The organism is Roseovarius sp. MMSF_3298, assembly GCF_030733705.1.
Lineage (GTDB): Bacteria > Pseudomonadota > Alphaproteobacteria > Rhodobacterales > Rhodobacteraceae > Roseovarius > Roseovarius confluentis.
This window is the reverse complement of the sequence record NZ_JASHIN010000003.1, coordinates 56,109-113,262: the sequence shown is the minus strand read 5'-3', so window position 1 is coordinate 113,262 and position 57,154 is coordinate 56,109. Positions and strand designations below refer to the sequence as shown.

Genomic DNA, 57,154 nt, shown 5'->3' with positions numbered 1-57,154 from the left:
AGAAGCACGCTTACGGATGACGCGTGTCGAACCGCTCTTGCTTGATTGGCCGAAGGCATTCGACGATCACATCGTTCAGAGATGGAGTGCTCCGGGTGCTGAGGGACTGACAGCCGCCATGCGCTTGGGCGCTTGGTATCGCGGACTTCTCAAACAGAAAGGAGCGTTGGCTGAGGCATTGCTGTCCCGTTGCCTCACTATCGTCGGCACAGTTTGCGGCGACGCATACAAGACCAATCGTCATCAAGAAGGCTCGACTTGGGTTAGCGCGGCTCAAGCTGGAGAAATGCTGGGCATTCGGAGCGAAAGGATCGTCGAGGCAGTACGGAATGAAGCGATGATGGGCTCGCAAGGTAGATCGGGCACCGGCCACCTGCATACAATCGTCCGGATGGAAGATGTCGAAGAGGCGCGTGAGTTACGAATTCGGTCCGCGACCAAGAAAAAGGTCCGCGACAGCCTCGGCGTTTCAAGAAAGCAGTTCGAGCTTTTGGAGGAGGTAAAATTCTTTGGTGATGGGTGCAGGATGCCGCCGCACCCCTGCGTCGAAGGTGATTTCGATCTCGTGCAGATCCAGCGTGAGGTCGATCGAGTCCGACAGGGAGCCCGTGACAAAAGCGCCGGGAACGATGGCATGATCTCCTTTCGCAAGATCAACCTGCGCAGGACGACCGACCGGACGGCAATCCTTAAGATATATCGGCTCATTGCCGAACAGAAGCTCCGGCCTTTGAAGTTCGATGGAGACACCAACCTCGGAGATGCCCAGTTCAACGAAGCGGAGATAAACCATCTCTTGCAAGAACATGGCGGTGCGCGTGCCTGGACAGCCGGAGACGTTGCGGCGTTCTCAGGATGGAAACCCGAATGTGTCACCGGCTGGTGTGAGCTGGGCTTGCTCCGAGCAGTCAAAGGAAGGCGAGGTTCGTTCGAGGTCTGGCAGATTGACCAAGAAGCGCTCGCGCGCTTCCGGCGTGAATTCCAAGTGGTTTCGGACATGGCGAAGGAGGGGCAAACCACCTCCAGGAAGCTCCTCGCGGCGTTCTCTGCCCGTGGTATCACCTCAGTAGGTTCGCAACCGGCAGGAAATTCTTCCCGCGGACATTTGATCCGGACAGGTGACCTTGCGCGGGTGATAGCGCTTCCACCCACCTGAACGAAAACCTTTCTCATACACTATCTTAATATAAGCCGCCAAGGGTGCCTTGGCGGCTATCGACGATTCCGCAGGATGGACTGCTAACCAATTTTGGCGTATTAACATAAGTGAGAGTCGCCGAAAGTTATGGCATCTATGGTTACGCAAGGCTGTCGGCGAAACGCGCAAGGCTTTGGGCGAACACCGCGCAAGCTTTAGGGCGCAGATCTGCGAAATTTCCCAATGATATCAGATACCCAAACGTACGGTTACGTGGTATCCTACAGAACTGTAGGATCGCAGATATTTTTTCGCGATGCGCATATTTTTTTGTCGCGGAAGGTCACGCATCCCAGGTTTCCTTAAACTATCAGAGGCTTGGGTGATCATGCCATTTGGCAGTTATTTGGGATGCGGCTGCTCTTGGCCGGATCTGATCGGGTGTCTTCGTTTCCGTTGTCACTTGTCGATTGCTCAATTCTGCCATTGCCCATGAGTAACCGCTAACTCTCACTTCCCGGAGTTTGTGCCGGATCAGGTAGTTTGCACTACCGGTCAATTCCTTATCCACGGGTTGGTCAAGTCCGAAGGGAAGCGAAACTGCTCACTTCGCGATTCTGGCCATTCACGGCCCATTCCGGACCTTCATCGACACCGCGGCCAATGGAGGCTTCGAGCCCAGCGCGGACCTTACTCTTCGAGAGGCGGTAGGGTCACAGATAAAGAGATCGTGGCGTGGCGCCTTCGACGACCTTGGGATCACCCATGTAGTCGGCCAAGCGTAGCATCTCACCCTCGATTGTGGCGGTCACCTGGTTGTCTTCAGTCATTTCAAATGCGGCAAGCGTTCCCTCTCCACCGTCGAGGCCAATTGATAGCGGTGCTTCGAACCCCTCTTCGTCGAACATCTCGACGGACAAAAGCTTCATGTCGCCAGAGCGGCGCTGAAGGGTTTCCTGCACCCTGGGTGCACCCGGTTTGCCGTCTTCGCCGACGCTGCAGCCAAGCACGTTGATGGTCAGGTAGCTGCCCATTATAAACTTTTGTTCAGCATATGCGCGATCACGTTCGGTATCATAAGGGATGACGAGGTTCTGCGTTTCACCGTCAACCGTGATGCTAAAAGTGCCCGTCTGCTCGTAGCGGTTATCAAGCTCTGCTGCATTAATTGGTGCAGCCAGCAGAACGGCAGTCAACAACGATACTAAACGCTTCATATGGTTCTCCCATACTTGCAGAATAACGTCCCCAAGCCGATATCTGCGCCCCGTTTGAAATGGACACGTGCGGCAAGTCCGAGGTTGAAAATCCGAAACCGCCATCCCGCGAACCCAAGACCAACACGTGCTCCCTCACCTGCCATTCCGACGAAGAGAGCGCGCCATGTCACGCTTCCGGCGTATGCGAAGTTGGAAGAAATTCGCCGCCGTCCATTCTTCAATCCACAATCTGTTTAACGCGGAGCGCAGCTTCTCCGCCCTCCTTGCCTGACCGGAGCCAGCGGCCCGCGAGGTTGCGATCAAGCCTTCGGCGAATGATGTGGTCAGATGATCTCGACCCCCGCTGTTCGCAAACCGTCGAGCTGTACGTCGGACGCGGCCCGGTTTGTCACAAGCGCTCCGATCGTCTCCACTTCCCAGGAACGCACTCGGCTTGTGCCTCCCAGCTTGGAATGATCCGCCAGCAAGACCGCCCGACCTGCCTGCGCTGCCATTGCGGCAGAGATTTCGGCCTCTTGCAGGTCGTAGAAATATGTCCCCTTCTCGGGATGCAGAGCCACCGGCGCGGAAAAGCACAGATCCACCTCGAAACGCCGTATTTCCGAAAGGGTAAGCTCGCCCACCGTGGCAGGCACGTCAGCTGCGATCCGACCGCCCAGAAGGAGTACATCCATGTTTGCGGCCTGTAACGTCGCGGCGATATCCAGCGAATTTGTGATCACCGACACGCCGGGCACCTTCGCAAGCTCTCGGGCGAACACGGCAGTGGTCGACCCGGCATCCACCATGATCGTTTGCCCCGGCTGGATCAGGCCGACCGCTTTCTTCGCGATCTCGGACTTGGCTCGGATCTGGCTCGTCATGCGGTTTTGAAACGGATCCTCTGTCCGCGCCTCAGGCAGAACGGCACCGCCATGTACCCGCGCCACCTTTCCCGCCTCTTCAAGGTCGAGCAGGTCGCGCCGCACGGTCTCGCGCGACACTCCCATCATCTCGGCCAAATCGTTTGCGCTGACCTGCTGGTTGGCCGCCAGCATCGACAAGATCCGCTGATGACGCTCCTTCGCCCACATCAGGCCGTCCCCTTGTTCCCGCCACGCCGTCGCAAAAGCGCCAGTATCACCTTCATAGACAGGACGGCCAAGCAAACAACCGCCATTACACAAGTCGAGAAGGCCGCTGCCTGCGACGTCAGCCCGGCATCGTCCAGCCGCATGATCGTCACGGCGGCCACGCTCAGGTCCGGTGTTGTCAGAAAGACGACCGCCGACAGTGTCACCATGGAGCGCATGAAGAGAAAGAAGAAAACCGACACCAGCATCGGCGCGATGAATGGCGCCACGATGTCCCGTGCCGTCCTGCTCAGCCCGGCACCAAGACTATTGGCCGCTTCCTCCAGCGCCAGAGGCAGCTGTCGGAAACCAGTCATCAGCGTCAGGAAGCCTTGTGTGTGGTAGTGGTAAAAATTGACGATCGCGATCAGCGCGGCGGTACCGTAGAGCAGGTAAAGCGGCGTCGCCGTGGAATTGAACGTCAGAATATAGGCCAGACCCAGGACCATCCCTGGTACAGCGGCCGGCATCGCGGCCAAGATCTGGATCGGTTGCGCCACTGCCTTGGGCAGGCGTCGCAGGCCAAGACCCAGAAGGAAAACCGCAACGGTCCCGCCCGAAGCGGCAGCCAGCGAGATGAAGATCGTCATCCAAAGCGATGAATACCCGCCCGCCAGCGTGATATCGTAATGCTTGGGCGACAGCGCCATGTTGTAGGGCCACAGTGTGACGAAACTGGCATAGACCACGATCCCGATCACCGAAAGGATCCCGGCGCAGATAAGCAATGACAGCGCCGCCATGCTGATGTCTCGCAGCGGAGCAAAGCTGGGCCGATAGGGCTCTTGCCCGGTGATTTGTCCGGCCTGCTGCCGTTTCATCGCCTGCCGCTCGATACTGTAGGAGATCACCGTGGGCAAAAGCAGCATGATGCCAACCACGGCGCCCATATTGAAGTTTCTCTGCCCCACGACCTGGCTGTAGATCTCGGTCGCCAACACCGAGTAATCGCCGCCGATTACCGCCGCATTGCCGAAATCGGTTATGGTGATGGTAAAGCAGACGAACGCTGCGTTCAGGATACCGAACCGCGCGGCGGGCAGGGTCAGGTCGCGGAACTGTCGCCACGGCGGCGCTCCCATGACCTCGGCGGCCTCGTAGGTGCGGGCGTCCAGAAGCACCAACGCTGCGCCGATGATCATTACGGCCTGTGGCAGCGCGTAGAGGGTGTTCGCGATCAACAGGCCCCAGAAACCGTAAATCTCGATTTCGACCCCAAGCATACGACTGATAACGCCGTTGCGGCCCAGCAGGAAGATCAGCCCGAGCGCCTGTACCAGCGAGGGGGCCAGCAGAGGCAGAACAATGATGCTGCGTATCAGCCACTTGCCGCGAAATGCACAGCGGTAAAGGGCATGCGCGATGATGAACCCCAGCAACACACTCAGCACCGTGGTCGCGCCCCCCATCGCCAGCGAATGCCGCGTGGCCCGCCAGAACCCGGATGAGCCCAGCACTTCGGTGTAGTTGCCCAACCCGTAACTGTCGCCAACCGTGATCGAGCGCAGGAATACGATCACCATCGGGTAAGCGAAGAACAAGATCAGGCCCAGCAGCGGCAACCCGATGCAAGCCAGCGTCAGCAGGCGGTCGGCGTCAAATCGGCGGCGCATACGGGCACGGGATGACGTCTCGGCGAGGCTCATGCCGACACCGCCTCGGTTCCAACAGTGTCGTCAACAACCCATGTGCAGGCTTTGGGTGCGATGCTCAGCTCAACGCGGTCGCCCGAGTGATATGGACTACCGCCATGCGTTTCGACCAAAAGCGGCCCGGCGGGGCTTTCCACTTCCAGGCGCCGCAGGTTGCCCAGGAAACTGATGCTGCGGACGACGGCCCCACCGTTTTCGGAAGGGGTCACCTCGATCTGCTCGGGTCTGATACAGGCAAGATAGCTGTCTTCAGAGGCGGGACGAGTCGGCACCAAGTCGGGAAAATGCCGCGCGACCGTGTCGGCAGAGAGCAGGTTACTGATCCCCATGAACTCCGCGACAAAGCGCGTAGCGGGTCGGTGGTACAGATCCTCCGGCGTGCCCGCCTGCACCACGACCCCGTGGTTCATGCAGATAATCTTGTCGGCCAGCGCCAGCGCTTCTTCCTGATCATGTGTTACCATCAGCGTTGGTATGCCCAGCGAGCGCTGCACCTGTCTGATCTCGTCGCGAAGCACCGCGCGGACCTTGGCATCGAGCGCCGATAGCGGCTCGTCGAGCAACAGGACGCGCGGATCCACAGCAATGGCCCGCGCCAGCGCGATGCGCTGTTGTTGGCCGCCCGACAGTTGCCCCGGCAGGTTATCGGCCACCTGAGGCAGTTTAACCAGCGCCAGCAACTCCTGCACCCGTGCGGCGATGTCGTCTTTTCGAACGCCCCGGATCTTCAGGCCGTAACCGATGTTCTCGGCCACCGTCATGTTCGGAAACAGCGAGTATGACTGGAACACGATCCCGAACCCCCGCTTGCGCGCCGGAAGATCCGAAAGGGTCGCGCCCTCCAGCGTGATCGTTCCTCCGTCCAAGTCGGTCAGCCCTGCGATCAGCCGCAGCAAAGTCGTCTTGCCGCATCCCGACGGGCCCAGCAAGCAGACGAACTCGCCTTTCTCGATCTCGATCGACACGCGGTCGAGCGCGGTGAAATTGCCGTAGGTCTTTGTGGCGTCGCGTACGGTCAGGTACATGTGGGGCGTGCTTTCTCATTCGTTGGGCAGGTTCGCGACCGGCCCGTCAAGTGTCGGGGCGGCCAAGGCCGCCCCAGTCTCGGGCTCAGCGCCCGAATTTTTCTTTCCACTTATCTTTTACGGCCATCTGATCCTCCGCCGCCTTGACGAAGTCAACATCCGCCAGGATCGTCGAGATTTCAGCCGGAAGGCCGGCTTTCTCGGCCGCCTCCGATGCATCGACACCCGGCACAGTGATCAGCGCCTTGTAGGTCTGGTAAAGGCCGATCGCCTCGTCGGACATGGTCCAATCAAGGAAGGCTTTCGCCGCTTCTTTGTTGTCCGAGCTTGCCATCAGTCCCGACGCTTCCAACTCGTAGCCCACACCGCCCTCGGGAAAGACCATCGCCAGCGGGTAGCCTTCCTCGATCGACTGCATCGCGGTGAATGCCAGCGAAATGCCGACTGTATATTCACCCACGCGGGCAGATTTGCATGGTTTTGAACCCGAAGAGGTGTATTGCGCCATGTTGGGATCGACCGCGTCCAGCTGTGCCCAGCCGGCCTCTTCGCCCATGCTTTGCAGCACGGCGTTGACGTGCAGGTAGCCGGTGCCCGAGGAGTTTGGATCGGGCATCAGGATCTCGTCTTTGAATGCAGGGTCTTCCAGGTCGGCCCAGCTTGACGGCATCGGCAGGCCCTTTTCCTCGAGCCGTGCGGTGTTCACGCAGAAGGCGCCCATATAGCCGATTGGGGCGAACCACTTGCCGTCGCCACTGCGGAATTTCTCGGGCAGCACGTCGGAGCCGGCAGCCTCGTAGGGTTCCAGCATTTCAAGGATCTGCGGGTCCATCATCGCACTGACAGCCCAACCCCAGATCACGTCAGCCTGCGGATTCTCGGCTTCGGCCAGCAGCCGCGCACCAAGCTTGCCAGTGGACAAGCGCAGGACATTGATCTCGGTGTCCGGCATGGCGGCCTGTGCCGCTTCCACGTAGGCCGCGATTTCTTCTTCCTCGAGGGCAGTGTAGACGGTCAGTTCATCGGCCAGCGTTGGTGCGGCAAGGCAAAGCGCCGCGATCGACAGCGCGGTGGTCTGTGTCCAGGTGTTCATGGTGATCTCCTTGTTGGTTCAGTTCTGTTGGTCCGGGCCTGTATCCGGAAGACTGCGGACCCTTGCGATGGTCCGTTCTGGTTGCCCGACACGGAATTCGAGTCTGGGGTTATTTGTGTAGTCTTGCGTTTTTGTGGCATTTGTCTACGATAAATTTTCAAAGCGCACCTTCGCGGCCCCCCGTTCCCCGCATTTGAGGAAAAATCATGCAGTCTCTTTCGACCTTTCCGGAAACGGACCGGCTCGCACAGTTCGCTGAAGGTTTGGCCGACGTTACGGACGCCATGGCCATGACCTACTTCCGCAAACCGCTGGAAATCGAGGCAAAGGACGACGACTCGCCTGTCACACAAGCCGACCGCGCCATCGAGGCCGAGATGCGCCGGCAGATCACGCAAGCGTTCCCGACTCACGGCATTCTGGGAGAGGAACAGGCGAGCGCGCGACTGGAGTCCCCGCACATCTGGGTCATCGACCCGATTGATGGCACCAAGAGCTTCCTGTCCGGTATGCCCACCTTCGGCACGCTGATCGCCTGCCTCTCCGATGGCACGCCAGAACTCGGGGTGATCTCGATTCCGCCCACCGGCGAACGCTGGATCGGCCAGCGCGGCCAGCGCACAACACTCAACGGCACGCCCTGCCAGACCAGCGGGCGAACGGCCTTGGGCGAAGCGATCCTCTACACGACCAGCCCGGACAGTTTCGACACGGCCGGACTGGCGCAGTTCGAGAAGCTATCGGAAAAGGCTGCCATGCGACGGTTCGGCGGCGATTGCTACGGCTACGGCCTTTTGGCCGCGGGACATGTCGACCTGCTGTTCGAGATGGACTTGCACCCCTATGACTACATGGCGCTCATCCCGGTGATCGAAGGGGCGGGTGGTGTGATCACCGACTGGCAAGGCGAGCCTCTCACATTGGCATCGGACGGCAAGGTTATCGCCGCCGCCAGCGCTCCCCTACACGCAGAGGCCCTGGCCGCTCTGAGGACAACACCATCCTCCCCATGACCTGCGCAAGCAAGTTGGAATGTTATTGGCCGCAGAAGCCGCTTGCGGCAAAAGGCTGGTCCAAGCCCGCAGCCGACAAATCTATTGAGCGCTTGCGCATCTCCTGACCGTCAATATCGAACGTCAGTTTCTTCAGGTAGAGCTGCCATTTGATCAACCCGAAGTGAACTTCCGCTTCCGGACCTTTATTGCGTGCTATCGCCGATGGAGAGGCTACATGAATACCTTCAACAGGGTATTGAAAACTTGAGGCTCCGTTGACAACGCCCTCAAATCTCGTCTTCTACATCGGATTTCTGGTGCTGCGTGTGATTGCAACAGAGCTTCGGCAATGAAGCGAAAAAATATGGGCGTGGAAGCCGAAATAATTTGCGCTTAAAGCGGCGCCAAGATGCTGATTTTCCACACGTGCGCGCGAAAAAATACGCGCACGCCTACAGATTTTCTAGGGGCGCAGATATTTTTTCGTGCCGCGGAAGGTTGTTTACCACAGATTACCTCTATTTATCAGAGGCTTGGGTGATCTTTTGTTTTCGGAAATTATTTGGGGAGGGGGTGCTCTTGGCCGGATCCGATCGGGCGTCTTCTTTTCGGTTGTCACCTGTCGATTGCTGAATTCTGCCATTGCCCAGGAGTAACCGCTAACTCTCACTTCGCGGAGCTTTTGCCTGATCAGGTAGTTTGCCCTACCGGTCAATTCCTTTTCCACGGGTTGATCAAGTCCGGTGGAAGCGAAGCTGCTAACCTCGCGATTGTGGCCATTCACGGCCCACAGCTGACCTTAGCCGGGATGGTCAACGCTGCGATGTGGCTTCCCTGAAGCGGTCGTCCGTGACCTCGTGCAGGATGCACTGGAAGGCCAAGGTCCGCAGTGTGGGAAACAGCAAAGATCTGGACAATCAATCATAGCTTTTTACTCTCTCGACATGATTGGCTCGGAGGCTCGTGAACTCGAGTACGTGACAGAAGCGGGACGTCTCGCCATTCGCTCGGATCACCTCTCCGCTCGCAGCGCCAACTCTACCGTGGGAGATCGCGTGTTCGACGATAACCTTCGCCGGAGCTCGTTCAGCTGGCAGGGCTTCCAAAACGGCTGTTCTCCCGACGATCCGCCGGGTGGATGAGGTTTCCCATGTTACCGCGGGATCGAAGGCTTCTGGGTCGAATATGCCGGTTTCCAAGGCGATCGCGATATCTTCAACGAAGCGATTCTTCGGAGAGTTCCCGCAGTCCGGGCTGCGGATAACTCGGGGCATCGTGACCTCTTTTCTCAGTTCGCGCCCTGCAAGGCCGCTTCGATGCCCGCGATATCAATCTTTTGCATCTCCATCATCGCGGCCTGCGCCCGCGCCGAAGCGTCCCGGTCCTGATGCGACAGCGCCTCCATCAGGACTCTCGGAGTAATCTGCCAGCGATAGCCCCAGCGATCCTTGCACCAGCCGCACATGATGGGCTCTCCGCCATTGCCCACGATGGCATCCCAGAGCCGGTCCGTCTCGGCCTGGTCCTCGGTATAGACCTGCAGCGAATAGGCATCGTTGGGTTGCACATGCGGACCGGCATTAAGCAGCGCATAAGGCAGGCCGAGAAGCGTCATCTCGACCACCTGAACGGTCCCGGCTGGCGCGCTCGGCGCTCCTTCGGGCACGCGGATCACGTTGTCCACATGGCTGTCCGGGAAGGTGGCGGCATAGAACTCCGCCGCCGCTTCAGCCTCGGTATCAAACCAGAGGAACACAGCCGCCTTTCGTTTCGTCATCGTCTTTCTCCTTTCAAAGGGCAGTTTTGACAGTGCATCGGAGCGTCACGCCGGTATCTGCGGGAGCCGTCCGACACCCGGTCAGAACTGCTGCCCGTCAATTAGCCAGACCTTGCATTGATCACAGTTCAGGCACTGTCCTCGAATATCGGGGTAAAGCCGCCCCACATCATGCGCTTGCCATCGAAGGGCATGTCCATGTCCTGCCAGCGCGGGTCGGTCTGCATGCTGGCGCCGCATTTGTCATGCGTTTCCTTGTCCGGCCAAATCATCCACGAAAAGCAGACGGACTCACCGTCCTCCAGTGCCACCGCGCGATTGAAATCGGTGTGTTTGCCTTCGGGGATCTGATCGCTCCAAGTTTCCATGATCTGCAAGGCTCCGTACTCCCTGAAAAGCGGCCAGGCCTTGCGGGCGCTTGCGATATAAGCCTCCTTGTTCCCGTTCGGGACGGGGGTGAGGAATCCAGCAATATAGGTCATGTCGACTCTCCTTGTATGGCTTGAAGCTCCGCCATCCATGCGTCGAAACCGGGCGGCGGATTACCCGTGAAATCGGCCATTTGCGCGGCCAGTGCTCTCTGAAAGGCGGGCCGTTCCGTGCCCCGCGCGACATAGTCGGCGAGATTGGGGAAGGTTTCGATCAACCCTTCGCCTTCGATGATCCGAAGAACGCTGACCATCATCAGGTCACCCGCGCTGAAGCGGCCCGTGAACCACTCTGCCGCCCCGAGCCGATCCGACGCCCCCTGCAACCGTTCCGCGATCCTCGTGTCAATCCCCGGCAAACGCGGCGCCGACCAGGGTTCGGTGGCCTCGAAGATCGTCGCCATGGAGCGATCCATGATTGGCGGCTCCAGTGTGTTCAGCGCGGCGAAAAGCAATTCAAGCGCGCGCGCGCGCCCGGCGGAGTCCTTGGGGATGAGGCCGGGAAACCGTTCGGCGATATGCCAGACGATGGCGCCGCTTTCAAACAGCGTCAGGTCGCCCTCTTCGTAGGTTGGCACCTGCCCGAACGGTTGCAGAGCACGGTGCGCGGCCTCCTTCTGCTGCCCCTGCGGAAGGCAGCGAACGGAATAATTCTGACCGACCTCTTCCAGCGCCCAGCGAACACGCAGGTCACGGACCTGCCCCTTGGCGAAATCCGGCACCCAATCGAAGGCGGTGATCGTGATCGGGGCGTCCGCCTTAATCGGCATGGGACATCTCCGCCGGCCCCTTCTCGACCGCCTCGGCGCTCATCCACATGGGCTCCCAGATATGTCCGTCAGGATCGGCAAAGCTGCGGCCGTACATGAACCCGTGCTCCTGCACCGGACAAGGATCGCCCGCGCCGCCCGCAGCCACAGCTGCGTCGGTGATGGCATCCACCGCCTCACGGTCCGCACGGCTGATACACAGCAGCACCTGTGCTTCGGTCGCGGGGTCGACCCGGCGCCGGTCGGTGAAGCTCGACCAGAATTCATGGGTCAGCAACATCACCCGGATCTCGTCCGATAAGACCATGCTCGCAGCGAGGTGATTGGTAAATCTGGTATCCTTGGTGAAACCGATCGCCTCGTAGAACGCCATGGAACGCTCGAGGTCTGCCACGGGCAGGTTTATGAAGATCATCTGTGACATCGCGTTACCTCCTGAGTCGCGTCGTCGATATGGACAGGGTACGAGAATGAGATTATAAAAAGCAACCATGAAGTTACAAAAAGAAACCAAATCGGCAAAAAACCCCCATGGCCGCTGGTACGGCGATGCCTGCGGAACGGCTTTCGGCCTTGAGCTTCTGGGAGAACGCTGGTCGCTTCTGATCGTGCGCGAATTGATGTTCGGGCCGCGGCGCTTCAGCGACATTCGCACAAACTTGCCAGGGATCAGTGCCAAGGTGTTGACCGAACGGCTCGCTGGGCTCGAAGCAAACGGCGTGGTCCTGCGCTCGACCGCGCCCGAACCTGCACCTGCACAGCTCTACGGCCTGACCGAATGGGGCTACGCCGCGGAACCGATCATTCAGGAACTGGGCCGGTGGGCCGCCGCCTCACCGTTGCACGATCCAACGCTTCCCCTGTCACCGGCTTCCTTCATGCTATCGCTGCGAACGATGCTCGATGCCGAGTTGGCGCGAAACTTGGAAGCGGAAGTGCTCTTTACCATCGGGACCGCGCAATTCACCGCCCGGCTTGCCAACGGTGCGATGCCCGTAACGCGTGGTGATGCGAGAGAACCCGACTTGCGGTTCGAAGCCCCCGCCGCTCTCTCCCTTGCGGCGGTCTTCTATGGTGGAGCGGCCCCCGAACCGGTTAGTGTGCAGATCACGGGCGCCCCGGACTTGGTTCGCACGTTCATTTCATGCTTCAATCTACCCCCCAAGCACGACCCCGCATAAATGCCAAATGTGTAAGGTGCGGTTGCTCGCGGGACATCCCGTTCGTTAATTATAGCTTCTCTCTGAGCGCTTCGTAAGGCGTCTTGGGTGTGCTTTTTGTAAACTGGATTGGGCGTCCCACGATAAGTGTCGCCCTCGATGCCGCGTCGGGGGCCACACTGGGCTTGGGCATCACACTTGATGGTCGATGTGCGCTACGACCTAACCGATATCCGGGCTATCGTTTTCCTGCATGACGTGGAAGGTGTCAAAAAAACCCGCTGATTTTTCCGGCGAAGTCTGAATGTATGCGGGGCGGGTCGAGGGTGGGACTGATGCGCTTGCCGACCGTTCTCCTCGGCCCGGGTCAATCCGGAGTCGCATACCAAATGATGTCCGTGAAGCCATTTTAGAGTTCGCGCTCGACCACGAAGATCTGACGCCGTGCGAACTGGCGGTCAAATACACCGACGAAAAGCGGAATTTTGCCTCCGGGTCATCAGCATATCGTATCCTCAAAGCCGAAGGTCTGATCACGGCACCAGCCCATGTGGTGATCAAGGCGGCTGACGAGTTCCACGACAAGGCCAACCGCCCGAAGGAGCTCTACTCTCGGTAAATTGCTACGTAATGGCCTGTCGGGCAAAGGCCTGACCGATGTTACCTATTTCAAAGCCATCGCTGGGGTTGGCTCTGTCGCCTACGAAATCGCCTGATCCGTTTTCTTACCTGACTCGCGGGCACAAGAAAGGAATCTGTCAAACAGCTCGACGAAGTGCAAGCGTGCCCCGGGGTCCTGTCAACTTATCTCTGATCAAGCGTCGGCATCCGAAGCAGAAGCTGTCCCGTTGTTTGAGCGAACAACTTGGTGCCATCGTCCGCACACCGCACCACCACGGCCCGCTCGCGTTGCATGAGTTGAACGTCGCCTACGGAGCCATCGCAAGCCTCGACAAGGCTAAATATCAGTGACCCGTTCTCGGTGTTTCGGCCCTGTACTGTGCCGGTGTCCTCACCGGTCAGGAACCAGCTGCCGTCGTCTGCGAAGGCCGCCGCTGTCACGATGCCCTTGCTCGTATTGATGGCACGGGTGCGGAGCACTTCGCCTTCGCCGCCGCTCTGCACCAATTTCGCGTGTCCGGTGGGGTCCCGCTCTATCCGGATCATCCCGTCACTGCTTTGGGCCAACAGCGTGGGGTCCTCCGAGGGCGTGAAATCAAGCATATCTTTCAAGCCGAGCCCGGACGTGATCGTATTGTCCCACACCCGCAGGACCCCGTCGCCCGAGGTGGTGACACGCCAGCGACTGTCGCGCGCAGTGGCTAGTCGGCTCCAGCCCGTGGCGTGGCCGTAATAGGCGCCGGCCAGCGCGCCGCTGTCGCGGGCGTGAAGCAAGACGCCTTGCGTGGTGTCCCCGACAGCGGTCGCGACAAGGTCGCTGTCTTTCAGAAAGGTCTCGTCCACAGCGATGCGGCCCTTCAGCTCCGCACGGCTGCGCCAATCTTCGGTGCTGACGAGGAGCGTGGGCGCGGAAGAGCCCCAGAGTTCGATCGCGAGATCTTGGCCATCGGGAGAAAAGACCATCCGCAAGACCCTGTCCTCGACCTTGTGCAGCAGGGTTCCGTCCGTTGCCGCGTAAATGCCGGCGCTGTGCTCTGACCAGGCAACCGCCACCTGCGTGCCATCGGGCGAGAACACGACAAGCTCTGCCCGCGCGGTGCCCGTCGGACCCTCCAGCCGGGTGATCGGGCTGCGCGTTATCGGGTCGATCAGGCTGACCGCGCCCGGGACGGGCTGGGCAACCGCTGAGAAATCCGGTGCGATGGCGTAGGCGTCGGAACGCGGGTCAGCATCGGGAAAGGAGGCCAGCACCTGGGCACTGTCGGCATCCAGCAGGGTGGGCGGGCCAAGCTCGGGAAAGAGCGCGAAGCGGGAGCCATCGGCGGACCATTGCACGTTCGCGACGTCGCCCTCATTTTCGAGCCGCGCGGTCCCTGTTTCGGCATCCAGTACGACCCCGCCGCCACCTTCCCGGGTGGCCAGGATTTCCGAGCCGTCGGGCCGGATCGCCAGGTGGCCCTTGAATCCATCTTCCAGACGGAAGCGTTCGGCCCAGCCGTCGGTGTCGGTGACCAACAGCATTCCCGTCCAGTCGACCGACACAAGGTAACTGGCATCGGGCGCAAAGCGTATCGTCTCGACCCGGTCGGCATGGGTGTCGATGGTGGTGTGCAAGCCTTCGAGGGCGGCCGCGTTCCAGCGTGCGGCCAACTGGTAGGCGGGCGGCAGCACGTCGGTCAGGTCGCGCCACGCGCGGTCGGCGGCCAGGGCGTCGCCGCGCGCACCGGCGATGCGGCCCAGTTCGATTCGCTGCCGCTCTTCGATGGACAATGCCTCGGGGCTGTCCTGACCGGCCCCGGACTGGTCCAGCAGCGCCTGGAAGGCGAGGGTTTGCCACTGTCCTTTCGGCAGGTCGCTTTCGGCGCCGGGGCCCCAGGGCGTCTCCGCTTCGATAGCGGCGATGACGGCGTCTTGGGGCACGTCGGGCTGGGGCACCTGCCAAAGGCGGGCCGGGCCGCGCCCCGAGGCGGTGGCGAACCATTGCCCGTCCGGCCCCGCGGCCATGCGGACACGCAGCCCGGCCGGGCCGTCGAAGGCCGCGATGGTGGCGCCGGTGGCGGGTTCCGACAGGTTGATCCGCCCGTCCCGCGACAGGGCCGCGACATGACCCGAGCCGGGTAGGAACGTCACCGCCTCGACCGGCGCGGCATGGGCGTCGAGCCGGGCCACAAGCTGGCCGGTCTGCGCGTTCCAGACCGACGCCGCGCCATTGCGGGCGCCGGTGGCCAGCAACGTGCCGGTCTCGTTCGTGGCGATGGCGGTGACCGGCGTGTCATGCGCCTGAAAGATCAGCAGGTCACTGCCGGTGTGACGCAGGACTTCGACCTCGCCCGTGGAAAGACCGACGAAGAAGCGGTCCCCCGAGGCAAGGTAGGCGATGGCGGGATCCTCGTCTGTGACGATCCGGTGGCGGCGCTCGCCGTTCCTGCGATACCACAGGCTCAACCCGGCCTCGTTCTCGCTGAGAAGATATTCGGGGTTGGTGCTGAAATACGAGCGGGCCACCGAGGTTTTGTCGCTGTGGGCGCTTTTCTGAAGGGTTGCGCCGTCCGCCGGATCAAGGATCACCCAGGCGCCGTCAAAGGACTGGTTCAGCTCGCGCGAGCGCATCCCCGCTACCAGTTCGGCGCCGTCGGGCGAGAACCCGACGCTGGTGGCGAACATGCCTTGCCGGACGCTGTGCGACCAGAGCGTTTCGCCGCTTTGAATATCGAGCAGCACGACATCCGAGCCCCCGGCCACCGCGACGCTGCGGCTGTCGGGAGAAAAGGCGATGGCTTGCACGCGCTCGCCGCGCGGGATGACGTCGTGGATTTGGTGTGGCGTGCAGCTTTCTGGGTCCATGAGATGGAGCGTGCCGTCCGCATCGCCCGCTGCAACCAACGCGCCGTCGCCCGAGAATGCGACCGCGTGGCCCGGCCCGTCGGTCAGGGTGCAGGGCTGGACGGTGGCTAGGTCCCAGAAGGTCACCGTGCCGTCGCGGGCGCCGGTGACCAGGCGCAGCGAGTCGGGACCGAAGGCCAGCGTGGTGCCGGCGGTGTCGTGCCCACTGATCGTGGCGATTATCCGTCCGCTGGCGGCATCGGAGATCGACACGTCCCCGGCATCGTCGAGCGCGGCGATCAGGGCGCCATCCGGCGACAGCGCGGTGCCGGTCAACCGCCGGCGGGGCATTTCGGGTGCGGCTTGCAGAACCTGCCCGTCCTGCGGGGACAGCACGACCATGCCGTGATCGGTGCCCAGAAGCAGCGCCTGGCCGCTGTCATCCGACGACACCGAACGTGCCGACCGCTCGGCCCGCCAGGCGATCTCGGGGTCGTCGTCCAGGCGCGCCACGATCACCTCGGCGGCGTCCGTGATAACCGCCAGCGCCCCAGTCGCGCCCAGAAGCGTCGCGCCGGTAACACGGCCCGCGTCACCCAGTTGCTGTCGGGCGGCGCGGGCGCCGGTGCTGTCATCCCACAGCGTCAGATAGCCGTCGCGCGAGACCGTCACCACCTGGCCCCGGTCCGGCAGGAACCGCGCGAAAACCGGCGGCGCGGTGGGCTCGACCAGTTCCAGCACCGAGCTCTCGCTTGCAAGGTTCCAGATCCGCGTGGTGTTGTCGTCGGAGGTCGAAGCCAGCCGGGTGCCGTCGGGTGAATGGAGCAGCTGCGTCACGGCCTGGTAATGGCCCGTCAGCGTGCGTTCCTGGCCGGTTTCGATATCGTGCAGCAGGATCTCGCCGCTGTCGCCCGCGGCGGCCAACCCGGTTCCATTGGGCGACAACGCCAGTGCGCGCACCGCGGTGCCGGGCATGGCGGTGGTGGCGACCGGGGCGCCGGTGGCCTGGTCGCGCAGCGCGATTGTGCCGTCCGGCGCGGCCGAGGCCGTCAGCCCGTCGGAGCCGGTTACGATCACGCTCACCGCATCGGTATGGGCGGGCACCGAGCCCGCTCGCATCGAAGCCAGATTTCGCGCCTGCGAAAAGAGCGCGCCACTGCGGGCGTCGCCCGAGCGGGCATAGGCCGAACCGAGGATCAACATTGCGTCCTGCGGCGCGCCGCCCAGGATCGCCTGGCGGCCCCGTTCAAGGAAAAGCTCGTTCAGGCGGCTGTTCGCGGTGGCCTCGTTTTCGGTGGCGCGGGCGCGTTCGAGTTCCGCCGTGTTGCGTTCGGCCTCGGCGATATCGGCGTTGCGCATGGCCAGCGCGCGCTGGTCGTTGGCCACCCAGGCGGCGCCCATGGCAAGACAGGTCAGCACCGCGAGGCTGGCCATGGCAAGTTGCTTGACCCGGCGGGCGCGTTTCTGGCGGCGTCCCGAACGGACGATGAAGTCGCGCTCATCCTCTGTCAGGTCGAAGCCGCCCTCGGTTTGGAGCGACTGTGCCTCGTCCAGGGCCCGGCCGGGCGGCAGCAGAAGCTGCGTGTCCCGCGACGCCTCTTCCCAGCGGCGCGCGGCATAGGCGAGGCGCGCGCGCATCCGCAAGAGCTCGCGGTCCCGTTCCAGCCACTCGACCAGCCGTGGCCAGGAGCGCAACAGCGCCTCGTGCGACATGGCGACAACAGGCGTGCCCGCGTCATTGGTGCCCGCCACGAAGAGCCGGGCGGCGGTGAAGGCATCGACGAATTCCCGCGCTGGCGTGCCCTCTGCAAAGCGGTCCAGCGCCGCCGGGCGCTTGGTGGCGGCGCGGCCATCCTGAAGGCCGGCATCGACCAACAGGCGCATCACGCGGGGCAGGGCGTCCTGTGCCGCCGGGCTAAGCGACTGAAAGATATCCTCGGCCCGGCGTCCCAGCGCCCCGGCCACGCCGCCGAGGCGGTCATAGGCCTCCCATGTCAGGGCGCCGTTCGGGGCGCGTTCGCGGTAGAGCTCTTCCAGCGTAAATTCCAGCAGTGGCAGGCTGTCGGGCTCTTCCGTGGCCACGTCGCGCAGCGTGTCGTCCAGCCGGGCGCCGGTGTCGGGATGTTCCTCGAAATGCAGCCCGGCGCGGCGGGCGGGCATGCGGATGATCTGGCCGATCTCGGCCGCCGTGGGCGCCGCGAGATCGTATTGGCCGGCCTCGCCCTTCAGCTCGGCCAGCGCGGGATAGGACATGGCGTGGTGATAGAAATCGCTGCGCAGCGTGGCCAGCACGAAGACCCGACCGGTCCGCGCCAGCGCCGCCATGGAAACCAGGAATGCTGTGCGCTCGGCATCGCTGATGGCGCTGTCCGAAAAGAGCTCTTCCAGCTGGTCGGCAAGAAGGACGAGGCGGGCCTGGGGTGGAGCCGAGACGATGGCCTGACGCGCGGTGTCGCGTTCCTCTTGCGGGGCACCCTGCATCCCGTCCAGCACTGTCTGCGCGTCGTCATAGGCCGCCGCCTGCGCCGCCTGTGACAACGCCCCCTTGATCAGCGGCGCGGTCGCGGACGGTGCATCGCGCAGCATCTGGCCCAGTTCCTTGACCGTCGTGCCGTCGCTGGTCAGCTCCGGCAGCGCATGGGGGGCGACAAGGGCGGTTGCGAAGGCGTCGAAAAGGTCTCCACTGGCCGCACTGGGTCGGAAGATCGCGCGGCGCCAGAGGCCCACGCCCTCGATCACGCCCGGCTCGACCAGCAGGGGCAGCACGCCCGCGCGCACCAGGCTGGACTTGCCGCCGCCGCTGCGCCCCAGCACCAGCGCGAAGGCCTGGCCGCTGGCCGATTGCCGGCGCAGGTTGGCCAGCACCTGCGAAATCGCTTGGGTACGGCCATAAAAGACCGGCGCATGTTCGAACTCGAAGGTTTCCAGGCCCCGGAAAGGCGAGCCTTCCCAATCCGGCGCGTCGCCGGTGCCCGGGTCGGCCGCCATCGCCGCGGCGGCGTCGGGGTCGAGCCCCATGTCGCGCAGGCGGCGCTGGATCAGCTTGTCGAGATGCATCTCGAACGCGTCCTCGAATTCGGCACTGTCGCCGAAGGAATGGAACGCGGCCATCAGCGAGCCATCCTGATCATGGAACCACTTCTGGATGAACCCGTCGAGTGCGCGCTTCTGGCGCAGGCGTTCCTCGGCCTCGACATCGTTGGCCAGGCTGATCAGCGGTTCGGAGATCTTGCGATAGACCAGCAGGTCAGGCCGGCCCGTGCGCTTGAGGGCCTCGAAGGCGTCCTCGAACTCGAACTCGGTGCCGCTGTCGTACCGGGTGCCGTCGTCGCGGGTGATGTGGGCGGGCAGGCGGGTGCCAAGCCGGGACCACAGCACACAGACCACGATATCGGTGGCCGACGGCTTTTCGATCTGGTCCTGAAAGGTGCTGGAGGCCAGCAGCGGCTCGTGTTCCCAGATCACCGGCGTGATCCGGGCCACCGGCGCGTAGCGGTCTGTCAGGCGCGCCAGCACCCTGTTGGCCAGCACGCGTTCCTCGTTGACGTCACCGGGCGAGGACAGAAAGATTTTCAGTTCGGGCCGCGCCTCGGCGCTGGTCGTGTCTTGCATGGTCCGTTTCCCGGGGTCAGAGGCTGAAGTCGATGCCGGCGGGCTGAACGAGCGACAGCAGCGCCTGGAAGGATTGCGTCACGCGCAGGGCCATGGCGTGGCCCGCGTCGCTTTCGACGTTCTCGATCTCGCCCGACGCGTCGTATTCCACGTCGATGGCACCAGTGCCCAGGATCTCGATCCGGATGGGCTTGCCCGTCGCGTTGTAGGTAAAGCGCATGACTTGGCCATCCTGGTCGATGATCCGGTCAATCCGGTCCTCGCGGGAATATTCCAGTTCGACGGTTCGCCCATTGTCGTCCGAAGCTTTGACGAGGTTGCCGCGGTAGTCATAGCTGTATTCCGAGCGGGTTGTGCGCTCGGTGCGCTCGTCAAAGGTTTCGACGGAGGCAATCTTGTCGCTGCGCGGATCGTAGGTCAGCCGGGTCTCGACGCCATCCTGCCGCTTCATAGTCATCTGGCAGCGGTCGTTATAGTCGAACTCGGCCATCCGGTCGCCGCGCCGCTTCAGCGTGGGCTGGCCGCAGGCGTGATAGCGCCATTCGGACTCTACCCCGTTCTGCGCGATCAGCTGGCGGGAGGTGTAGCGTTTGCCGAAGGCGTCGGCACTGATCTCCCATTCCTCGCGGCGGGTGCGGGATGGGGTCTCGGCATCGCCGGAGGCGTAGGTCCGTGTTTCGGTGTAGTAGCTTTCCACGACATCGGAATCGCTGATGGGCAGGTCGCCGTAGTCGTAGCGCGTCATCGTGCCGTTACGCTCCACGGTGCGGGCGACGTGGCTGTCGTCCGTGTAGCCGATGCGATAGCTACTATCGTCGGTGTAGAGAATGGCCGTCATGTTGTCGCGCTCATCGTAGTCGAAGCGATAGACGTTGCCTGCCATGTCCCGGCTGCGGATCAGCCGGCCATCGGTATCATAGTTGTATTCGGTGTAAGCTGCCTCGTCGCCTTTGCCCTGGCGCAGGGAAAGAATCCGGCCTTTGGAATCGGTTTCCGCCCGGAACGGGTCGAAGTCAACGGGAATGATCTCGCGCAGGTGTCCCTTGGCGTCATAGCGCAGGCGGAAATGATAGGGCACGCCGTCATTCGTGCTGGCCCGTTCCTCGATCAGGTTTCCTTGCAGGTCGAAGCGCATCATCTTTCGGTTCGACCGATAGTAATAGCCGGCGGTTTCGCGGGTGATGACCGCGCCAGCCTCGCCCATGTCGCGCGAGCGCAGCTCGGTGCCGACGGGGATGTCGGCTGCGGGAACCAGCCCACGCTGCAGCAGGTCTCGGTAGCGCGTCCGGCGCGTTTCGGAATCGCGGGCCAGCATGCTGCGGGCGGCGCGGGCGGCATTGTCCGAGGCAAAACGTCCGGTCCGCTCGTAGGCGGCGAGCATCGTGTCAAGCATCGCGTCGAGGTCGGTATTGGAGCGGTATGGCGACGAGAAGATCTTGGTTGAGCCAGACCCGATATAGGTCAACTCCACGCTGCCATCTCCGAGAATCTGCAACCGGGTCTCCAGTTCGGAGCCCCAGCCGGAGCCGAACCATCCGCTGCCCGAGGCGCGTGAATTGTAGGTTCGCGTCAAACTGTAGGCCCCGTCCCCGAGGTAAATATCGGTGTAGCTGATGTAGAAATTGCCGTTTTTCAGGTTCACTCCGGCTTGCGCCAGCGTGGCGCCAAGGGCGATCAGAAAGGAGGTGGCAAACGATAATAGTTTTAACTTCATACTAACTTTCCCCGGCGAGAAAACGATTTGCACCTTGGGGACCCCGACCGGAACTTGCATGGGAATTGCGGATCGTGTCAATGTCCGCCTCGGATTTTAACGAAAACGGTGCGGCGCGCACCGATGCAGGAACGATGACGGGCCAAGCCGCAGGGATCACGATCGGGGTGACCGGACACAGGCCGAACCGGCTGCCCGCGGGATGGGAGGCCGCGTTGGCGCCCGCACTCGGCGCATTGCTGGACCAGGTGCGGCCGCAGGGCGGATTCGAACTGCTGACCGGGCTTGCGGCCGGGACCGACAGCGCGGCCGCCCGCGCCGCACGGGACCGGGTCGGGCGCGTGCATGCGGTGCTGCCGTTTCCGGCTGCCGTCTATGCCGAGGATTTCGCGCAAAGCGCTGAACGCGACACGTTCGACGCGCTGCTGGCAGAGGCCGACCGGGTGACCGAACTGCCCGGCACACGTGACCGCGCGCAGGCGGCTTATGCGGCGCTCGGTGCGTACCTGGTGCGGCATGCCGATCTGCTGCTGGCGGTCTGGGACGGGCAGGCGGGCCGGGGCCCCGGCGGCACTGCGGACGTGATCGACCACATGCTCAAGGCCGGCCGTCCGGTCCTGCATCTGCGCCCCGGCGCGCCGGCCTCGGAGGCCACGCTGCTACACCTTGCGCCCGGGCAGACCCCGCCGCATGTCACCGAGCGGCCAGTCGCCAGCCTGTCGCCCGCCGATTTCCAGGCGCTGCTGTCCGCCTCCGCCGGGACCTGAACGCTTCACCTCATTGCACCGACCAGAGCCGCCGATGACCAACGCCAACGCTGTTTCCCTGTCCGCCAGAAACCTCGTCATCTGGGCCGTCGACACGTCCGATGACGACCCCATTCTGGCCTTTCTGCGCCAGGCCGTCGAAGGGCGGGGGGTCGTTGCCGTGGTGCGGTCCGCCTCCGCTGCCGAGGCAGGGAACGACCCGGCAGAGATGATCGCGCGGGCGGACTGCATCGTGGCGCCAAAGGGCTGGATGCCAGGCGAGGGCGGGTTGATGGATGCCGTGCCGACGCTGTTTCACGCGGCCCTTCATGCCGGGATCATGATGTTCGCCCGCGCGGGCGACGAGGACCCGGCGCAGATGCCCTGTTTCTGGCGCGGCATGATCGCCCAGAGCCGCCTGCCGCAATCCGATCCGCGCCAGTACCGCACCAACGCCGCCACCGGCATCGGCGCGCTGCTCGACAGCCTGACCGTCGTTACCGACGAGAAAGAGGCCGAGACCGGCTATGCCGCTTTCCAGACCTCGCGCGTGCCGGCTTTGATGCTGCGCCTCGAATACCAGTTGCTGATGTGGCTGACTGTCGGCCGAATTCCGCGCCGGTCCGAGCTGTTCCCGCGGGCGGGTGCCAGGAACCTCGCGCTGCAATCGGACAGCGAACTTGGCGTGTTCGACGTGGCCGGAGCGGCGGCCAAGACCGACCTCATGGCGAATGTCTATGCCCAGAAATACCGCTCGTCCTCGGTGGGCCGCTTCCTTTTGTCGGCCTTTGCCGCCATCGGCGCCGCGCTGATCGCGCTGCTCTATCCAGTTGCCCAAAGCCTGGCGTACGTGATCGAGATCGCCGCGACGATTTCCATCGTCGTCAGTTTCGTCATCGCCCGCAAGCAGGACTGGCAGGGCAACTGGCTACAACTGCGCTTTATCGCAGAGCGCCTGCGACTGGTGGACGGCCTGCCGCAGGTGTCGGGCGTTCTGCTGGCCGGCCGGCGCGACCGGATCGACGAGCAGACGGGCTGGCCCGAGCTGCTGATCGACCGGATCGCCCGGCAACGGCTGGATGTGGAAGCACTATGGGCACCGGGCTGGCAGGCGGAATTCCTGGAGCGGCTGAAGACGCTGACCCGCTCGCAGATCGACTATAACCGGGCCGTCGCCCACCAGCTGTCGCGGATGGACACGCGGCTGGGTGCCGTTGGGATCGTGTTCTTCGTGATGTCGATGAGCCTCGCGGCCACGGCGCTGACGCTCAACTTCACCGCGCCCGAACTGCTAGAGCAATTCCGCGTTCATATCGCCGCCGCGCTGGCGTTCTTCCCCGCCGCCGGTGCGGCACTTTTCGGCATCCGCGTGCAGCTGAACTTCAAGTTCGAGACAATCCGCGCGAAACAGGCATTGCAGCGGCTGGGCACGCTTGAGGACGATATGAAAGAGACCACCGACATCGCGCCGGTCGCGGCACTCGGCCTGTCCTGGCGCCTGGTCGATATTCTGAGCGGTGACCTGCAGGCTTGGAAAGGCGCCCAGACCGCGCGGGCCATGGACCTTCCCTGACCGCTCGCGGCGCGCCTTTGCGTTGACACGGGCGGCGCGGTGCGGTCGAAATCAACCGGAGCAGTCCGAGGAGCAGGCATGCAGACCACGAGCCAGACCGAGGCGGCCCCGGGCCGCGCCCGCGCGATCCTATCGCTGGACGGGGGCGGCGTGCGCGGCACCATATCCGTGGCGTTTCTCAAGCGCATCGAAGCGTTGCTGCGCGAGCGCGACGGCACGCCCGATGCCCGGCTGTGCGACTATTTCGATCTTGTCGGCGGCACCTCGACCGGCGCGATCATCGCCACGACGCTCAGCCTCGGCTACGAAGTGCGCGACATCGAGATCTTCTATCACGAGCTCGCCCCGCGCGTTTTCCAGAAGTCGCGCTTCCGCCTGATCGGGCTGCAGGCGGTGTTCAACGAGCGCAATCTGAAACGCGAGATCGCCACGGTCTGCGGTGACCGCACGCTGGGCACCGAGGACCTGAAAACGCTGGTCGCCATCGTGATGAAACGCATGGATACCGGCAGCGCGTGGATGTTGATGAACAACCCCGAAAGCGCGTTCTGGGAAACCCCCGCCGATGGCAGTTTCATCGGCAACAAGCATTATCGGCTGGGCGATCTTGTCCGCGCCTCGACAGCAGCACCGCATTACTTCGCCCCCGAGGCGATCTCGATCATCGACGCGGAGCCGCCCGGGCTTTTCGTCGATGGCGGGGTGACGCCGCACAACAATCCGGCGCTGGCGCTGATGCAGATGGCCTTCGTCAAGGGCTATGGCCTGAACTGGGCGCCGGGGACCGACAACCTTCTGATCGTGTCGGTGGGCACCGGCACGTTCCGCCCCACGCTCGATGCGGTGCGGGCTCGGCGTATGGCCGCGGCGGGGCTGGCGATCAAGGCGCTGGCCGGCATGATCTCGGACGCGGGCACGCACGTCATGACCCAGATGCAGATGCTCGGCTGCACTGACACACCATGGAAGATCAACTCGGAAATCGGCGACCTGCAGGACACGTCGCTGCTGCCCGAACCGCTGTTCACTTTCCAGCGTTACGACGCCCTGCTGGAGCATGACTGGCTTGAGCGCGAACTGGGCATCAAGCTTAGTGACCGGGCGCTTGAGACCGTGCGCAAGATGGAAGATCCAAGCGGAATTTCCCTGTGTCGCGAGATTGGTGAGGCTGCGGCTGAAAAGATGGTCAGTTCGGAGCATTTTCGTCTGCTCACAGGCAGGGCAAACGTCGAGACAAACACGGCGCGCACATAAAGCGATTGGAAGTCAAAGTCTGCCCAAAGGTGTCTCTTCATAAGGGACTTTTGCATTCATCCGGAGAGTGTAAGTAAAAGATCCGGTGTCACCAGAAGTTATGCCGCGGCGTTGAAGAGGCCGTCGATGAAGGCAATTTCGCTCATGACGCCTGGTTGCTTGTGATGGGCCCTTTGCATTGACCGTGATACCTCGCTCCGCAAGCATATCCCATATGTCCCGGTACGAAAACGGGTAGCGGCAGTACCAGCGCACCGCCCGCAGGACGACCTCGCGCAGAAACCTGTGCCGCTCGAACGGGTTACGCCGGATCATCGCTCCCTCCTTAGCTAGGGTAGAGAGTTCTCTGATGTCCCAACGGTTGATGCAACGGCCCCGCCTCATACGAAGCGAACGTGAATAAATCACGGCCTTGATTGCCCAATGTTTGAAAATCGCTAAGCGTGCCGGGAATTTCGGCAATACTGCCGAAGAATTAACACGTTGGCTTTACCATTAAAGTACTTTTATATCATATGTTTATGAGGTGAAAATCTAACGCTGCCCAGCCACTCTAGCTCTCCCGCTAAAGGGTGCCTCTATACTTTTCGAATTCATGCGGTTCTGATTGCAAAGCCCAAATCCAGAACGCCTTCACCCATGGGCAAATAGAAATCCTGGTAATATATCGCCTCGCCAATCAGTGGGAATGACAGCACGTTCAGCACCGGAGAGATACCTCCGGCTGGAATGCCACAGCTCTGTGCTACGTGATCCGGAGTCGGCACAAAACTGAGTCGTTGGCGGACCTTTTGGGTCGGCGATTTGTATTTCGCCGCTATCAGTTTTTTGAAGTTGAGCCCATTCAACTTGTCCTGCGGCAATTCGAGAAACTCGGGGAATCTAGAAGTCAACGCGTAGAATTCCGAATAAACATTGATCCCGCCGCTTAGAGCGAAAATGCGGTCTATTTTTGTCACGCTACCGCCGGTCTCGCCTAGCTCTTCATTCCAAGGCCCCTGCTCGAAAATTTCTTTGCGCGATACGATCCGAGTGTGCAGTTCAAGATATTTGTCCGGGCTGTCCTGAGAGGCGACGTAGCGTATGTGCCATGGATCTGAGAGTCGACCATCGAGATCGACGACGACCGAACCGCTACCTCGACGGCGGTCGATAAGACCGTCGCTTGATAAACCGCGCAAAGCTCGCTGCACGGTGCCGAGACTGCACGGGGTATAACGCGCCAGTTCGGCCTCGGTAGGTAACCTCATGCCGGTCAGCCAAAAGCCTTCTGCAATGGCCAGAGTAAAGGCTTGTTTCAACCGCTCATGCTTGGGCTGATTGCTGTCATCGTTCCAGTATCGGTCAATGAAGTCTTCAGTATCATTTGGTTTCGATCGCAAAAATGTCCCTTTCTTCAGTGGGTTGGATGAATCTCATCAAATTATGACAGAGAAACATTGACCAGGCAAGATTACTATGATGTTTTTACTATATAGCGCTTTCCTGAAAACTGGATGGCTGCATTAATTTCTGGGAGGAGAAATCATGCTTAATAACTGGATCACTGCAGCGGCTACAGCTGCCGCAATTGCGGCGTGCGGCAGTGCCGTGTCGGCGTCGGAACGACTTTCCCTGTCCACCTGGGGCAGTCCGAAGCACTATCAGGTCGAACAATTCGTTCCCAAGTTCGAGGAACTGCTTGACGAAAAATCCGGCGGTGAATTTCGTCTTAAGACATTCGAGGCCGGCGAGATGCTGAAACAGCAATTTGTGGCCACGGCAATTCCGCAGGGGACAATGGATATCTCCCTGACCACTCTCGACAACTGGTCGGGCCGGATCTCGGACGTGGGCATCCTGACGACACCGCTGTGGGATCACTCGATGGAGTGGACGTTGGAGAACCTGAAGCCGGGCATGCCGGTCTTCGAGTACTTCAACGATCAACTGAAGGACGAGGGTGCTGTTCTTCTGGCTATGTTCGATATCGGCGCGCCGGTGGTCAGCACCAATTTCGCCATCGATGGGCCGGAAGCTCTAGAGGGTCGCTCGATCCGGGCCTATTCGAAGGGGTCTGCGGAACTTCTGCAATCCCTGGGTGCCGTGCCGACGATCTTGGGGGTAGGCGAGATTTATTCAGCTTTGCAGCGCGGTACGGTCGAGGGTGCAATGGGCGGCCTTGGCGGTGCCGTTGGACTGAAGCACTACGAGGTGACGTCGAACATGTTTGTACCGAATGGCGTCATGGGCACCCTGATCCACGCCTACGTCATGAACCGCGATAAGTTTGAGTCCATGTCGCCCGAGAACCAGGAAATCGTGATGGAAGCGGCGACTGAGGCGCGCGACCACATGCAGCAATACGCGATCGACGCGCTGGCGGATCTGCTGGACGAGGTGCGTGAGAACGGCAACGAAGTCACGGTCGTCGAGCCGGATAGCGAGATGTGGAACGCTTTCGCGGCACAGCTTGAAGCACTGACGGACAAGGCGAAAGAGACCTATTCTCCCGAAGTGCAGGCAGTCGTTTCCGGCGCGGCAAACTGAATACGCAAGGCGGGCTGCAGGGCGGCCCGCCAACCCATCACCCAAGAATTTTACCCTTTTTGCGACCTTGCGGAGGTAAGGCCCATGATAAGACTCGCCCAGATGATCGGCTTAGGCATGACCTATGTCTCGCTGGCCCTGATGATATTGCTCAGCGTTCCAATTGCCTATGAAGCAATCGCGCGCGCCTTTGGCGCTCCAACGATTTGGGTCTTCGAAACCACGCTCTACGCATTCATTTTCCTTGGTTTCATGGGAAATGCGTTGGCAGTGAAGTCCGGTGCGCATTTTCGCGTCACTCTGCTTAAAGACGCAATGCCGCATCGTGCATGGCTCTTTAATCTGATCGCGGATCTTTCGACTTTGGTCTTTGCGCTGCTGATTATCGCCGCTGGAGCCTACTTCGTCGCCGACCTAGTCAAAAACGAAGTCGTCTCGGCCTCGCTTTTGGAGGTTCCGCTGTGGATTCCCGCGCTTGCGATCCCGCTCGGAGGCTTCGGTCTCTTCCTGCAAACTTTGGTGAAGGTCATGCAAGGCGACGGCGATCTCGACCTGCATCTGTCGGGGGACTGAACAATGCTTCAAGACTTCTTTTACGATTATGCCGGCTATATAGCGATCTTCCTGCTGTTCTCTTGCATGCTGCTGACCATCCCGGTCTTTGTGTCTATGGGGTTGGCGGCATTTGGCGCAGCCTTGCTGATTGAAGACCCGTTCCTGGCTTTCAAAACGCTGATCAACACGGCGTGGCAGGGGGCGTCGATCTTCGAACTCATTGCTCTGCCGCTGTTCATCTTTACCGGGACGATCATGCAGAGAACTGACGCAGGGCGCGACTTGTTCGAGGTGACGAAGGCCTGGGCCGGGTCGATCCCGAACTCGCTGGGCGTGGCGACGATCATCGCCTGCGGTATCTTCGCTGCAATCTCCGGCTCTTCCGTGGCAACTGCAGCCACCGTCGGACTGGTCGCCATACCGCTCTTGATCGAGGAGAAATATGGTGAGGCCCGCGCCGGCGGTTTCGTTGCCGGAGGCGGCACATTGGGCATCATTATCCCGCCGTCGATCCCGCTGATCCTTTACGGTGTTATCACCGAGACCTCGATCGGTCAGCTGTTCATCGGCGGCGTGATCCCCGGCATGATCATGATGACGCTGTTCATGGCCTACGTGTTCCTGTCGCGTCCCTCGGTTCGCATTGTGCACGACATTCCGTTCGAGGAACGAGTGAAGACGACCTTCAGTTCGCTGGGCGTGGTCATTCTGCCCGTGGTCATCATCGTGGCGATCTACACCGGCCTCTTCACCCCGACCGAGGTGGGCGCACTTAGCGTGATCTACGTGACCGTTCTGGGACTATTTCAGGGACGTCTGAACCTGAGAAAGCTCAAGGACGCGGCCTTGGCAGCTACCGCGACGACCTCGATGTTGTTCATGCTGATCGTCTTCGGCCAATACTTTGCGCACTTTCTGACGTTCGAACAGGTACCGCAATCGATAGCGTCGGCCATCATCGACAATGCAAGTGGTGTATGGGCGATTACTCTGATCATCCTGGCCTACATCGTTCTGGGCATGTTTCTAGAGAGCGCGGCGATGCTGCTTATCTCCATCCCGATCTTTTTTCCGGTCGCGATGGAGCTGGGCATGGACCCGGTAGCTTTCGGTATCTTTGCTGCCATTGCGATGGAGATCGCGCAGATATCGCCACCGATCGGCGTCAATCTTTTCACGATCCACGGCATTTCGAAGATCAACCTGTGGAAGCTGGCACGCGGTGCATTTCCGTTTCTCCTGATCCAGGTCGCGATGCTCTACCTCGTCTATTTTTTCCCGGAGGTTGTCACCTGGTTGCCGGGGCAGATGAAATAACAAACAGAACTAAAGGAGTGCAGTGATGCGCCTAACAGACGAAGAACAGGCCATGTTGGCCGGGGAGATGGGAAAGGCCCAGCAGTGGGCTATTGACCATCAGATCAAGGTAGGCGGGATGTTCGATGCCAAAGATCTGGTTCCCGTCAGCCAAGCCCATATGATGGGCGACCCCGAAGCGGTCGGTGAGGCCGGGGCGGATTTCCTCGAGGGGCTGGCCCGAGACGGTGCCAAAGCGAAAATTCCGACGATCACGGATCCGCGCGGCGTCGACCTGAGCTATTACGAGCCAATGGGTCAGACCGAAGAGATGGCCAGCCTTGAGCGCCGGATCATCGGTGCGCTGGAAAAGATGGGCGTGATGATGACCAACACGTGCATCAACTACCAGACGATCATGCCGCCGATCCGTGGCGATCACGTCGCCTTTGGCGATACTGGAGTGGTGATCTATGCCAATTCTGCCTGCGGAGCCCGGTCAAACTTCGAGGGCGGTCCTTCGGCGCTGGCCGCCGGCCTTACGGGTCGCACACCGCGCTACGGTCTACACCTCGATGAAAAGCGCCAAGCGACGCGCCGTCTGCGCGTCAGCGAACAGCCAAAGGGGCTGACCGATTGGGGTATCCTTGGCGCGGTCGCAGGCAAAACCGTCGGTTCCTACTGGGAAGTGCCGGTGATCGAGGGATTGGAAGTCGTGCCGACCTCGGACGAGATGAAGCACCTTGGCGCGGCGATGGCCAGCTATGGTTCAACTCCACTATTCCACTTGGCTGGGATAACGCCGGAGGCACCGACCCTTGAAGCGGTCGGCGGAGAAAAGCTTACAACCGAGGTTCTGGACGCCGATGCCATGAACGCGATGCGCTCGCGCTTTGGAGGCAAGGGTGACAAGCTGGACGTGGTGGTATTCGCGGCACCGCAGCTGTCGCTCGTCGAGATGGAGCAGGTGGCCTCGCTTTGCAACGGCAAGAAGATGAAGGTTCCGCTGTTCGCTTGCGCCGCTCCGCAGGTCTATCCTGACGCACAGCGCATGGGCTTCGTGGAAAAGATTGAGAACGCGGGCGGCAAGGTTCTTGTCGGCACATGTTTCTACAACGGTTTCGCGCGCGAAGTGGGCGAGGCCAATGGCTGGAAGCGGCTGTTGAGTAACTCGGCCAAGATCGTGAACATTCTGGGCGGCTACGGCTACGAGCCGGCGCTCGCAAGCATGGAAGATTGCGTATCTTCCGCAATCGCAGGGGAGATCGTCTAATGATCGTGCTGAATTGCCATAAGGGTATCGGAGAGAGCGTGCAGGGCGAGGCGCTTGTTGCAAAGGATAATTTCTCGGCGCGCTATGATCTGGATAGGATCAAGGGTGTTTTCTCGCGGCCGGACCACGCGCTTGCCGGGCAGAGCTATGACGGCAAAATCCTTGTCATGAACACGTCGAAGGGCGGCGTCGCCTCGGCCTGGATGCTGCACGAGATGAAGGCCCGAGGGGTCACGCCCAAGGCGATCCTGTTCAACACCGCCAACACGATCCTCGCTCAGGGCGCGGCGCTGGCCGGGTTGACCATGTGTGACCGGTTCGAGAGAGGCGACGTCACGGATTTGATTCAGAACGGTGATGTGCTGGAAATTGATCCCGAGGCCGGAACGGTGACGATTACCAACAGGGATTGAATTCTCCCGACACCCGTGGCTGGGGAATCCGAAGTGACATCACGTTACGTTTCGGTCCTCGCCACGGGATTGTTTCTGGCCGGCGAATAGCATCCGTCGCGGTGAGATGGGGCGGATATGCCTCGGTTGTATTCCGAGTCGTTCAGACATCTCGAAACGCCACGCTCGAACCGTGGCCGACAGACCTTTGAGGTCCGACGATTGACCCTATGAAGAGACTTTCCGTTCTACCCGCTGTGGAGTGGCTGCGTGCCAGCACTCGGTCTACTGTAAAGTCCGACATTCTGGCCGGGCTCACCAATGCGGCGATTGTTCTGCCGCAGGGCGTGGCCTTTGCCACGATTGCCGGGCTGCCGCCGGAATACGGACTTTATACTGCGATGGTGACCGCAGTTGTCGCGGCTCTATTCGGGTCTTCAATGGTGATGGTCTCGGGCCCGACGACCGCGATTTCCGCGCTGTTGTTCGCGACGCTGGACGGAATGGCAGAACCAGGCAGTGCGCGGTTCGTAGAACTCGCCCTGCTGCTGACCCTGCTCGTCGGAATCTTCCAAATCATGGCCGGTCTGGCGAGGCTCGGCGGGCTAGTGTCCTTCGTGTCTCATTCCGTGATCGTTGCTTTCACTGCCGCCGCTGCGCTTTTGATCGGCGTGAGTCAGCTTGCGGGTGCTCTGGGCGTGTCGATCCAGAGTGGCGGCAACGTCGTCGAGCGGCTGGTGCGCTTGGCCGAGTCGACGCACGAGATGAACATTGTGGCGTTGTTGATTTCCGGCGCGACCTTCGTGACGGTCGCCGTTTTCCAGACTTTTCTGCCGCGCGCGCCAGGGTTCCTTATCGCGCTGTTTGTGGGTGCCGGTCTGGCTGCGACGATAGGTGCCGAGGAAAAGGGGGTCGAGATGCTGTCGGCAATCCCCGCTGCGCTGCCGAGTTTTTCGGCGCCGCATATCACTTGGGCGGACGTGGTGCTGCTGGCGCCCGGTGCCGCGGCCGTGGCGCTGGTAGGCTTGCTTGAGGCCATCTCGATAGGACGCACCTTTGCACTACGGCGGAGAGAGAGCTTCGCTCCGAACCAGGAGATCGTGGCACAGGGACTGTCAAACACCGTTGGAAGCCTGTTCCAGTGCTATGCGGGGTCGGGTTCCTTCACGCGTTCGGGTGTGAATGCGGAGGCCGGAGCGAAAACGCCGCTGTCGGCGATATCAGCGAGCCTGTTTTTGGCAGCAATCCTCGTAGCTTTCGGAGGCTACATGACGGTCATTCCGAAACCGGCGATGTCAGGTTTGATCCTGTATGTCGCGTGGCGGTTGATAGATCGCAAGGAGGTCCGCCATATCGTAACGAAATCACGGCCCGAAGCGGTAATCCTGGTGTTGACGCTGGCTTCGGGGCTGTTCCTGGAACTGGATTATGCGATCTATGTCGGAGTCATCGCTTCGCTTTCGGTGTTTATTTACGAGAGCGCGCATCCTTCGCTTCTGGTCAGCGCGCCGGTTGAGGCGGCCAACGGGCGCAGGAAGTTTCGAAATGCGGTTTTGCTGGGGTTGCCTGAATGTCCTCAGGTCGTGACCGTCCGGCTGGACGGTCCTCTTTATTTCGGATCGGTCGAGCATGTTAAGGCTGAGTGGAAAGCCATTCGCACACAACGCCCGGAGCAGAAGCACGTCATTTTTTACTTGAAGGGGGTCGGCAAGATAGACCTAGCAGGGGCGGATTTTCTGATACACGCGATCCGTGATACCCGCGCCCAGGGTGGTACGTTCCATATAGTTGCAATGTTTCCGCCCTTATTGGAATGCCTGCGTCGCTTTCACGTTATCGAGGAGATCGGCGAGGACCATCTACATATTTCCAAGGGGGATGCCCTGTCATCGGTTATAGTAGAGATATCTCCGTCAATCTGTGCTGTCTGCACCAAGCGGGTGTTTTCGGAATGTGACTACCTTCCGGGCGCAGAGTGAACTGTCACTGGGGAGTGAAAGAACTTGGGGGGCGCATGAAGGTGAAATCTCTCCGGATCAAGCCATGCCAAGTTCAGGCTGTGCTGAACCCAAAACTCTCCACCGTCGCCGCTAAATCACCTTCTGCCGGATCGTGCGACGCCGGAAATGCAAAGGCTATAGGCCGAACTTGGAGCGCGTCACTCGTTTCGGGAGGCCGCTCTTATTATGGCGTAACTGCCCTTCGTCGCGCGACAGTGCTGTCTTGATACCTGGAAGCTGATCGCGGAATTCTTCACGTACGTTCCAGTGCACGCAGGCCGGACGTGCCTTCATCAGTCCTGCGCGCGCGATGCCGAAGGTAGGCGGAGCGCACCAAAGGCAAGATCCGAGTCAGATCGTAAAGTTATATATAGGTATCAAGGGAATCTGGCCGATTCGCTCTCGTATATTCTCTGAAATTACGAATTTTCGTTTATTTGAGCTACATCAAGGAGCTTTTTCGACGGGGCGTGGCCGGAGTCTGTCAGTCTTCACGCACGAGTATCGCTTTAAAAAATTGCATATGACTTAAATTCTGCACAAATTTTGCCAGGCTTTGAGTTGGAAGGTGGTCGAAATCTATAAGAGTTTTGTGGGAATCGCGTAATACTATATAGAAGAGGGAAAAGGAGACGATCATATGCAGGAAGCTGAAGTGCGGGGGCGTCGCAAGGCCAAGTATAAACTGGCAAGTGAAATCCTTCTTGATCAGATCGAAAAAGGAGATCTGCGGCCGGGCGATCAGCTTCCGTCCGAAGGTCAGCTGGTGGCGCAGCTTGGATACAGTCTCGGTACTATACAGCACGCGTTGAGGCATTTGTCGGCAATGGGTGCCGTAGTGCGCGTGCATGGGTCCGGAACCTTCGTGTCTGGCGTCCGTCCTCCAGATGAACATCTGCGTCACTTCCGATTCAGGTCGGAAGAAAATGGCGACCTGTTGCCGGTTTTCTTCGAAACCGAGAGCATCGAGCACACAGAGGCTCAAGGCCCGTGGTCCCGTTTTCTGCAGAGCGAGTCAAAAGGATACGTCAAAATCCAGAGGCTGATAAGCGTCAACCGTGAGTTTGAAATTTTCAGTGAGCTTTACCTGCCTGCCTCGCGGTTTCCTGATCTTCTGGCGATGGAGCCGTCAGATCTCGATGGGGTCTCAGTGCGCGACTTGCTTGCCGACAAGCTGAATACGCCCACGGTGCATACTGAGCAAACGATGCTTTGCGGCACATTTCCCCCAAGGGTCACACGACGGATCAACATGCCTTTCGGTGTGACCGGTCTGACTCTGACGATCCGCAGCGAAACGTTTCGTCAGACGCCAGTTATCTGGCAGCGCGCCTTTGTTCCCCCGAGCGACCGAGAGATGGAATTTCTAGACACCGCGCCCAACCCGGCGCGGCGGAAGTAACCGCCGTGGACAAGGCGGGATTTAATAAAAGAAACGAATGTACACAACAGGGAGCTTTCCAATGTACTATCCTCCTCAAGAACGCCATCCCGCAGCATTGCGCACTTTCCGCCGGATGATCCGATCTGCCGTGGCGGTGGTCGCGACGAGCCTTGCGCTGAACGGTCCGGCCATAGCTGCCGACTTCCCGGAAATGACACTTAAGTTCGGCCATCCCTACAACGAGTCGCATCCTCTGGCGCAGGGCGCTCAGCGTTTTGCCGATACGGTACAAGAGCGTAGCAATGGCAACATTACCGTTCAGGTGTTCCCGAATTCGACCATCGGGTCGTCCAAGGAGTTGGTCGAGGCGATGCGCGTCAACGTGGTAGACATCGCGCTGGTGCCGACGACCAACGTCGCCAGCTTCTACCCCAAACTCGACGTGTTTTATCTGCCCTTTGTGTTCCGCGATCGCGAGCATGCCTATGCTGTGTCGGACGGCGAGGTCGGCCAATCCATGTTCGAGGACATGAGAGAGAAGATCGGCATTCGAACCCTTGCCATGTACGAAAGCGGGTTTCGTACAATCACCACGCGCGACACCAAGGTCGAAGCACCTGAAGATATGCAGGGCATCAAGTTTCGTGTGATCAACAACCCGCTAAACGTCGCGACGTTCGATGCACTGGGCGCGAATTCAACCCCGATGCCGATATCGGAGGTTTTCACCGGCCTTCAACAGGGCACCGTGGATGGTCAGGACAATCCCGTCGGCAATGTCCGCGCTTTCGGCTTTGACAAGGTGCAGGGCAACATCACCCTTTCGAACCACCAGTGGGCCGGGATCATGTTCCTGATCAATGACGGCAAGTTTGCGGGCTTCGACGAAGCGACGCAGGAGCTGATCGCCAGCGTCGCCAAGGAGACCGAGGCCTGGGAGCGCGAAGAGATCAATCGTGTCGAGGGCGAGTTGCTTTCAGAAATGGAAGCGGACGGTATGGTCGTGACCCGTCTGACCCAAGAGCAGTCCCAAGCCTTTCAGGACAAGATGTCGGCTGTCTGGGAAGAGTACAGCGATCGCCTGGGCCAAGACCTGATCGACGCTGTGGTGAACGCAGAGTAAGCCGGTCCGCCGCTGGAAACACAGGAAGGATTGATTGAGATGAGCGGTCTGAAAACTCTCATGGACTCGACTGAAAAACTTCTGGCGGCGGCCTGCGTCCTGGCCTTTGCGGTAATGCTGGGGCTGGGGGTGCTGACTGTGTGGTACCGGTTCGTCATTCAGGACTCGCTTTCTTTTCCTGACGAGCTGATCCGGTATCTGTTCGTCTGGCTGGTCGCGTTGGGCACGGCCATCGGGTTGCGACGCAATATACACGCGGCCATCGGGGTGTTTGTGCAGCGCCTTCCGGCGCCCTTGATGCGCGGTGCACTTGTGTTCTCGTCGCTATGTGTGATCGGTTTCCTTGCGGTTGTTTTTTACACCGGCTGGCATGCGGCAGAGAGCGCCGCGAGCCAGATATCACCGGCGATGCAGATCCCGCTGATCTGGCTTTTCGCCGCGGCCCCGGCAGGAGCGGCCTTCGGCATCCTGTTCACGCTCGAACAGCTTGTAAAACAGGCAACCCTGCCCTTGGCCGACCTGTCGGCCGACGATCACTGACGCCGTCCCGCGGACGATCCAGGTAAAGGACCAGATCATGATTATCGCATCCATATTCGTAACGCTGGTCGTGTTGATGGCGCTGCGGGTGCCGATCGCGGTGGCACTCGGTCTGGCGACCGTGGCGGGCCTTCTGGTCAGCGGCATCAACCTAGAGATCGTCGCGCTCAAGATCGTGGGATCGAACGACTCTTTCCCCTTGCTGGCGATTCCCTTCTTCATCCTTGCCGGCGAGGTCATGTCCACCGGGGGCATGTCGCGGAGGCTGGTGAATTTTGCGCAGTCGCTGGTCGGTCACATGAGCGGCGGGCTGGGCGCGGTAGCGATCTTGGCATCGAGCTTCTTTGCTGCGCTGTCGGGCTCGAACGCGGCTACGGTCGCGGCCATCGGGGGCGTAATGAACGACCCGATGACGGAGAAAGGCTATCGCCCTGCCTTCATCGCGGCAACGATTGCCGCAGCGGGCGTGACGGGGATGATTATTCCACCGTCGATCCTGCTGATCCTTTACGGTGTGGTCACGGGCGTATCGATTTCCGACCTGTTCCTGGCCGGATTCCTGCCGGGGGTGCTGATCTGTATCAGCATGCTGATCCTGAACTACCTGATGACCAAGCGCGAACCGCAGATCGAGAAGGTTCCTTTCGAGGGCGGCGGGGCAGTGCTGGCGTCGTTCAAATCCGCCTTCTGGCCATTGATGATGCCGGTCATCATCCTGACCGGGATCTACGGCGGCGTTTTTACCCCGACCGAAGCCGCCATCGTGGCAGTGGCCTATGGGCTTGTCGTTGGCCTGGCCTTTCGCGAGCTGAAGGTGAAGGCGCTTTACAACGCGTTCTTCAAGGCGGTGCTGTCGTCGTCGGTCGTGATGTTCATCATGAACAGCGCGCATGTCTTTGCATGGTTGCTGACCATTAACCAGATCCCGCAGGGGATATCGCAGTACCTTGCGGAGACCGCGAGCACACAAGTCATCTATATCCTGTTCGTCAATATCTTCCTGCTGGTGGTGGGTTGCATGATGAACGCCGCCGCGGCGATCGTGATATTTACCTCAATTCTTTACCCGGCTGCGATGACCTTCGGGATCGATCCGCTGGTGTTCGGCATCATCATGGTGGTGAACCTGTCCATCGGGACCGTCACGCCGCCGTTGGGTGTCGACCTTTTCATAGCCTCGGCGATAACCGACGTGAAGATCGAGGATATCGTCCGCAATGTCTGGCCATTCATTTTGGTGCTGACCTTCGACTTGATGTTGATCAGCTATTACCCCCCCCTCTCAACCTTCCTTGTCGAGACCTTCGGCTAGATCGACGCCTCCCAAGCTCAACAGAACAAAAAGCAAAGGACGTAATCCATGTCTGCGACTGACTCTGCCACACCCTGGACCGACATGAACAGCGGGGTCGTGCGCGACGCGATTCCCCTCGATCAGCTCGGCGCCGCGTCAATCACACCTGACGGAGATTTCGAAGCAGGCTCCTACGCGTCCTTTACCCTGACTTACACGGCCGGGCTCTACGGTATCGACGACTCCGGCAGTCTGCGAATCTGTTTCCGGTTTGCATCGGACCAGAGCAATCCGCAGTTCGACGACCCGAAGGGGGCGAACTACACTGTGGTCGAGGCGTCGAATGGCGCTGTGCTGCAGGTCAGATGGGACCCCAAGGCCAATGTGCGTCCGTGGGACCGCACGCTCTGGATCAAGGTGGTCAAGGGGTACCTGACCGAAGGCGAAACCATTACCGTGCGGTTTGGTGTGACCGATCACGGTGGCCCGGGGATGCGGTTGCAGACCTTCTGCGAGGACACGTTCGAGTTTCGCGTGTTGGCCGACCCGATCGCGACGTTCAATTTCCAGCCTCTACCGGTGCAGCCGATGATCGCGATCGTGCCCGGTGCGCCGGAACGGTATGTCGCCGTGCTTCCGACCCGGCGGCGCGTGGGGCAGGCATTTGCGTTGAAAATGAAGGGCGAGGATGCATGGGGCAACCCGTCCGACAAGTGCGATACGACGCTGACCATCGAGGCGGACGGCCAGATAGAAGGCCTGCCCGAAACGGTCAAAATGGCACGTGGCCAGCGGGCGACAGTGATCGACGGGCTGTCTGTAACAAATCCGGGCCGTGTTTCGGTCCGCCTGAAGGACGCGGAAGGCTCGGTGGTGGCCGAGACGAACCCCCTGCTGATCGAGGACACCGACCTGATCCATTTCTGGGGCGACATGCACGGCCAATCCGAGGAAACCATCGGCACGGGTTCGGCCGACCAGTATTTCAGCTTTGCCCGCGACTTGGCCTTTGTCGATGCCTGCGGGCATCAGGGCAACGACTTCCAGATCACGGATGCGTTCTGGTCTGAGCTTAATCGCCTAACCGCTACCTATGATCAGCCCGGCACCTACGTGGCGCTGCCGGGATACGAGTGGTCGGGGAACACGTCGCTCGGAGGGGACCGCAACGTCTATTTTCCGACTGACAACCGGACGATCCGACGCTCGTCCCACGCCCTGATCGAGGGCGGCGACGTAAACGGTTCGGACGCACTTACCTGCGAAGCACTGTTCGCGGACCTTGCCGACGCCGGTGAGTGGGACGTGGTGATGTATGCCCATTGTGGCGGCCGTTACGCGGACATCTCTGTTGCGCATGACGGGCGTTTCGAGCGGTCGGTCGAGGTGCATTCGTCGTGGGGTACGTTCGAGTGGATTCTGCATGACGCCTTCCGGCTGGGATATCGCGTGGGGGTCGTCACCAATTCTGACGGACACAAAGGAAGGCCGGGCGCCTCTTATCCCGGTGCCGGCAAGTTTGGAGCGATTGGCGGGTTGTCCTGTTTTCTGATGGACAAACTGGACCGCGAGACTTTGTTGGACTGCCAGCGCAAGCGTCATCACTACGGAACGACAGGTGGCGCAAACGGGCGAATGATTGTGGATCTTGAAGGCCGATTCACGGAAAATGGTCTGCTCTATCACGATGATCCATCGCTGTTTGAGAATGCTGAAGGGACCGTAGCGGATCGCGCGATGATGGGTGATATCGTGCACCTGCCTTCGGGCGAGATGGAACTGTTCGTTTCAATCGAAACAACGGCGCCAATTGAACGGGTCGACATCTTCAACGGTCTGGAACTCGCTGAGACGGTCCGGCCTTATGGCAAAGACGACCTAGGCCGTCGTATCCGGGTTCATTGGGAAGGGGCAGAGTATCGCGGGCGTTTCCGCGAGGTTATCTGGGATGGTTCAGCCGATGTCTCCGGCAACGCGGTCACCGATGCAACGCCACTAAATTTCCTGAACCGGGACAAGTCATTGGGAGTCGATGGAAATAGCTTGTCCTGGAAGGCTCTGACCACGGGGAACTACGGCGGATTTGACATATCGCTCGCCGACGAGGATTCGGGCAGCCTGAAGTTGCAGACGCCGCTGGTGTCCTTCGAACAGAAGATTGCCGAGATCGGATTGGAAGACACGATATATGACGTATCGGGCGAACTTCCGCGCTTCGTGAAAGTGTTCCGCCTGCCGGATGAAAATTCCCACCGCGCGCTGAGCTTCGCCCGCAAGATCATGCTGAAAGACGATGGGGACAATCCAATCTATATCCGTCTCACGCAGGAAGACGGCACCCGTGCCTGGACCAGTCCAATCTATGTTTACAGGTAGTTGGCGGATTGCAGGTGAGATCGATGCCACAAGGCGCAGCAGACCGGAAGCAAGAAATCAGCCAAGTTTGGCGGCGGAAAATCTTGTCCAGCGTTCTCATCCCGCCTGCGAAGATCTGTGCATGGACATCGCATACCAAAAGTAAACGCAAACAGCCTGAAAGGTGCGGAGACTACAACGCAAAGCTTATTGTTTTGGCCAATGGCAAACTCCACGGGGCGCAATCATGAAATCGGCATCGGCGCGCGATAAAGACTCTATCCTTCCTCTCATCGAGTATGCAGCAACGTTTGAAAGCAGAAATGTACCCGAAGCCGTTTTGAAACATACGGCGGACCTCTTTACCGACACCATGGGGTGCATTCTTGCAGGCAGTAGCGCCAGAGGGATCAATGAATTACGGGAAACATTGGCCTTCTGGGGAGGAAGTGGCCACGCCACCGTTTTTTCGTTCGGGGAAAAAACCAGCCCTCTCTCTGCAGCGCTGATCAACTCGGCAATGGGTCACGCCAACGATTTCGATGATACACACGATGATGCTGTGAACCACGGCTGTGTCACCCTGGTTCCCGCACTTCTGGCTACGTGTGAAGTTTTGAAACCTCCAGAAAGCTTCGGCAAGCCGAGCTGGGTTCGTTCCAGAAAAATCAGCGGCCGAGAGTTTATTGCAGCGCTGGCCATAGGCTTGGATATCTCCAATCGGCTAGGCATGGCCTTTATCCGCCACCTTCATGTGGGCTGGCTTCCGACAACCCTATGGGGGCCATTCGCCTGCGCCGGTGCATGTGGACGATTGTTGAAACTTGACCGAGATTCAATGTCGAACGCGTTCGGCTTGGCGTACTCTCAAATTCATGCAAACAGACAGGGTTTGGTTGACGGAGTTCTGGCCAAGAGAATCCAACCCGGCTTCAGCTCTTCGGCCGGTGTTCAATCAGCATTCCTTGCTGCCGGTGGCATCACAGGAGCGAAGAATATCGTAGACGGTCAGTTTGGATTGCGAGAATTGTATGCGAACGGCCAATGTGACCCGACGCACTTGCTCGACCGCATAGGTCTCGATTTTGAGACCGCGAATGTCAGTGTGAAGCCATACCCCTGCTGCCGTTGCTCCCATCCAGTTATCGATGCGGCCCTCCATCTGAGCGCCAAGCATGGCTTCAAATGGCAAGATATCGAAAGTGGGACGATTTTCTTACCGCCTCAATCGATGGGCCAGATCGGTCACACCTTCGTCATTCGAGATAACCCCACAGTAGATGCTCAGTTCAGTGCGCAATACACGGCTGCACTGGCTTTCACGAAGGGTTGGCCGAAAATTGATGATTTCGAAAAGATTAAAATACTGGAAAGAAAAGATGTTATCGGTCTGGCCAAAAGGTTTTCCGTGGAAGAGTTTGAAATGGACGCCGCCAGCGTTGTTCCCGTTGAAATGGAAATCGTGCTTAAAAACGGAAGTAGTTTCCAAACGCGGATTGCAGAGACAAAAGGCAGTCCGGGCAACCCTCTCACGGAAGAAGAGCTGAACTTCAAGTTTCGCGACTGTCTATTTCAGTCTGCAAAAAGTTTTTCCAGTGCGGATTGCGATAGGATTCTGAGCTGTCTCAACAAAATCCTCGAATTCGACGACATCACTGATGTAATCGAGTTGTTTTGACGGGACTTTTGCATTCGCCCGAAGAGTGTAAGTGCAGGCCCTCGTGTCACCAGAAGTTATGCGGCGGCGTTGAAGAAGCCGCCGATGAAGGCGACTTCGCCAATACCGCCTGTTTGCTTGTGATGGATTTAGCCAAGTTTGATGGTCCGGATTGTTGCTATTTCGCTTAGCGTCGCTTTGTCAGCTCAGGCCCGAACTTCTGAACCCAGCGATACACTTTCGATCGATCAACTGTGATGCCGCATGCTCAACCTCAAAAGTCTGAGCTTGGTAAAACCGTTTTTTTATGCATCACTTCCCATAACTGGTCGGCTTGTCAAAATCCGGATCTCAGTTTCCTCGCCAGGTTTTAGTTACTCGTGCCGGTCAATCCTTCTGGTTGACCTGTAACAACGAACGTTAACCTGTTGGGATTAAGACGTTCACGGGCGACCCGATTGATCTCCTCCAATGTGACCGCGTTCACCTTGTCATTGCGGTTGGCGATGTATTCCGTGCCAAGGCCGTCCATCTGCATTCCAACGGCTATGTTGGCTATTGTTCCGTTCCCATCAAACCGAAGGGGATAGGCGCCCGTGAGATAGGTCTTGGCGTCTTCAAGTTCCTCTTCAGTGACGCCGTTCTCGCGCAAGCGCTTCCATTCGGCGGTGATAACTTCAACCGCCTCGGCCACACGGTCATTGGCGGACGCGACGCTGCCCATCCAGACCTGGGCATCATCCCGATCTGCGAGATAGGAATAGACGCCATAGGTCAGCCCCCTTTTTTCCCGGACTTCGGTCATCAGCCGGCTTTCAAAACCGCCGCCACCAAGAATGTGATTCAGGATGAAAGCCGCAAAGAAATCGGGGTCTTCCCGTTCCAGGCCGGGTTGGCCAAAGAGAGCGATAGACTGCGGGGTATCGTAATCCACCACCTTTATGCCACCTGGCAGGTTGAGCGTGGCGTCGTCGGGCAGCGGCGCGCCGGTTTCGGGCAGATCCGACAAGAGCTTATCGAGCAGCGCCGACAGTTCCTCGCTGGTGATGTCGCCCACGGCACTGACATAGAGCCGATCGCGTGCCATGGTTGCCGCGTGTGCTTCAACAATGTCGCTACGGGTCAGTGCAGATACGGTTTCAACAGTTCCATTTTCATCGCTGCCATAAGGATGGTCGCCGTAGACGAGTGAGGAAAAACTGTTGCCAGCAATTTCCTGAGGGTCCTTCGCATCCGACTGGATAATCGAGATGATCTGCGCGCGAACCCGCTCTATCGCTTCCTCGTCGAAGCGCGGATTGATGAGGGTATCGCGCAAAAGCGCCATCGAGGCTTCGCGATTTTCGGTCAGAAACCGGACTGACACCCCTAGCGAGTCGGGTCCCGCGTCATAGGAAAACGAGGTGGCCAACGTTTCGGTTGCACGGGAGAACGCCCGAGCGTCCAGGTCTCCGGCACCTTCCTCGAGAAGACCGGTCATCAGGTTGACGGCGCCACGTTTACCCGGCGCATCCAGCGACGTACCCCCGCGAAAGCGCAATTCGAGAGCGACGAAGGGAATCGAATGATCTTCGACCAACCACGCGTCGATACCGCCCGGTGTGGTAATCTCCTTGATATCTACTTCGGCGCTGGCCGGGAGCCCGGCCAGCAGAACGACAGCAGACAAGATGATTGCGGCAAGGCGGTTCATTGGGTCACCTCCTCTGCAGAAATGTAGCCGGTGACGGAATTGTTGTCCTGAGCGAACAGGTCACGTGCGGCTTTCATCACGTCCTCTTCCGTTACGGCCTGAAGGATATCGGGCCAAGACTGAATATCTTCGACCGTCAGCCCCTGAGTCAGGCCGCGACCATAGAGGTTGGCCAAGGAGCCGACATCGTCGCGCGCATAGATTTGCGCTGCGCGGATGCTGGTCTTGATCCGCTCGAGGCGTTCCGCGTTGAAGCCGTCTTCAAGAAAGGTGGTGATCACATCATCCATCGCCTGCTCGGCTTGTTCGAGGGTGAAGCCGGGTGCGGGTACGACCGTAAGATTGAACGTCGTGTCATCCAGCGCCGTGCCGCCGTAGTACGCTCCGGTATAGACAGCCGTGCGTGTGTCGAATTGGAGCTTCTCGTTAAGGATCGAGGTGGTGCCGTCGCCCAATACGTCGGCCAGGATGGTCAGGGCCGCCGCGGTCTTTTGGTCGCCAGAATCCCGCTCGGGAGCCAAGTAGGACCGTTGAAGGTATGGTTGCGCAACGCGAGCGTCCTGAAAGAGTATCCGTCGCTCGGCCAATTGGCGCGGCTCCTGCGGGCGGTTTCGTTCGGGCAGCGTCGGATTGGCCGGGATGGGTTCATAGTATTCCTGGGCAAGGTCGCGCACTTCGTCGGGCGTTACGTCTCCTGCAACAACAAGGATGGCGTTGTTGGGGGCGTAGTAGGTCTTGTAATAGTCCAGCGCGTCGGCAAGCGACAGATCAACCATCTCGTGCTGCCAGCCGATAATCGGAACGCCATAGCGGTGGTTGAGGTACTGTGCTGCGCCTTGCTGCTCACGGAACAGGGCGGATGGATTGTTTTCGATCCGTTGGTTGCGCTCTTCGATGATGACATCGCGCTCTGTCAGGATGTCTTCCTCGTCGAGCTGGAGGTTGACCATGCGGTCACTTTCCATCTTCATCATAAGCTCAAGCCGGTCGGCGGCCACGCGCTGAAAATAGGCGGTATAGTCATAGCTCGTAAACGCGTTGTCGGAACCCCCGTTGCGGGCAACGGTGGAAGAGAACTCTCCCGGTGCCATGTTCTTGGTTCCCTTGAACAGGAGATGCTCGAGAAAATGCGCCACGCCCGAGACCCCCGGGTTCTCATCAGCGGAGCCTGCGCGGTACCAAACCATGTGCATCACGACAGGTGCGCGGTGGTCCTCGATGACGACGACATCCATGCCGTTTTTCAGTGAAAACGTGGTGACCATGTCATCAGCTGCGGCCGATGCGGCAGACATAACGAAAAGGCACACGCCGGATAGCCAATTGCGCATGGGGGACTCCCTTAAAGAATGCGAACACATTGCAGGGTAGATACGCCGCCCACGAGACGATTCAACAGTTCTGACCTTGTTGTGAGCGGTCGGCTGGTGTCAGCGCCTTGTACCAGCCGGCGGATATGAGGGTGTGGGAACCCCGATCCGGCGCAAGCGAGTCGCCTCGGCGCTCGAATCCAGCCACTGGCGCTTATACGCGAGGTTATAGTCATCATTCCTGCCGATATTCAGGATGTTGACACGGCCGCGCTGGCGGCGGATCTCGACATCCTCGCGCGCGAGGGTCTGGCGGATGCCCGGCACGACGCCGAATCGGTTGGCATAGTTCACGAGGCCACCGTCGGCGCGTCCGATCCCGGTGTTGGCCAGCGCAGCGGGATTGCCACCAAGCGCGGCCACGCTGTCACCGCGCGGTGTGGGGTCGGTGATGTTGGTGCCGCCAGGCGTGGGTGCGGGCAAGGCGCGATAGCTATCAGGAGCCTGGAGAGGCTTTCCGGGGACGATGTTGAACTCTTCGGGTCCGTTGCCCGTGTTCTTGATCCGCGAAAGCGTGATGTCCCTGTCACGACCACCACAGGCGGAGACCGCCATCGCGAGGGTCAAGACCAAAATCGCCGGAAGTTTCATTGCCCACTCCTGCTCCGTTCCGTCAGACTTACCCTATTCGCTCCGGAACGTCACGCCGCCTTTTTACTGTCCGAGCTGAAGATTACCATGCCAAAGGCACCAATGAAAACCGCGATATCGGCTACGTTGAACGAGGTCGGGTTAGTGAAGCCGCAACATGACATGTTCAGGAAGTCCGCAACGGCGCCGTAGATAAGGCGGTCGATGACGTTGCCGAGAGCCCCCCCCACCAAAAGACCTGCCGAAATCTGCTGCCAGCGGCCATGCGGGTCGGTCCAGACCCACCACAAAACCGCCCCTACAATCACCAGAGCGACCACAATCCAGATCCAGGGGCTGGCCCCGGCGAAGGCGCCGAAGTTGATGCCGGTGTTCCAGGCCATTTCGAGGTTCAGATAGGGCGGCAGGACCTCGATCGAGCGCACTGTCTTGAGGTCCAGGATCTGGACGATCCAGTATTTAGTGATCTGATCGAGTACGAAAATGATACCCGCGACCCACGCAAGCGTGCGCATACTGCTCTCCTTCAAGGCCCGCTTGCATGTGCCGGCCGCTTATCGTTTCGGTTCTTAGTGCCGGAAATGGCGCATGCCGGTCAAGACCATGGCGAGCCCGGCCTCGTCGGCGGCGGCGATCACCTCGTCGTCACGCATAGAACCGCCCGGTTGGATTACTGCGGTCGCGCCGGCCTCGGCGGCTGTCAGCAAGCCGTCGGGAAAGGGAAAGAACGCGTCGGACGCCACCACGCTGCCCTGGGTGAGCGGCGCGGAGAGACCCAGCTCCGCAGCCATATCCTGCGATTTGCGGGCGGCGATGCGGCAACTGTCGACGCGGCTCATCTGGCCCGCGCCGACGCCCACGGTCGCGCCATCCTTGACGTAGACGATGGCGTTGGATTTCACGTGCTTGGCGACCTTCCAGGCGAACAGCATGTCAGCCATTTCCTGGTCCGACGGCGCGCGCTTGGTCACAACCTTGAGGTCGTCCGCCGACACCTGCCCGCTGTCCTTGTCCTGCATGAGGTAGCCGCCCGAGACCTGCTTGAGCATCAACGCGGCCTGGGCCGGGTCGGCAAGGCCATCGGTGGTGAGCAGGCGTAGGTTTTTCTTCGTGGCGAAAACAGCCCTGGCGTCGTCGTCGGCGCCAGGCGCGATCACCACTTCGGTGAAGATGCCGGCAATCTCTTCAGCGGTGGCGCCATCAAGCGGCTGGTTCAGCGCGATGATGCCGCCGAAGGCTGAAGTACGGTCGCAGTCAAAGGCGCGCATGTAAGCCTCTTTCAGCGTGCTGGCGCGGGCCACGCCGCAGGGGTTGGCGTGTTTGATGATGGCGCAGGCGGGGCCGTCGACGGGGGCGAACTCGCTGACCAGCTCAAACGCTGCGTCGGTGTCGTTGATGTTGTTGTAGCTGAGTTCCTTGCCCTGCACCTGTTGTGCCGTCGCGACGCCGGGACGGGCGGAGCCGTCGGTGTAGAACGCCGCACTTTGATGCGGGTTCTCGCCATAGCGCAGGGTTTGCGCCAGCTGTCCGGCCACGGCGCGGCGGCGCGGAGCGGTCTCGTTCAGGGCTCCGGCCATCCAGCCCGAGACGGCGGCATCATACGCGCCGGTGCGCGCATAGGCGTTGAGCGCCAGTTTTTGGCGGAAAGCATAGGTTGTCTGACCATCATGGGTGTCCAGCTCGGCCAGCAGGGCCTTGTAATCCTGAACATCCACGACGACGTTGACGAAGGCGTGGTTCTTGGCCGCCGCGCGGATCATGGCCGGGCCACCGATGTCGATATTCTCGATGCAGGTGTCATAGTCGGCGCCCTTGGCGACGGTTTCCTCGAACGGGTAGAGGTTCACCACCAGCAGGTCGATGGGGCCGATGCCGTGCTCGTCCATCGATGCCCGGTGGTCGTCATTGTCGCGCAGCGCCAGAAGCCCGCCATGCACCATCGGGTGGAGCGTCTTGACGCGTCCGTCCATCATTTCTGGAAAGCCCGTCACTTCGGCCACATCTTTTACGTCGAGTCCCGCGTCGCGCAGCGTTTTGGCGCTGCCGCCGGTGGACAGCAACTCCACATCGCGTTTGGCTAGCGCATGGCCCAAATCGACCAGACCGGTCTTGTCGGAAACGGAAAGCAGCGCGCGGCGCAGGGGGGCGAGATCGGTCATTGGGCAACCTGTCCTTGTGGCAGTCTATGGGTATCGTTCAACTGAGCGCCACTGGTTTTCGTCCGTCTTCTGCCAGATCGCGCACGCCGATCGGAGAGTCCTGCGGTTTGGCCAGTGACCACCTTGTGCGCGTCGCATACTCCATTGCGCGGCCGGATAGAACGATTTGTTTGGTCGCACGTGGCTTCAGCCTGCCGGATTCCAGATAAACGCTTGATTCTACGGACAGGCTGGTGCTGCCATCACCTCGGAAGATCCATATTTCACCGCTTTTCAACGCCATCGAGACGGCAGTTCCACCCATATCGACAGAGACATCGACATCGGGATGCAGGTGAAACCGGATGTCAAACGGAACGCCCCTTAGCTTCATCGCATCGATGGCACGATCAAAAAGCTTTTTGTCTGAGTCCTCCAAGGCAAGAAGCATATCCTCGCCCGCGATGCCGCGTCCGTCAAACGTCATTTCCAGCTTGCGCACGTGTGTAAGTCCGTATCCCCGGACATAACCGTCGTGACCGCCTTCGAATGTCAGGCCATCCGGCGCGTGGTTCACCCTGATCGGAACGTCCCGGGGGCCTTCGACCAGATAGTCCTGCTTTTGCGGTCCCTTCCCGAGGCGGCTGCTGGATTGGCCGTTAAGCACAAGGGTCGAATGTGACGGCGTGGCCCGTCCGGCGCGACGCCAGGCAGTACCGAAAGTGGCACCGCTACCGCAATTCACGATCAACGGCCGCCGCCCTGCCGTCAATTCAAACGCGAGTGTGGAGGCATGCGCGCTGGCAGACGCCTTCGCTTGGGGTGGAACGGCGGCGTCGATGATCAGGGAGCTGCGCCCCGCGCTGAGCCGAGCAAACCCCATGGACAGGCCGTTTGCATGGCGCCCTTTTATCTGGCTTGCCGCAAGCGCGGCATCGAGCCGACCGTCAATTCCCCGCCCTCCGCCGTGAAAGCAGGCAAGCCCGCCGTCGGCATGGCGAAGGGTGCGCAGCGTGGGGCTGATGCGTTCGATGGCCGTCCAGTGCGCGGGCAAGGGGTTTTGCCCGGCCTCGGTCAAGGTTTCGGCGGCCCAGGTCAGCAGCGTGAAGACTTCCAGCAGTTCTTCAGGGTTTCGGGTCGGCAGACCTCCCTGTTCATCAATCTGACGCGCGCACTCACGGGCCAGGGCGACCGACGCCGGGCCTACATTCGCCGATAACCCCTCAAGGGAAAGGCCGGCGTAGACAAGGCCGGTCAGAGCCTCGAACCGGGGAAGCCCGGGTGCGGTTGCACGCCAACGCCGCGCAAGGAACTGCGTTTGCTGCGAGAGCGATCGCAAAAATAGATCGGATTGCGCCTGTGTTCGGCCCGACAGCAAAAAAATCGCATGATTGATCCAGCGGATGACGCGCCGCCCTGCAAGATCAGGTGTCCAGCCGGGGCCACGCCCGCGCCCATAAAGTTCGATCCAGCGCCAGAGCCAGTCTTGCGCACAGGAACGTGCCTTGGCATCCCCGGCTGCCGCAAGGTCGTCCAGCCATGTAAAGCCATGTACTTCTCGGGAAAAAGCAGTGTCCGGAGGGTGGATATCCCACGGCGACTTTTCGGAGTCCCGCACAAGGGTGCCCGCAAACAGGAAGTTCCCGGCGCAAAGCTGCCGGCCCCGGGCGAAGCTGCCGATGGTACGTGGGTCGGGCTGTGACAGGAATGCAGTTATACGGCCGCCGAACGTTGCCCGGCGAGCCGCCAGACGATTGAGCAGCCGCGTTACGCGCGGTATATCTTGATCGGGTGTCGACATCGGTTCCCAGCCTCGGCACGCTCTTTTTGGCGCTGTTTGGCAAGTATACTCTGCCCAGCAGCTCAAGTCACGGAGGAACGCGACAGGCTTGCCTAGTCCCGGTGCAGTACCGCGATATAAAACCCGTCCATTCCGCCAAGATCGGGCCAGTAGTCCGGTCGCAGGCGAAGGCCGCCTTCCTCGGTACGCCAGTCAGTCTCGATGCCGGGCAAGTCGAGCGCCGAGCGGTCTGTCTGCAGGCCGGAATGACGGGCAAGCGCGTCCTCGATCTGGACTTCACCTTCGTCCGGCAGAAGCGAGCAGGTGCAGAAGACAAGCCGGCCACCGGGCTTCAGAAGGGTAAGCGCGTGATCGAGCATTTTCGCCTGCAATTCGATCAGCGCGCCGAACTCCGAGCCGTCCTTGGCGTAGGGCAGGTCGGGATGGCGGCGGATCGTGCCTGTAGCGGAACACGGCGCATCGACAAGGATGGCGTCAAAAGGAGCCTGTTGGTACTCAAGAGCATCGCCAACGACCAGATCGGCGACAAGCTGGGTTCTGCTGAGATTTTCAGACACGCGTTCCATCCGCTTTTCCGAAATATCCAGCGCAGTGACTTGCGCGCCTGCCGCAGCGAGTTGCAGCGTCTTGCCGCCAGGTGCGGCACAGAGATCGAGAACGCGCTCACCCGCCTTTGGCGTGAGAATACGCGCGGGCATGGCGGCTGCAACGTCCTGCACCCACCAGGCGCCATCCGCAAAACCGGGAAGGGCAGAGACCTGACCCGGGTCCGTCAGTCGCAGTGAACCGCTCGGCAAAACCGCCGCGCCCAGTCGCTCGGCCCATTCGTGAGGGTCTTCGTCTGGTTTCAGTGTCAGGTCGACGGGGGCACCTGCAAACTGCGCATTTTCCATCGCCGCGACCGCACCGTTGCCCCACGCTTGGACGAGTGGCTCGCGCAACCAACCGGGCATGCGAGGGATGCGCAGGTCTTTCCAAGGCTTGCCGGCGTCGCCCGCCATCTGTCGCAGAATTGCATTTACCAGCCCGCGCAAGCGCTTGTAGCGTGGATGCGTTCCAACGAGCGAGACCAGTTCGTCCACCACGCCGTGTGCGTCCCCGCCCATGCAAAGTTCGACCGTGCCGAGGCGGAGGATGTTCATTACGTGCAGTTGCGGTGTCTTGCGCAACTGGCGGGCCAACAGACGGTCGGCCCGGTCGATACCGCGCAGCGTGTCGCTGGCCAGACGTAATGCGCGCGCGCGATCCGCAGGTGAAAGGCGCGAGAGCGGAGCGTTGAGCTCAGCCAGAAGGCGGCCTTCCCCCATGACCTTATCAAGCAGGGCCACGGCGGTACTGCGGGGGGTGGGCGAGGGCATGTCAGTTCCTTGGCCTTTGAACAGAACGCGCCTATATCAGGCGTACCCAGAGGAAGGAAGCCCGGCCATGACAGCCGAAAGCAAGGACCTGCCCCCCGAAGCGAAACGCGCCTTGGCAGAGGCCGAGGAACGTCGCAAGGCGGCTGAAGAAATCAATATGCCGACCGAGTTGGGCGGGCGGAAAGGCCCCGAACCAGTGCGCTTCGGGGACTGGGAGAAGAAGGGCATTGCCATCGACTTCTGAGCAATACCCCGCCTAACACACTAACGCAGGTTTAGATCTGCATACTCTCCGGCGCCTTGGTCAGAGATGAAACGGACCGTGGAACCCTGAACCTTTACCGCCTGGCAGTTTGGACCAAGATTTCTCTGACCCCAGTATAGATCGCGACAGAAATAGCCCGATTTCCATTGCCAAGCACCTGTAACCGGGCGACCAAAAGCCTTTCCCTTGATTTGGCCGGAAGGCGTCACAGTAAGGTTGATACCAAGCCGGGTGAGGTTCCGATCAGCAACGACCGACAAGAATTCAGACTTATTGTCGATCTGGTCGAACTCCTCCGCGATGGCTGGTCCGCTGGCAAACGCAGCGATTAACGCAATAACAGTCAGGCGCATTTTCTGGCTCCCGTAACAAACAATATCTAATACGGGGCACTGGCGGGTCTGGATTAGTTTTCGTTCAACCCCAGTACGTCCAACATGTCGTATTCGCCTGGTTTGCGTCCCTGACCCCACAAAGCGGCCTTCAAGGCACCTCGGGCGAAGACAGCGCGGTCAGAAGCAACGTGACGCAGAATGATGCGTTCGCCCTCTGTCGCGAACATCACGTCATGCTCACCCACGATATCGCCGCCCCGAATGGCGGTGAAGCCGATATGACCAGGCTTGCGAGCGCCCGTAATGCCGTCGCGGCCCCGGTCGGCATTCTGTTCCAGCAATATTCCGCGCCCGTCGGCGGCCGCCTGTCCGAGCATGAGTGCGGTGCCAGAAGGCGCATCGACCTTCTTGTTGTGATGTGCCTCGATCACTTCGATATCGTAATCCTCGTCCAGGGCGGCGGCGACTTTCTTTGTCAGTTGAACGAGCAGGTTGACGCCAAGGCTCATGTTGCCAGCACGGATGATGGTCGCGTGCCGGCCGGCCGCGGAAATCTTTGAAAGATCGTCATTGGCAAGGCCGGTGGTGCCAATGACGTGAACGCATCGTGCCTGCGCTGCCAATGCTGCGAACTCGACCGTGGCTGTAGGCGCCGTGAAATCCAGCACGGCATGTGCTTTCGAAATTGTTTCCAGTGGATCGTCTGACACAAAAATGCCCACAGGCGCACCGCCCATCGCTTCGCCTATGTCTTTACCAATCCAGGCGTGACCGCTTCGTTCCAGCACGCCGATAAGTCGCGCGCGTTCCGAGGCTTGCACCGTCTCGATCAGCATTTGGCCCATGCGACCGGAGGCGCCCGTCACTACGATACCTGGCAGGTCGGTCATGTCATTCTCCGTCTTACTGTTTGCATTCCTTAACTCGGTGATCATCGCTTGGCAAAGCCATGCACAAGGCTTAGATGCATTCTTATGGCAAAGAACAAGTTCCATGATGGGCCCGGACCGTCGCAGCGGCAATTACGGGTTGGAGAGTTGATACGCCGGACGCTGGCCGATGTGCTTGCGCGCGGTGATATCCATGACCCCGACCTGAACCGTCTCTCGGTTACGGTGGGCGAGGTGCGCACATCGCCCGATCTGAAGGTGGCGACGGCATATGTTCTGCCTCTTGGCGGTCATGGCAAGTCCGACGTGCTGGAGCTTTTGGGTCGCAACAAGGGCGAGTTGCGCCGAATCATCGGCAAAAAGGTTGGTCTGAAATTCGCACCGGAATTGCGGTTCCGGCTGGATGAAACGTTCGACCAGCTTGATGAGACGCGGCGACTGTTCGCGCAGGACGCCGTACGGCGCGACGTCGAGAACTGAGCCAATGTGGCGCGTGGTGCTTTTGGGGATGACGCTGATGGCCGGGCCGGCTTCGGCCGTCGAGTGCCAGCAGATCAGCTATGACGGTGCGCGTTTTACCACCTGCAAGGTCGACGTGGGCAAAGACAATTTGCGCCTTTTTCTGAATGACCCGATGTCCGGTGACCCGTTAGGCAGCTTTTCCAGCGTGGAGCGCAATGTGCGCGGAGAGGGCGGCGAGCTTTTGTTCGCGATGAACGCGGGAATGTACCATCAGGACCGAAGCCCGGTCGGGTACTATGTCGAGAACGGTAAAGAAACGAAGCCATTGGTGATGCGGGACGGACCAGGGAACTTTGGTCTGTTGCCGAACGGGGTCTTCTGCATCCGGCCAAATCGCACGGACGTGTTCGAAACGCGACGCTTCGACCGGGACAAGCCCGACTGTAGTTTCGCAAGCCAGTCGGGGCCGATGCTGGTGATCGATGGCAAGCTGCATCCACGTTTTCTCAAAAACAGCGACAGCCTTTATGTGCGCAATGGCGTGGGCTCTTCTGCCGACGGACGCACGGTATGGTTCGTCATTTCCGAGGACAGGGTGAACTTTCATACCTTTGCCAAGGTTTTTCGTGATCTTCTGAAGACGCCGCAGGCGCTGTATTTTGATGGCAACATCTCGCGGCTATTTGCGCCTCAACTGGGGCGGCATGACGGCGGTTTCCCGATGGGGCCTATCGTAGGCGTTGTCGCCGATTGAGCGCCGCTTGACGAATTGACTTGCACGGGGTGCTGCGATACGCGGCGATCTTTACACAGGCTAAGGCAGGAAGGTCATGGGGCGCAAACGCAAGGGACGTGATATTTCGGGCTGGTTGATCGTGGACAAGCCGTCAGGCGTTACTTCGACCGCAGTGGTCAACAAGGTACGATGGGCGCTTCAGGCCAAAAAGGCTGGCCATGCAGGAACACTGGATCCCGATGCGACAGGTGTGCTTGCGGTGGCGCTGGGCGAGGCGACAAAAACCGTGCCGTTCATCACCGATGCGTTGAAAGCTTATCGATTTCTCGTGCGTTTGGGGCAGGCGACCAACACCGATGATGCGGAGGGTGAGGTTGTGGCCGAAAGCAGCGAACGGCCGAGCGATGAAGATATTAAGAGCGCGCTTTCCCGGTTCGTTGGTGACATCCAGCAGGTGCCGCCAAAATTCTCGGCGGTGAAGATCGATGGTGAAAGGGCCTACAAGCGCGCCCGGGAAGGTGAAGAGTTCGAAGTCTCGGCGCGACCGCTTTGGGTGGAGGAATTACTGCTGACCGACCGGCCGGATGCCGATACGGTCGAGCTGGAAATGATCTGTGGCAAAGGCGGCTACGTGCGGTCCATTGCGCGCGACCTTGGCGAGGCGCTGGGGTGCTACGGGCATGTCGCTAGCCTGCGGCGAATTTGGTCCGGCCCTTTCTGTACTGCGGATGGCGTGACGATGGAACAGGTTGAAGCGATGGCACACGATCCTGCGCTGGACGCCTATTTGCGGCCTTTGGAAGAAGGCCTGAGCGAGCTGCCGCGAGTCAGTTGCAATGAGATGAGCGCAGCCCGGCTAAGGCATGGCAATCCTGCTCCGGTGATTGGTGGCGATGTCGAATATGGTGGTGAATGCTGGGCCGCGCTGAAGGGCCAAGCCGTGGCGGTGGGGCACTTCAAGGGCGGTGACCTGTATCCCAGCCGGGTGTTCAACGTCGCCCCGATGGCGCAATGAAGCAAGCTGCTCACGATCCTGGTGGCAAGGTGCGCCTTCGCTTGCCAGACGGTGTTGTCGGTGAGGCGCAGTTTTCGGATTGCGGGCGATACCGGCAGTCCCTGACGCGAGACTGGACGCCGAAAGACGCAGACCCTCGCGCGGTGCTGTTTATCGGTATGAATCCATCGGTTGCAGATGAGTCTACCTCGGATCCTACATGTCATCGGGAACTGATGTTCGCACGCGATTGGGGGTTCACCCGCTACCTCAAAGGGAACGTGCTTGACTGGCGGGCAACCTCACCAAAGGATATTCCACACGATCCCGGTCTCGCGTGCAGCACGGACAACATTCCCGCGCTGGTCGAAATGGCTATGGATGCAGAGATGATTGTTCTGGCCTACGGCAAGCTGCACAATCGGTTTGCGCCGTTGGTGCACGAAGCGCTGTCTGCTGTTGCAGCAACGGGACAGCCGTTGAAATGCTTAGGATTGAACAAGGATGGCTCAGCCAAGCATCCGCTTTACCTGCGGAAGGATACGGCTCTGCAAGAGTTCCCGACGCCGTTTTGAATGGTGGTCGCTTCGAAACGAAAACGGGCACTTTGTAAAAGCGCCCGTTTCCCGTTCTGACTAAATAGCGTCTTTACTGAGGCTCATCTTCCGGTGCATCCAGCGACAGCGCTACAAAGCGCGGTTCGCCAGCGCGACGCACCAAGAGGAGGATCGACTTGCGGCCCGCTTCGCGTGCATCCTCGATTCGGGCTTCCAGGTCGGATATGCTGGACAGCTTTTGTTGGCCGGCCTCGGTGATGACATCACCGGCGCGCATGCCTTTCTCGTAGGCTTCCGACAGGTTGTCGATGTCCGACACGACGAGGCCGTTGGCGTTGTCGTCCAGCTCCAGTTGGCTGCGCAGTTCGTCGTCGAGCTGCGACAGTGTGAGGCCAAGAATTTCGGCTTCGGACGGCGCTTCGGTCTCGCCCGGCTGGGCCGCGGGAACGACGCCTTCAGCCGCTTCGCGGCGGCCAAGCGTGACGCGCAGGGTCTGGGTCTTGCCTTCGCGGAAGACCACGACGCGCACAGTCTTGCCCACGGCGGTGTTCCCGACCCGGCGGACCAGCCCGCGGGTATCCTCGACCTCGTAGCCGTCGAACTGCATGATCACGTCGCCCGCTTTCATACCGGCTTCTCCGGCAGGGCCTTCGGGAACGTCCGTCACCAACGCACCGGCGACCTCTTCGAGGCCCATCGCCTCGGCGACGTCGTCGGTGACGTCCTGAATGCGGACGCCGAGCCAGCCGCGGCGGGTTTCACCGAATTCCTGCAGTTGGTCGACCACGCGGGTCACGACGTTGGAGGCCATCGAGAAGCCGATGCCGATCGAGCCACCGTTGGGTGACAGGATCGCGGTGTTGACGCCGACGACCTGGCCGTCGAGGTTGAAAAGCGGTCCACCCGAGTTGCCGCGGTTGATGGCGGCGTCGGTCTGGATGTAGTCGTCGTAGGTGCCCGAGAGTTCGCGGTTGCGGGCCGACACGATCCCGGCGGAAACCGAGAAGCCCTGACCGAGGGGGTTGCCCATGGCGATCACCCAATCGCCCACGCGGGCGGTGTCGCTGTCGGCAAAGCTGACGAAGGGCAGCGGTTCGTCCGCATCGACCTTGAGCAGGGCGATGTCGGTCTTGGGGTCGGTTCCGATCACCTCGGCTTCGAGCTCGCGACCCGAGAAGAACTCGATGATGATCTCGTCCGCGGTTTCGATCACGTGGTTGTTGGTGACGATGTAGCCGTCTTCGGAGATGACGAAGCCCGAGCCGAGCGCGGACGTGCGCCGGGGGCGGTTGCCCTCGCCGTTGTTCCGGTCTTGGAAATCGCGGAAGAAGTCCTCGAAGGGCGAGCCTTCGGGAACAATTGGTGACGGGCCGGTGCCCTGGGCTACGACGGTCGAGGTCGTGATGTTCACGACTGCGGGGCTAACCTCCTGCGCGAGGTCGGCAAAACTTTCGGGACGGGCATTGGCGCTGATCGCCTGTGCGATGATCAGGGCCGTTGCCAGCGCCGTGAGCCAGATCGCGCGGATCGCTCCAGGCGGCGTCATGGGTTGAGAGAGAGTTTGTGCTTTCACGCGGGACCACTCCTTGATCAGTATTTGGAATTCCGGGGCCTACCGCGTGCGCGCGCGCAGACCGCTCTGGACCTTATTTAGGCACGCTCAACGAGAACGCAAAATTCACAACACGATGTCACGCCCATGTGAACGCTTTGTCAACGGTGGTGCAAGCACCTTGCGTCACGCGCCCACCATTTTGGCGCACCAGACCAGGATTATGCCGAAGGCAAGTGCCGCGAGGCCGACCAGCCGCCTGTGTTCGTCCGGCAGGGTGCGCAGGGCCGCCAGCATCTGTTCCACAAGCGAAGGGGCCAGTGCGTACACCAGCCCCTCGACAATCAGCACGAGCCCGAAGGCCAGAAAGATCGTTCCGATCAATTTGTGACGTCCTCGTCGCCCGCGTTGTCTTCCGCGGCCTCCTCGGCGGCGCCTTCCCTTTCGGCTTCCGCCTCCTCGGCCTCTTCCGCCTCTTGCTGGGCGGCGTCCTCTTCAAGGCGCTGGCGTTCGCTTTCAGGCAGGTCGGGTGAAATCTCTGTCTCCGGTGCCATATCGCGGAGACGGTCGATGTCGATATCCTCGAGCGCAACCTGGCCCAAGCCATCGGCGCGCACAGCGTCGAACATCTGGCCCAAGAACTCGCTGTTCGGCGAAAAGACCAGCGTGGAGTTTTCCTCGTTCATTGAGCGTTCAAGCGCGGCGAGCGAGCGGTAGAAAGCGAAGAAGTCGGGATTGTTGCCGAAGGCTTCGGCATAGATCCGGTTCCGCTCGGCGTCGGCTTCACCGCGGGTGATCTCGGCCTCGCGTTCGGCGTTCGACACGGTTTCCACCACCGTCCGGTCGGCGGCGGCGCGGACGCGCTGGGCGGCCTCGTTACCGCGGGCGATCTCGTCGGCAGCCTCGCGTTCACGTTCGGCCCGCATCCGGGCGAAGGTGGCTTCGAGGTTTTGCTGCGGCAGATTGGTCTGCTTCAGTCGGACGTCGACGATTTCGAGCCCCAACCCGGCCGCGCTGGCGCGGGCCTGTTCAAGAATACGCACGGCAAGTTCGCGCCGTTGCGGCGACAGGATCGTGTCGGATGTCACCTGATCAGCGCCGAGAACCTCGCGGATTTGGGCGTTCAGAACAGAAGCGAGCCGATCTTCGGCAACGCGGGTACCGCCGATGCCGACGGCTTGCCGGAACTGAACCACATCTGCGATCCGGTAGCGGGTGAAGGCGTCGACCACGAGGCGGCGATCATCAGATGGCGTGACCTCGATCGCGTCGGTATCCAGCGACAGGATGCGGCGGTCATA

At 60.4% G+C, this 57,154-nt stretch carries 49 protein-coding genes and 2 pseudogenes (2 of these 51 only partly in view); 25 read left to right on the top strand and 26 right to left on the bottom strand.

The features are described from left to right. Window positions 1-1,156, top strand: the 3' portion of a protein-coding gene (locus RBB18_RS04260) for a TniQ family protein (RefSeq protein WP_306110305.1). It extends 626 nt beyond the left edge of the window; 1,156 of the gene's 1,782 nt are visible here — the last part of the coding sequence; its start codon lies off the left edge, out of view; it ends in the stop codon at window positions 1,154-1,156. A gap of 695 nt (window positions 1,157-1,851) precedes the next feature. Here the strand turns inward: RBB18_RS04260 and RBB18_RS04255 are convergent. Beyond that, window positions 1,852-2,355: a hypothetical protein gene (locus RBB18_RS04255; protein ID WP_306110304.1), complete on the bottom strand. Its 504-nt coding sequence runs from the start codon at window positions 2,353-2,355 to the stop codon at window positions 1,852-1,854. Window positions 2,356-2,491: 136 nt separating this feature from the next. On the opposite strand from RBB18_RS04255, the pseudogene RBB18_RS04250 reads away from it, so the two are divergent. Further along, window positions 2,492-2,617: pseudogene (locus RBB18_RS04250) on the top strand (IS6 family transposase); the annotation flags it as partial. A 64-nt stretch (window positions 2,618-2,681) separates the two neighbouring features. On the opposite strand, the gene RBB18_RS04245 reads toward RBB18_RS04250, so the two are convergent. From RBB18_RS04245 to RBB18_RS04230, 4 genes are all read right to left on the bottom strand, one after another. Continuing rightward, complete coding sequence (locus RBB18_RS04245; RefSeq protein ID WP_306110303.1) at window positions 2,682-3,431, bottom strand: DeoR/GlpR family DNA-binding transcription regulator; 750 nt, start codon at window positions 3,429-3,431, stop codon at window positions 2,682-2,684. After that, window positions 3,431-5,116, bottom strand: coding sequence for an ABC transporter permease subunit (locus RBB18_RS04240; RefSeq protein ID WP_306110302.1), 1,686 nt, complete (start codon window positions 5,114-5,116; stop codon window positions 3,431-3,433). The genes RBB18_RS04245 and RBB18_RS04240 overlap by 1 nt, the downstream gene beginning before the upstream one ends. Beyond that, window positions 5,113-6,147: an ABC transporter ATP-binding protein gene (locus RBB18_RS04235; RefSeq protein ID WP_306110301.1), complete on the bottom strand. Its 1,035-nt coding sequence runs from the start codon at window positions 6,145-6,147 to the stop codon at window positions 5,113-5,115. Before RBB18_RS04235 ends, RBB18_RS04240 begins: the two co-directional genes overlap by 4 nt. A gap of 85 nt (window positions 6,148-6,232) precedes the next feature. After that, window positions 6,233-7,240: an ABC transporter substrate-binding protein gene (locus RBB18_RS04230; RefSeq protein WP_103762685.1), complete on the bottom strand. Its 1,008-nt coding sequence runs from the start codon at window positions 7,238-7,240 to the stop codon at window positions 6,233-6,235. 206 nt (window positions 7,241-7,446) lie between these two features. Between RBB18_RS04230 and hisN the strand changes: the two genes are divergently transcribed. Continuing rightward, the gene (gene hisN / locus RBB18_RS04225) at window positions 7,447-8,253 is read left to right on the top strand and encodes a histidinol-phosphatase (RefSeq protein WP_274592815.1); all 807 of its coding nucleotides are present in this window, start codon (window positions 7,447-7,449) and stop codon (window positions 8,251-8,253) included. Between the two features lie 899 nt (window positions 8,254-9,152). Here hisN and RBB18_RS04220 read toward each other — a convergent pair. From RBB18_RS04220 to RBB18_RS04200, 5 genes are all read right to left on the bottom strand, one after another. Beyond that, on the bottom strand, window positions 9,153-9,509 hold the full coding sequence (locus tag RBB18_RS04220) for a hypothetical protein (RefSeq protein ID WP_306110300.1): 357 nt from the start codon (window positions 9,507-9,509) through the stop codon (window positions 9,153-9,155). Window positions 9,510-9,523: 14 nt separating this feature from the next. Beyond that, a complete protein-coding gene (locus RBB18_RS04215) occupies window positions 9,524-10,012 on the bottom strand; it encodes a VOC family protein (protein WP_274592816.1) in 489 nt (162 codons plus the stop codon). Window positions 10,013-10,140: 128 nt separating this feature from the next. Continuing rightward, window positions 10,141-10,494: a DUF1428 domain-containing protein gene (locus RBB18_RS04210; RefSeq protein ID WP_306110299.1), complete on the bottom strand. Its 354-nt coding sequence runs from the start codon at window positions 10,492-10,494 to the stop codon at window positions 10,141-10,143. Continuing rightward, on the bottom strand, window positions 10,491-11,210 hold the full coding sequence (locus RBB18_RS04205; RefSeq protein ID WP_306110298.1) for a glutathione S-transferase family protein: 720 nt from the start codon (window positions 11,208-11,210) through the stop codon (window positions 10,491-10,493). The genes RBB18_RS04210 and RBB18_RS04205 overlap by 4 nt, the downstream gene beginning before the upstream one ends. Next, window positions 11,200-11,634, bottom strand: coding sequence for a VOC family protein (locus tag RBB18_RS04200; protein ID WP_103762691.1), 435 nt, complete (start codon window positions 11,632-11,634; stop codon window positions 11,200-11,202). Before RBB18_RS04200 ends, RBB18_RS04205 begins: the two co-directional genes overlap by 11 nt. A gap of 67 nt (window positions 11,635-11,701) precedes the next feature. Between RBB18_RS04200 and RBB18_RS04195 the strand changes: the two genes are divergently transcribed. Together RBB18_RS04195 and RBB18_RS04190 are read left to right on the top strand one after the other, a co-directional pair. Then, window positions 11,702-12,391 (top strand): helix-turn-helix domain-containing protein, encoded by a 690-nt coding sequence (locus RBB18_RS04195; RefSeq protein ID WP_306110297.1) that lies wholly within the window; start codon window positions 11,702-11,704, stop codon window positions 12,389-12,391. 283 nt (window positions 12,392-12,674) lie between these two features. Next, window positions 12,675-12,989 carry a helix-turn-helix domain-containing protein gene (locus RBB18_RS04190; RefSeq protein WP_103762693.1) on the top strand — a complete coding sequence of 105 codons (315 nt, stop codon included), beginning with the start codon at window positions 12,675-12,677 and terminating at the stop codon, window positions 12,987-12,989. 185 nt (window positions 12,990-13,174) lie between these two features. Here RBB18_RS04190 and RBB18_RS04185 read toward each other — a convergent pair whose 3' ends face one another. After that, complete coding sequence (locus RBB18_RS04185) at window positions 13,175-19,426, bottom strand: PQQ-binding-like beta-propeller repeat protein (RefSeq protein WP_306110296.1); 6,252 nt, start codon at window positions 19,424-19,426, stop codon at window positions 13,175-13,177. Between the two features lie 16 nt (window positions 19,427-19,442). Further along, on the bottom strand, window positions 19,443-21,140 hold the full coding sequence (locus RBB18_RS04180) for an RHS repeat domain-containing protein (RefSeq protein ID WP_306110295.1): 1,698 nt from the start codon (window positions 21,138-21,140) through the stop codon (window positions 19,443-19,445). Between the two features lie 80 nt (window positions 21,141-21,220). On the opposite strand from RBB18_RS04180, the gene RBB18_RS04175 reads away from it, so the two are divergent. The 3 genes from RBB18_RS04175 (at window position 21,221) to RBB18_RS04165 (ending at window position 24,713) form a co-directional block, all read left to right on the top strand. Then, the gene (locus RBB18_RS04175; protein WP_306110294.1) at window positions 21,221-21,907 is read left to right on the top strand and encodes a hypothetical protein; all 687 of its coding nucleotides are present in this window, start codon (window positions 21,221-21,223) and stop codon (window positions 21,905-21,907) included. A 34-nt stretch (window positions 21,908-21,941) separates the two neighbouring features. Then, the gene (locus RBB18_RS04170) at window positions 21,942-23,459 is read left to right on the top strand and encodes a hypothetical protein (protein WP_306110293.1); all 1,518 of its coding nucleotides are present in this window, start codon (window positions 21,942-21,944) and stop codon (window positions 23,457-23,459) included. Window positions 23,460-23,537: 78 nt separating this feature from the next. Then, on the top strand, window positions 23,538-24,713 hold the full coding sequence (locus tag RBB18_RS04165; protein WP_103762698.1) for a patatin-like phospholipase family protein: 1,176 nt from the start codon (window positions 23,538-23,540) through the stop codon (window positions 24,711-24,713). A 177-nt stretch (window positions 24,714-24,890) separates the two neighbouring features. Here the strand turns inward: RBB18_RS04165 and RBB18_RS04160 are convergent. Beyond that, window positions 24,891-25,028 (bottom strand): annotated as a pseudogene (locus tag RBB18_RS04160) (IS6 family transposase); the annotation flags it as partial. Window positions 25,029-25,306: 278 nt separating this feature from the next. Further along, complete coding sequence (locus tag RBB18_RS04155; RefSeq protein ID WP_170067166.1) at window positions 25,307-26,095, bottom strand: GntR family transcriptional regulator; 789 nt, start codon at window positions 26,093-26,095, stop codon at window positions 25,307-25,309. Window positions 26,096-26,240: 145 nt separating this feature from the next. Here RBB18_RS04155 and RBB18_RS04150 point away from each other — a divergent pair, with 145 nt between their 5' ends. The 12 genes from RBB18_RS04150 (at window position 26,241) to RBB18_RS04095 (ending at window position 41,132) form a co-directional block, all read left to right on the top strand. Further along, entirely contained in the window at window positions 26,241-27,242 is a 1,002-nt protein-coding gene (locus tag RBB18_RS04150) for a TRAP transporter substrate-binding protein (protein ID WP_306110292.1), read from the top strand. Between the two features lie 84 nt (window positions 27,243-27,326). Then, window positions 27,327-27,815: a TRAP transporter small permease gene (locus RBB18_RS04145; protein ID WP_306110291.1), complete on the top strand. Its 489-nt coding sequence runs from the start codon at window positions 27,327-27,329 to the stop codon at window positions 27,813-27,815. A gap of 3 nt (window positions 27,816-27,818) precedes the next feature. Then, window positions 27,819-29,114: a TRAP transporter large permease gene (locus RBB18_RS04140; RefSeq protein WP_103762702.1), complete on the top strand. Its 1,296-nt coding sequence runs from the start codon at window positions 27,819-27,821 to the stop codon at window positions 29,112-29,114. A gap of 25 nt (window positions 29,115-29,139) precedes the next feature. Next, window positions 29,140-30,366 (top strand): aconitase X catalytic domain-containing protein, encoded by a 1,227-nt coding sequence (locus RBB18_RS04135; RefSeq protein WP_103762703.1) that lies wholly within the window; start codon window positions 29,140-29,142, stop codon window positions 30,364-30,366. Next, entirely contained in the window at window positions 30,366-30,779 is a 414-nt protein-coding gene (locus RBB18_RS04130) for an aconitase X swivel domain-containing protein (RefSeq protein WP_103762704.1), read from the top strand. Before RBB18_RS04135 ends, RBB18_RS04130 begins: the two co-directional genes overlap by 1 nt. A gap of 209 nt (window positions 30,780-30,988) precedes the next feature. Then, the gene (locus RBB18_RS04125; protein ID WP_306110290.1) at window positions 30,989-32,737 is read left to right on the top strand and encodes a SulP family inorganic anion transporter; all 1,749 of its coding nucleotides are present in this window, start codon (window positions 30,989-30,991) and stop codon (window positions 32,735-32,737) included. A 661-nt stretch (window positions 32,738-33,398) separates the two neighbouring features. Continuing rightward, window positions 33,399-34,160 (top strand): GntR family transcriptional regulator, encoded by a 762-nt coding sequence (locus RBB18_RS04120; protein WP_103762706.1) that lies wholly within the window; start codon window positions 33,399-33,401, stop codon window positions 34,158-34,160. 130 nt (window positions 34,161-34,290) lie between these two features. Beyond that, window positions 34,291-35,265 (top strand): TRAP transporter substrate-binding protein, encoded by a 975-nt coding sequence (locus RBB18_RS04115; RefSeq protein WP_306110289.1) that lies wholly within the window; start codon window positions 34,291-34,293, stop codon window positions 35,263-35,265. A 39-nt stretch (window positions 35,266-35,304) separates the two neighbouring features. Next, window positions 35,305-35,805, top strand: coding sequence for a TRAP transporter small permease (locus RBB18_RS04110; RefSeq protein WP_103762708.1), 501 nt, complete (start codon window positions 35,305-35,307; stop codon window positions 35,803-35,805). A gap of 37 nt (window positions 35,806-35,842) precedes the next feature. Next, a complete protein-coding gene (locus tag RBB18_RS04105; RefSeq protein WP_306110288.1) occupies window positions 35,843-37,117 on the top strand; it encodes a TRAP transporter large permease in 1,275 nt (424 codons plus the stop codon). Window positions 37,118-37,165: 48 nt separating this feature from the next. After that, complete coding sequence (locus RBB18_RS04100; protein WP_306110287.1) at window positions 37,166-39,475, top strand: hypothetical protein; 2,310 nt, start codon at window positions 37,166-37,168, stop codon at window positions 39,473-39,475. Window positions 39,476-39,701: 226 nt separating this feature from the next. Next, entirely contained in the window at window positions 39,702-41,132 is a 1,431-nt protein-coding gene (locus RBB18_RS04095) for an MmgE/PrpD family protein (RefSeq protein ID WP_103762711.1), read from the top strand. A gap of 349 nt (window positions 41,133-41,481) precedes the next feature. Here RBB18_RS04095 and RBB18_RS04090 read toward each other — a convergent pair whose 3' ends face one another. The 7 genes from RBB18_RS04090 to RBB18_RS04060 form a co-directional block, all read right to left on the bottom strand. Then, entirely contained in the window at window positions 41,482-42,804 is a 1,323-nt protein-coding gene (locus RBB18_RS04090; RefSeq protein WP_306110286.1) for a pitrilysin family protein, read from the bottom strand. Next, the gene (locus tag RBB18_RS04085) at window positions 42,801-44,135 is read right to left on the bottom strand and encodes a pitrilysin family protein (RefSeq protein ID WP_103762713.1); all 1,335 of its coding nucleotides are present in this window, start codon (window positions 44,133-44,135) and stop codon (window positions 42,801-42,803) included. The genes RBB18_RS04090 and RBB18_RS04085 overlap by 4 nt, the downstream gene beginning before the upstream one ends. 99 nt (window positions 44,136-44,234) lie before the next feature. Next, window positions 44,235-44,765 carry a DUF3035 domain-containing protein gene (locus RBB18_RS04080; RefSeq protein ID WP_103762714.1) on the bottom strand — a complete coding sequence of 177 codons (531 nt, stop codon included), beginning with the start codon at window positions 44,763-44,765 and terminating at the stop codon, window positions 44,235-44,237. A gap of 50 nt (window positions 44,766-44,815) precedes the next feature. Beyond that, window positions 44,816-45,280: a signal peptidase II gene (gene lspA / locus RBB18_RS04075; RefSeq protein ID WP_103762715.1), complete on the bottom strand. Its 465-nt coding sequence runs from the start codon at window positions 45,278-45,280 to the stop codon at window positions 44,816-44,818. Between the two features lie 54 nt (window positions 45,281-45,334). Further along, a complete protein-coding gene (gene purH / locus RBB18_RS04070) occupies window positions 45,335-46,924 on the bottom strand; it encodes a bifunctional phosphoribosylaminoimidazolecarboxamide formyltransferase/IMP cyclohydrolase (RefSeq protein WP_103762716.1) in 1,590 nt (529 codons plus the stop codon). A 37-nt stretch (window positions 46,925-46,961) separates the two neighbouring features. Next, on the bottom strand, window positions 46,962-48,704 hold the full coding sequence (locus RBB18_RS04065; protein WP_306110285.1) for a heparinase II/III family protein: 1,743 nt from the start codon (window positions 48,702-48,704) through the stop codon (window positions 46,962-46,964). 92 nt (window positions 48,705-48,796) lie between these two features. Further along, window positions 48,797-50,062: an RsmB/NOP family class I SAM-dependent RNA methyltransferase gene (locus tag RBB18_RS04060; RefSeq protein ID WP_306110284.1), complete on the bottom strand. Its 1,266-nt coding sequence runs from the start codon at window positions 50,060-50,062 to the stop codon at window positions 48,797-48,799. 67 nt (window positions 50,063-50,129) lie between these two features. Here RBB18_RS04060 and RBB18_RS04055 point away from each other — a divergent pair, with 67 nt between their 5' ends. Next, entirely contained in the window at window positions 50,130-50,306 is a 177-nt protein-coding gene (locus RBB18_RS04055; protein WP_306110283.1) for a DUF1674 domain-containing protein, read from the top strand. Between the two features lie 20 nt (window positions 50,307-50,326). Here RBB18_RS04055 and RBB18_RS04050 read toward each other — a convergent pair whose 3' ends face one another. Together RBB18_RS04050 and dapB are read right to left on the bottom strand one after the other, a co-directional pair. Further along, a complete protein-coding gene (locus tag RBB18_RS04050; protein WP_103762720.1) occupies window positions 50,327-50,680 on the bottom strand; it encodes a dihydrodipicolinate reductase in 354 nt (117 codons plus the stop codon). A gap of 53 nt (window positions 50,681-50,733) precedes the next feature. Continuing rightward, window positions 50,734-51,552 carry a 4-hydroxy-tetrahydrodipicolinate reductase gene (gene dapB, locus RBB18_RS04045; protein ID WP_103762721.1) on the bottom strand — a complete coding sequence of 273 codons (819 nt, stop codon included), beginning with the start codon at window positions 51,550-51,552 and terminating at the stop codon, window positions 50,734-50,736. Between the two features lie 84 nt (window positions 51,553-51,636). On the opposite strand from dapB, the gene rbfA reads away from it, so the two are divergent. The 4 genes from rbfA to RBB18_RS04025 all read left to right on the top strand — a co-directional run bounded on the left by rbfA (window position 51,637) and on the right by RBB18_RS04025 (window position 54,319). Continuing rightward, window positions 51,637-52,032 (top strand): 30S ribosome-binding factor RbfA, encoded by a 396-nt coding sequence (rbfA, locus tag RBB18_RS04040; protein WP_103762722.1) that lies wholly within the window; start codon window positions 51,637-51,639, stop codon window positions 52,030-52,032. Window positions 52,033-52,060: 28 nt separating this feature from the next. Next, window positions 52,061-52,768: a phosphodiester glycosidase family protein gene (locus tag RBB18_RS04035; RefSeq protein ID WP_306110282.1), complete on the top strand. Its 708-nt coding sequence runs from the start codon at window positions 52,061-52,063 to the stop codon at window positions 52,766-52,768. Window positions 52,769-52,844: 76 nt separating this feature from the next. Then, window positions 52,845-53,765: a tRNA pseudouridine(55) synthase TruB gene (gene truB, locus RBB18_RS04030; RefSeq protein WP_103762724.1), complete on the top strand. Its 921-nt coding sequence runs from the start codon at window positions 52,845-52,847 to the stop codon at window positions 53,763-53,765. Next, on the top strand, window positions 53,762-54,319 hold the full coding sequence (locus RBB18_RS04025) for a DUF1643 domain-containing protein (protein ID WP_103762725.1): 558 nt from the start codon (window positions 53,762-53,764) through the stop codon (window positions 54,317-54,319). The genes truB and RBB18_RS04025 overlap by 4 nt, the downstream gene beginning before the upstream one ends. A 73-nt stretch (window positions 54,320-54,392) precedes the next feature. Here RBB18_RS04025 and RBB18_RS04020 read toward each other — a convergent pair whose 3' ends face one another. From RBB18_RS04020 to hflC, 3 genes are all read right to left on the bottom strand, one after another. Next, on the bottom strand, window positions 54,393-55,847 hold the full coding sequence (locus tag RBB18_RS04020; protein ID WP_306110399.1) for a Do family serine endopeptidase: 1,455 nt from the start codon (window positions 55,845-55,847) through the stop codon (window positions 54,393-54,395). A gap of 192 nt (window positions 55,848-56,039) precedes the next feature. Beyond that, window positions 56,040-56,234 carry a DUF2065 domain-containing protein gene (locus tag RBB18_RS04015; RefSeq protein WP_103762996.1) on the bottom strand — a complete coding sequence of 65 codons (195 nt, stop codon included), beginning with the start codon at window positions 56,232-56,234 and terminating at the stop codon, window positions 56,040-56,042. After that, on the bottom strand, window positions 56,234-57,154 hold the 3' portion of the coding sequence (gene hflC / locus RBB18_RS04010) for a protease modulator HflC (RefSeq protein WP_103762727.1). The gene runs 180 nt beyond the window's last position; only the last 921 of its 1,101 coding nucleotides appear in the window; the start codon falls outside the window, past its right edge; the stop codon is at window positions 56,234-56,236. The genes RBB18_RS04015 and hflC overlap by 1 nt, the downstream gene beginning before the upstream one ends.

Excerpts from the sequence above, each read along its gene's own strand:
- rbfA (WP_103762722.1), top strand. The coding sequence starts at position 51,637 with ATGGCAAAGAACAAGTTCCATGATGGGCCCGGACCGTCGCAGCGGCAA.
- RBB18_RS04170 (WP_306110293.1), top strand. The coding sequence starts at position 21,942 with ATGACCAACGCCAACGCTGTTTCCCTGTCCGCCAGAAACCTCGTCATC.
- RBB18_RS04135 (WP_103762703.1), top strand. The coding sequence starts at position 29,140 with ATGCGCCTAACAGACGAAGAACAGGCCATGTTGGCCGGGGAGATGGGA.
- RBB18_RS04145 (WP_306110291.1), top strand. The coding sequence starts at position 27,327 with ATGATAAGACTCGCCCAGATGATCGGCTTAGGCATGACCTATGTCTCG.
- lspA (WP_103762715.1), bottom strand. The coding sequence starts at position 45,280 with ATGCGCACGCTTGCGTGGGTCGCGGGTATCATTTTCGTACTCGATCAG.
- RBB18_RS04240 (WP_306110302.1), bottom strand. The coding sequence starts at position 5,116 with ATGAGCCTCGCCGAGACGTCATCCCGTGCCCGTATGCGCCGCCGATTT.
- RBB18_RS04080 (WP_103762714.1), bottom strand. The coding sequence starts at position 44,765 with ATGAAACTTCCGGCGATTTTGGTCTTGACCCTCGCGATGGCGGTCTCC.
- RBB18_RS04150 (WP_306110292.1), top strand. The coding sequence starts at position 26,241 with ATGCTTAATAACTGGATCACTGCAGCGGCTACAGCTGCCGCAATTGCG.
- RBB18_RS04220 (WP_306110300.1), bottom strand. The coding sequence starts at position 9,509 with ATGCCCCGAGTTATCCGCAGCCCGGACTGCGGGAACTCTCCGAAGAAT.
- RBB18_RS04165 (WP_103762698.1), top strand. The coding sequence starts at position 23,538 with ATGCAGACCACGAGCCAGACCGAGGCGGCCCCGGGCCGCGCCCGCGCG.
- RBB18_RS04060 (WP_306110284.1), bottom strand. The coding sequence starts at position 50,062 with ATGCCCTCGCCCACCCCCCGCAGTACCGCCGTGGCCCTGCTTGATAAG.
- RBB18_RS04100 (WP_306110287.1), top strand. The coding sequence starts at position 37,166 with ATGTCTGCGACTGACTCTGCCACACCCTGGACCGACATGAACAGCGGG.
- RBB18_RS04255 (WP_306110304.1), bottom strand. The coding sequence starts at position 2,355 with ATGAAGCGTTTAGTATCGTTGTTGACTGCCGTTCTGCTGGCTGCACCA.
- RBB18_RS04210 (WP_306110299.1), bottom strand. The coding sequence starts at position 10,494 with ATGACCTATATTGCTGGATTCCTCACCCCCGTCCCGAACGGGAACAAG.
- RBB18_RS04050 (WP_103762720.1), bottom strand. The coding sequence starts at position 50,680 with ATGCGCCTGACTGTTATTGCGTTAATCGCTGCGTTTGCCAGCGGACCA.
- hisN (WP_274592815.1), top strand. The coding sequence starts at position 7,447 with ATGCAGTCTCTTTCGACCTTTCCGGAAACGGACCGGCTCGCACAGTTC.
- RBB18_RS04095 (WP_103762711.1), top strand. The coding sequence starts at position 39,702 with ATGAAATCGGCATCGGCGCGCGATAAAGACTCTATCCTTCCTCTCATC.
- RBB18_RS04020 (WP_306110399.1), bottom strand. The coding sequence starts at position 55,847 with ATGACGCCGCCTGGAGCGATCCGCGCGATCTGGCTCACGGCGCTGGCA.
- RBB18_RS04190 (WP_103762693.1), top strand. The coding sequence starts at position 12,675 with ATGTATGCGGGGCGGGTCGAGGGTGGGACTGATGCGCTTGCCGACCGT.
- RBB18_RS04105 (WP_306110288.1), top strand. The coding sequence starts at position 35,843 with ATGATTATCGCATCCATATTCGTAACGCTGGTCGTGTTGATGGCGCTG.
- RBB18_RS04245 (WP_306110303.1), bottom strand. The coding sequence starts at position 3,431 with ATGTGGGCGAAGGAGCGTCATCAGCGGATCTTGTCGATGCTGGCGGCC.
- RBB18_RS04205 (WP_306110298.1), bottom strand. The coding sequence starts at position 11,210 with ATGCCGATTAAGGCGGACGCCCCGATCACGATCACCGCCTTCGATTGG.
- RBB18_RS04140 (WP_103762702.1), top strand. The coding sequence starts at position 27,819 with ATGCTTCAAGACTTCTTTTACGATTATGCCGGCTATATAGCGATCTTC.
- RBB18_RS04185 (WP_306110296.1), bottom strand. The coding sequence starts at position 19,426 with ATGCAAGACACGACCAGCGCCGAGGCGCGGCCCGAACTGAAAATCTTT.
- RBB18_RS04175 (WP_306110294.1), top strand. The coding sequence starts at position 21,221 with ATGTCCGCCTCGGATTTTAACGAAAACGGTGCGGCGCGCACCGATGCA.
- RBB18_RS04195 (WP_306110297.1), top strand. The coding sequence starts at position 11,702 with ATGAAGTTACAAAAAGAAACCAAATCGGCAAAAAACCCCCATGGCCGC.
- RBB18_RS04065 (WP_306110285.1), bottom strand. The coding sequence starts at position 48,704 with ATGTCGACACCCGATCAAGATATACCGCGCGTAACGCGGCTGCTCAAT.
- RBB18_RS04055 (WP_306110283.1), top strand. The coding sequence starts at position 50,130 with ATGACAGCCGAAAGCAAGGACCTGCCCCCCGAAGCGAAACGCGCCTTG.
- truB (WP_103762724.1), top strand. The coding sequence starts at position 52,845 with ATGGGGCGCAAACGCAAGGGACGTGATATTTCGGGCTGGTTGATCGTG.
- purH (WP_103762716.1), bottom strand. The coding sequence starts at position 46,924 with ATGACCGATCTCGCCCCCCTGCGCCGCGCGCTGCTTTCCGTTTCCGAC.
- RBB18_RS04035 (WP_306110282.1), top strand. The coding sequence starts at position 52,061 with ATGACGCTGATGGCCGGGCCGGCTTCGGCCGTCGAGTGCCAGCAGATC.
- RBB18_RS04235 (WP_306110301.1), bottom strand. The coding sequence starts at position 6,147 with ATGTACCTGACCGTACGCGACGCCACAAAGACCTACGGCAATTTCACC.
- RBB18_RS04125 (WP_306110290.1), top strand. The coding sequence starts at position 30,989 with ATGAAGAGACTTTCCGTTCTACCCGCTGTGGAGTGGCTGCGTGCCAGC.
- RBB18_RS04025 (WP_103762725.1), top strand. The coding sequence starts at position 53,762 with ATGAAGCAAGCTGCTCACGATCCTGGTGGCAAGGTGCGCCTTCGCTTG.
- RBB18_RS04200 (WP_103762691.1), bottom strand. The coding sequence starts at position 11,634 with ATGTCACAGATGATCTTCATAAACCTGCCCGTGGCAGACCTCGAGCGT.
- dapB (WP_103762721.1), bottom strand. The coding sequence starts at position 51,552 with ATGACCGACCTGCCAGGTATCGTAGTGACGGGCGCCTCCGGTCGCATG.
- RBB18_RS04110 (WP_103762708.1), top strand. The coding sequence starts at position 35,305 with ATGAGCGGTCTGAAAACTCTCATGGACTCGACTGAAAAACTTCTGGCG.
- RBB18_RS04215 (WP_274592816.1), bottom strand. The coding sequence starts at position 10,012 with ATGACGAAACGAAAGGCGGCTGTGTTCCTCTGGTTTGATACCGAGGCT.
- RBB18_RS04180 (WP_306110295.1), bottom strand. The coding sequence starts at position 21,140 with ATGAAGTTAAAACTATTATCGTTTGCCACCTCCTTTCTGATCGCCCTT.
- RBB18_RS04130 (WP_103762704.1), top strand. The coding sequence starts at position 30,366 with ATGATCGTGCTGAATTGCCATAAGGGTATCGGAGAGAGCGTGCAGGGC.
- RBB18_RS04120 (WP_103762706.1), top strand. The coding sequence starts at position 33,399 with ATGCAGGAAGCTGAAGTGCGGGGGCGTCGCAAGGCCAAGTATAAACTG.
- RBB18_RS04090 (WP_306110286.1), bottom strand. The coding sequence starts at position 42,804 with ATGAACCGCCTTGCCGCAATCATCTTGTCTGCTGTCGTTCTGCTGGCC.
- RBB18_RS04230 (WP_103762685.1), bottom strand. The coding sequence starts at position 7,240 with ATGAACACCTGGACACAGACCACCGCGCTGTCGATCGCGGCGCTTTGC.
- RBB18_RS04085 (WP_103762713.1), bottom strand. The coding sequence starts at position 44,135 with ATGCGCAATTGGCTATCCGGCGTGTGCCTTTTCGTTATGTCTGCCGCA.